The 56,921-nt window shown below is 44.7% G+C and carries 59 protein-coding genes and 2 pseudogenes (1 of these 61 running past the window's edge); 38 read left to right on the top strand and 23 right to left on the bottom strand.

All coding sequences use genetic code 11. The features are described 5' to 3' along the window. The 3 genes in view from metE to F4V45_RS09190 are tightly spaced (at most 31 nt apart) and all read left to right on the top strand, a layout consistent with a single transcriptional unit that may run on beyond the window. Window positions 1–363 carry the final stretch of a 5-methyltetrahydropteroyltriglutamate--homocysteine S-methyltransferase gene (gene metE / locus F4V45_RS09200; protein WP_150338018.1) on the top strand. 1,881 nt of this gene lie to the left of the window's left edge, so the window shows 363 of its 2,244 coding nt (coding positions 1,882–2,244); its start codon lies off the left edge, out of view; its stop codon occupies window positions 361–363. A gap of 16 nt (window positions 364–379) precedes the next feature. Then, a complete protein-coding gene (locus F4V45_RS09195) occupies window positions 380–1,333 on the top strand; it encodes a methylenetetrahydrofolate reductase (RefSeq protein WP_150338017.1) in 954 nt (317 codons plus the stop codon). A gap of 31 nt (window positions 1,334–1,364) precedes the next feature. Next, window positions 1,365–2,456 carry a glycosyltransferase family 9 protein gene (locus F4V45_RS09190; RefSeq protein ID WP_150338016.1) on the top strand — a complete coding sequence of 364 codons (1,092 nt, stop codon included), beginning with the start codon at window positions 1,365–1,367 and terminating at the stop codon, window positions 2,454–2,456. Between the two features lie 55 nt (window positions 2,457–2,511). Here the strand turns inward: F4V45_RS09190 and F4V45_RS09865 are convergent, their stop codons facing one another. After that, entirely contained in the window at window positions 2,512–2,961 is a 450-nt protein-coding gene (locus tag F4V45_RS09865) for a DUF268 domain-containing protein (RefSeq protein ID WP_246145321.1), read from the bottom strand. Continuing rightward, window positions 2,897–3,400: a hypothetical protein gene (locus F4V45_RS09860; RefSeq protein ID WP_246145320.1), complete on the bottom strand. Its 504-nt coding sequence runs from the start codon at window positions 3,398–3,400 to the stop codon at window positions 2,897–2,899. The genes F4V45_RS09865 and F4V45_RS09860 overlap by 65 nt, the downstream gene beginning before the upstream one ends. 108 nt (window positions 3,401–3,508) lie before the next feature. Between F4V45_RS09860 and aroQ the strand changes: the two genes are divergently transcribed. Together aroQ and F4V45_RS09175 are read left to right on the top strand one after the other, a co-directional pair. Then, a complete protein-coding gene (gene aroQ, locus F4V45_RS09180; protein ID WP_150338015.1) occupies window positions 3,509–3,994 on the top strand; it encodes a type II 3-dehydroquinate dehydratase in 486 nt (161 codons plus the stop codon). Further along, complete coding sequence (locus F4V45_RS09175; protein ID WP_150338014.1) at window positions 3,994–5,070, top strand: aminopeptidase P family protein; 1,077 nt, start codon at window positions 3,994–3,996, stop codon at window positions 5,068–5,070. The genes aroQ and F4V45_RS09175 overlap by 1 nt, the downstream gene beginning before the upstream one ends. A gap of 11 nt (window positions 5,071–5,081) precedes the next feature. Here the strand turns inward: F4V45_RS09175 and F4V45_RS09170 are convergent, their stop codons facing one another. The 3 genes from F4V45_RS09170 to hypA all read right to left on the bottom strand — a co-directional run bounded on the left by F4V45_RS09170 (window position 5,082) and on the right by hypA (window position 6,625). Then, window positions 5,082–5,453 carry a transcriptional regulator gene (locus F4V45_RS09170; RefSeq protein WP_150338013.1) on the bottom strand — a complete coding sequence of 124 codons (372 nt, stop codon included), beginning with the start codon at window positions 5,451–5,453 and terminating at the stop codon, window positions 5,082–5,084. Window positions 5,454–5,525: 72 nt separating this feature from the next. Next, complete coding sequence (gene mua, locus F4V45_RS09165; RefSeq protein ID WP_150338012.1) at window positions 5,526–6,248, bottom strand: nickel-binding protein Mua; 723 nt, start codon at window positions 6,246–6,248, stop codon at window positions 5,526–5,528. Window positions 6,249–6,274: 26 nt separating this feature from the next. Further along, window positions 6,275–6,625 (bottom strand): hydrogenase/urease nickel incorporation protein HypA, encoded by a 351-nt coding sequence (hypA, locus tag F4V45_RS09160; protein WP_150338011.1) that lies wholly within the window; start codon window positions 6,623–6,625, stop codon window positions 6,275–6,277. Between the two features lie 120 nt (window positions 6,626–6,745). Between hypA and ispG the strand changes: the two genes are divergently transcribed. From ispG to F4V45_RS09135, 5 genes are all read left to right on the top strand, one after another. Beyond that, window positions 6,746–7,849 carry a flavodoxin-dependent (E)-4-hydroxy-3-methylbut-2-enyl-diphosphate synthase gene (gene ispG / locus F4V45_RS09155; RefSeq protein WP_150338010.1) on the top strand — a complete coding sequence of 368 codons (1,104 nt, stop codon included), beginning with the start codon at window positions 6,746–6,748 and terminating at the stop codon, window positions 7,847–7,849. Window positions 7,850–8,017: 168 nt separating this feature from the next. Then, entirely contained in the window at window positions 8,018–9,034 is a 1,017-nt protein-coding gene (locus tag F4V45_RS09150; RefSeq protein ID WP_170235226.1) for a methionine ABC transporter ATP-binding protein, read from the top strand. A gap of 294 nt (window positions 9,035–9,328) precedes the next feature. Then, window positions 9,329–9,997 (top strand): methionine ABC transporter permease, encoded by a 669-nt coding sequence (locus F4V45_RS09145; RefSeq protein ID WP_150338029.1) that lies wholly within the window; start codon window positions 9,329–9,331, stop codon window positions 9,995–9,997. A 34-nt stretch (window positions 9,998–10,031) separates the two neighbouring features. Next, the gene (locus F4V45_RS09140; protein WP_150338009.1) at window positions 10,032–10,817 is read left to right on the top strand and encodes a MetQ/NlpA family ABC transporter substrate-binding protein; all 786 of its coding nucleotides are present in this window, start codon (window positions 10,032–10,034) and stop codon (window positions 10,815–10,817) included. A gap of 33 nt (window positions 10,818–10,850) precedes the next feature. Then, a complete protein-coding gene (locus tag F4V45_RS09135) occupies window positions 10,851–11,117 on the top strand; it encodes a hypothetical protein (RefSeq protein ID WP_150338008.1) in 267 nt (88 codons plus the stop codon). Between the two features lie 49 nt (window positions 11,118–11,166). Here the strand turns inward: F4V45_RS09135 and F4V45_RS10065 are convergent, their stop codons facing one another. The 4 genes and pseudogenes from F4V45_RS10065 to nadE form a co-directional block, all read right to left on the bottom strand. Continuing rightward, the gene (locus tag F4V45_RS10065; RefSeq protein WP_407925338.1) at window positions 11,167–11,607 is read right to left on the bottom strand and encodes a methyl-accepting chemotaxis protein; all 441 of its coding nucleotides are present in this window, start codon (window positions 11,605–11,607) and stop codon (window positions 11,167–11,169) included. A gap of 1,011 nt (window positions 11,608–12,618) precedes the next feature. Next, window positions 12,619–13,086: pseudogene (locus tag F4V45_RS10060) on the bottom strand (PDC sensor domain-containing protein); the annotation flags it as partial. A gap of 577 nt (window positions 13,087–13,663) precedes the next feature. Next, on the bottom strand, window positions 13,664–14,701 hold the full coding sequence (locus tag F4V45_RS09125; RefSeq protein ID WP_150338007.1) for a tetraacyldisaccharide 4'-kinase: 1,038 nt from the start codon (window positions 14,699–14,701) through the stop codon (window positions 13,664–13,666). After that, on the bottom strand, window positions 14,702–15,631 hold the full coding sequence (gene nadE / locus F4V45_RS09120) for an NAD(+) synthase (RefSeq protein ID WP_150338006.1): 930 nt from the start codon (window positions 15,629–15,631) through the stop codon (window positions 14,702–14,704). It abuts the gene before it with no gap. A 171-nt stretch (window positions 15,632–15,802) separates the two neighbouring features. On the opposite strand from nadE, the gene F4V45_RS09115 reads away from it, so the two are divergent. From F4V45_RS09115 to F4V45_RS09085, 7 genes are all read left to right on the top strand, one after another. Next, window positions 15,803–16,780: a phosphatidate cytidylyltransferase gene (locus F4V45_RS09115; RefSeq protein WP_150338005.1), complete on the top strand. Its 978-nt coding sequence runs from the start codon at window positions 15,803–15,805 to the stop codon at window positions 16,778–16,780. Next, window positions 16,777–17,883: a 1-deoxy-D-xylulose-5-phosphate reductoisomerase gene (gene dxr / locus F4V45_RS09110; protein ID WP_150338004.1), complete on the top strand. Its 1,107-nt coding sequence runs from the start codon at window positions 16,777–16,779 to the stop codon at window positions 17,881–17,883. The genes F4V45_RS09115 and dxr overlap by 4 nt, the downstream gene beginning before the upstream one ends. A gap of 190 nt (window positions 17,884–18,073) precedes the next feature. Then, complete coding sequence (locus F4V45_RS09105) at window positions 18,074–18,406, top strand: 4Fe-4S binding protein (protein ID WP_150338003.1); 333 nt, start codon at window positions 18,074–18,076, stop codon at window positions 18,404–18,406. Window positions 18,407–18,408: 2 nt separating this feature from the next. Continuing rightward, the gene (locus F4V45_RS09100; protein WP_150338002.1) at window positions 18,409–19,533 is read left to right on the top strand and encodes a 2-oxoglutarate synthase subunit alpha; all 1,125 of its coding nucleotides are present in this window, start codon (window positions 18,409–18,411) and stop codon (window positions 19,531–19,533) included. Window position 19,534: 1 nt separating this feature from the next. Further along, window positions 19,535–20,359 (top strand): 2-oxoglutarate ferredoxin oxidoreductase subunit beta, encoded by an 825-nt coding sequence (locus tag F4V45_RS09095; RefSeq protein ID WP_023930873.1) that lies wholly within the window; start codon window positions 19,535–19,537, stop codon window positions 20,357–20,359. Window position 20,360: 1 nt separating this feature from the next. Continuing rightward, entirely contained in the window at window positions 20,361–20,912 is a 552-nt protein-coding gene (locus F4V45_RS09090) for a 2-oxoglutarate:acceptor oxidoreductase subunit OorC (RefSeq protein ID WP_150338001.1), read from the top strand. A 5-nt stretch (window positions 20,913–20,917) separates the two neighbouring features. Then, complete coding sequence (locus F4V45_RS09085; RefSeq protein WP_150338000.1) at window positions 20,918–21,856, top strand: pseudouridine synthase family protein; 939 nt, start codon at window positions 20,918–20,920, stop codon at window positions 21,854–21,856. A 4-nt stretch (window positions 21,857–21,860) separates the two neighbouring features. On the opposite strand, the gene F4V45_RS09080 is transcribed toward F4V45_RS09085, so the two are convergent. From F4V45_RS09080 to F4V45_RS09060, 5 genes are all read right to left on the bottom strand, one after another. Then, window positions 21,861–22,412 carry a sulfatase-like hydrolase/transferase gene (locus F4V45_RS09080; protein WP_150337999.1) on the bottom strand — a complete coding sequence of 184 codons (552 nt, stop codon included), beginning with the start codon at window positions 22,410–22,412 and terminating at the stop codon, window positions 21,861–21,863. Then, entirely contained in the window at window positions 22,355–22,579 is a 225-nt protein-coding gene (locus F4V45_RS09075) for a hypothetical protein (protein WP_211362734.1), read from the bottom strand. The genes F4V45_RS09080 and F4V45_RS09075 overlap by 58 nt, the downstream gene beginning before the upstream one ends. Further along, on the bottom strand, window positions 22,536–23,423 hold the full coding sequence (locus F4V45_RS09070; RefSeq protein ID WP_150337997.1) for a sulfatase-like hydrolase/transferase: 888 nt from the start codon (window positions 23,421–23,423) through the stop codon (window positions 22,536–22,538). The genes F4V45_RS09075 and F4V45_RS09070 overlap by 44 nt, the downstream gene beginning before the upstream one ends. A gap of 196 nt (window positions 23,424–23,619) precedes the next feature. Beyond that, entirely contained in the window at window positions 23,620–24,762 is a 1,143-nt protein-coding gene (gene dnaJ / locus F4V45_RS09065) for a molecular chaperone DnaJ (RefSeq protein ID WP_150337996.1), read from the bottom strand. A gap of 12 nt (window positions 24,763–24,774) precedes the next feature. Next, entirely contained in the window at window positions 24,775–25,770 is a 996-nt protein-coding gene (locus tag F4V45_RS09060; protein ID WP_150337995.1) for a hypothetical protein, read from the bottom strand. 129 nt (window positions 25,771–25,899) lie between these two features. Here F4V45_RS09060 and F4V45_RS09055 point away from each other — a divergent pair, with 129 nt between their 5' ends. From F4V45_RS09055 to F4V45_RS09000, 12 genes are all read left to right on the top strand, one after another. After that, entirely contained in the window at window positions 25,900–26,874 is a 975-nt protein-coding gene (locus tag F4V45_RS09055; RefSeq protein WP_246145319.1) for a transaldolase, read from the top strand. A gap of 160 nt (window positions 26,875–27,034) precedes the next feature. After that, window positions 27,035–28,789, top strand: a complete 1,755-nt coding sequence (locus tag F4V45_RS09050) for a methyl-accepting chemotaxis protein (protein ID WP_150337993.1) — start codon at window positions 27,035–27,037, stop codon at window positions 28,787–28,789. A gap of 50 nt (window positions 28,790–28,839) precedes the next feature. Further along, window positions 28,840–29,055 carry a hypothetical protein gene (locus F4V45_RS09045; protein WP_150337992.1) on the top strand — a complete coding sequence of 72 codons (216 nt, stop codon included), beginning with the start codon at window positions 28,840–28,842 and terminating at the stop codon, window positions 29,053–29,055. Between the two features lie 165 nt (window positions 29,056–29,220). Next, window positions 29,221–30,528: a tRNA (uridine(54)-C5)-methyltransferase TrmA gene (locus tag F4V45_RS09040; RefSeq protein WP_150337991.1), complete on the top strand. Its 1,308-nt coding sequence runs from the start codon at window positions 29,221–29,223 to the stop codon at window positions 30,526–30,528. 51 nt (window positions 30,529–30,579) lie between these two features. Further along, window positions 30,580–31,791, top strand: a complete 1,212-nt coding sequence (locus tag F4V45_RS09035) for a phosphoglycerate kinase (RefSeq protein ID WP_150337990.1) — start codon at window positions 30,580–30,582, stop codon at window positions 31,789–31,791. 34 nt (window positions 31,792–31,825) lie between these two features. Further along, the gene (corA, locus tag F4V45_RS09030) at window positions 31,826–32,782 is read left to right on the top strand and encodes a magnesium/cobalt transporter CorA (RefSeq protein WP_150337989.1); all 957 of its coding nucleotides are present in this window, start codon (window positions 31,826–31,828) and stop codon (window positions 32,780–32,782) included. Beyond that, the gene (locus tag F4V45_RS09025) at window positions 32,779–33,498 is read left to right on the top strand and encodes a TerC family protein (protein ID WP_407925337.1); all 720 of its coding nucleotides are present in this window, start codon (window positions 32,779–32,781) and stop codon (window positions 33,496–33,498) included. The genes corA and F4V45_RS09025 overlap by 4 nt, the downstream gene beginning before the upstream one ends. A gap of 63 nt (window positions 33,499–33,561) precedes the next feature. Beyond that, complete coding sequence (locus F4V45_RS09020; protein ID WP_150337987.1) at window positions 33,562–34,104, top strand: DUF502 domain-containing protein; 543 nt, start codon at window positions 33,562–33,564, stop codon at window positions 34,102–34,104. 1 nt (window position 34,105) lies between these two features. Beyond that, window positions 34,106–35,017 carry a menaquinone biosynthesis prenyltransferase MqnP gene (gene mqnP / locus F4V45_RS09015; protein ID WP_150337986.1) on the top strand — a complete coding sequence of 304 codons (912 nt, stop codon included), beginning with the start codon at window positions 34,106–34,108 and terminating at the stop codon, window positions 35,015–35,017. After that, entirely contained in the window at window positions 35,014–35,628 is a 615-nt protein-coding gene (locus F4V45_RS09010; RefSeq protein WP_150337985.1) for a hypothetical protein, read from the top strand. The genes mqnP and F4V45_RS09010 overlap by 4 nt, the downstream gene beginning before the upstream one ends. Next, entirely contained in the window at window positions 35,618–36,133 is a 516-nt protein-coding gene (locus F4V45_RS09005) for a DUF6115 domain-containing protein (RefSeq protein ID WP_023930858.1), read from the top strand. Before F4V45_RS09010 ends, F4V45_RS09005 begins: the two co-directional genes overlap by 11 nt. 9 nt (window positions 36,134–36,142) lie before the next feature. Beyond that, complete coding sequence (locus F4V45_RS09000; protein WP_150337984.1) at window positions 36,143–36,874, top strand: arginyltransferase; 732 nt, start codon at window positions 36,143–36,145, stop codon at window positions 36,872–36,874. A gap of 81 nt (window positions 36,875–36,955) precedes the next feature. On the opposite strand, the gene F4V45_RS08995 is transcribed toward F4V45_RS09000, so the two are convergent. From F4V45_RS08995 to F4V45_RS08985, 3 genes are read right to left on the bottom strand one after another with little or no spacing between them, the layout of a single operon-like run. Continuing rightward, on the bottom strand, window positions 36,956–37,615 hold the full coding sequence (locus F4V45_RS08995) for a CheB methylesterase domain-containing protein (protein ID WP_150337983.1): 660 nt from the start codon (window positions 37,613–37,615) through the stop codon (window positions 36,956–36,958). A gap of 13 nt (window positions 37,616–37,628) precedes the next feature. Beyond that, window positions 37,629–38,468 carry a CheR family methyltransferase gene (locus tag F4V45_RS08990; RefSeq protein WP_246145318.1) on the bottom strand — a complete coding sequence of 280 codons (840 nt, stop codon included), beginning with the start codon at window positions 38,466–38,468 and terminating at the stop codon, window positions 37,629–37,631. A gap of 21 nt (window positions 38,469–38,489) precedes the next feature. Further along, entirely contained in the window at window positions 38,490–39,020 is a 531-nt protein-coding gene (locus F4V45_RS08985) for a phospholipase D-like domain-containing protein (protein ID WP_150337982.1), read from the bottom strand. A 65-nt stretch (window positions 39,021–39,085) separates the two neighbouring features. On the opposite strand from F4V45_RS08985, the gene F4V45_RS08980 reads away from it, so the two are divergent. The 5 genes and pseudogenes from F4V45_RS08980 to F4V45_RS08960 all read left to right on the top strand — a co-directional run bounded on the left by F4V45_RS08980 (window position 39,086) and on the right by F4V45_RS08960 (window position 45,607). Further along, on the top strand, window positions 39,086–41,638 hold the full coding sequence (locus tag F4V45_RS08980) for a coiled-coil domain-containing protein (RefSeq protein WP_150337981.1): 2,553 nt from the start codon (window positions 39,086–39,088) through the stop codon (window positions 41,636–41,638). Continuing rightward, window positions 41,635–42,285, top strand: coding sequence for a guanylate kinase (gene gmk, locus F4V45_RS08975; RefSeq protein ID WP_023930850.1), 651 nt, complete (start codon window positions 41,635–41,637; stop codon window positions 42,283–42,285). Before F4V45_RS08980 ends, gmk begins: the two co-directional genes overlap by 4 nt. A gap of 100 nt (window positions 42,286–42,385) precedes the next feature. Beyond that, window positions 42,386–42,538, top strand: a pseudogene (gene tatA, locus F4V45_RS10020) (twin-arginine translocase TatA/TatE family subunit); the annotation flags it as partial. 288 nt (window positions 42,539–42,826) lie between these two features. After that, the gene (gene argS, locus F4V45_RS08965) at window positions 42,827–44,443 is read left to right on the top strand and encodes an arginine--tRNA ligase (protein WP_150337979.1); all 1,617 of its coding nucleotides are present in this window, start codon (window positions 42,827–42,829) and stop codon (window positions 44,441–44,443) included. Between the two features lie 6 nt (window positions 44,444–44,449). Continuing rightward, window positions 44,450–45,607 carry a glycosyltransferase gene (locus F4V45_RS08960; protein WP_150337978.1) on the top strand — a complete coding sequence of 386 codons (1,158 nt, stop codon included), beginning with the start codon at window positions 44,450–44,452 and terminating at the stop codon, window positions 45,605–45,607. A gap of 62 nt (window positions 45,608–45,669) precedes the next feature. Here the strand turns inward: F4V45_RS08960 and purL are convergent, their stop codons facing one another. Further along, entirely contained in the window at window positions 45,670–48,216 is a 2,547-nt protein-coding gene (purL, locus tag F4V45_RS08955; RefSeq protein WP_210670591.1) for a phosphoribosylformylglycinamidine synthase subunit PurL, read from the bottom strand. A 167-nt stretch (window positions 48,217–48,383) separates the two neighbouring features. Between purL and ppsA the strand changes: the two genes are divergently transcribed. The 4 genes from ppsA to F4V45_RS08935 are packed head-to-tail and all read left to right on the top strand — an operon-like array spanning window position 48,384 to window position 52,508. Beyond that, window positions 48,384–50,807: a pyruvate, water dikinase gene (ppsA, locus tag F4V45_RS08950; protein ID WP_150337977.1), complete on the top strand. Its 2,424-nt coding sequence runs from the start codon at window positions 48,384–48,386 to the stop codon at window positions 50,805–50,807. A gap of 5 nt (window positions 50,808–50,812) precedes the next feature. Next, complete coding sequence (lpoB, locus tag F4V45_RS08945; protein ID WP_150337976.1) at window positions 50,813–51,421, top strand: penicillin-binding protein activator LpoB; 609 nt, start codon at window positions 50,813–50,815, stop codon at window positions 51,419–51,421. Window positions 51,422–51,454: 33 nt separating this feature from the next. After that, entirely contained in the window at window positions 51,455–51,721 is a 267-nt protein-coding gene (fliQ, locus tag F4V45_RS08940; protein WP_023930842.1) for a flagellar biosynthesis protein FliQ, read from the top strand. Between the two features lies 1 nt (window position 51,722). Further along, the gene (locus F4V45_RS08935) at window positions 51,723–52,508 is read left to right on the top strand and encodes a UDP-N-acetylmuramate dehydrogenase (protein ID WP_150337975.1); all 786 of its coding nucleotides are present in this window, start codon (window positions 51,723–51,725) and stop codon (window positions 52,506–52,508) included. 5 nt (window positions 52,509–52,513) lie between these two features. Here the strand turns inward: F4V45_RS08935 and F4V45_RS08930 are convergent, their stop codons facing one another. The 5 genes from F4V45_RS08930 to F4V45_RS08910 all read right to left on the bottom strand — a co-directional run. After that, window positions 52,514–53,713, bottom strand: coding sequence for a glycosyltransferase family 4 protein (locus tag F4V45_RS08930; protein WP_150337974.1), 1,200 nt, complete (start codon window positions 53,711–53,713; stop codon window positions 52,514–52,516). Further along, window positions 53,710–54,936: a glycosyltransferase family protein gene (locus tag F4V45_RS08925; RefSeq protein WP_246145317.1), complete on the bottom strand. Its 1,227-nt coding sequence runs from the start codon at window positions 54,934–54,936 to the stop codon at window positions 53,710–53,712. Before F4V45_RS08925 ends, F4V45_RS08930 begins: the two co-directional genes overlap by 4 nt. Beyond that, window positions 54,933–55,682: a class I SAM-dependent DNA methyltransferase gene (locus F4V45_RS08920; RefSeq protein ID WP_150337973.1), complete on the bottom strand. Its 750-nt coding sequence runs from the start codon at window positions 55,680–55,682 to the stop codon at window positions 54,933–54,935. Before F4V45_RS08920 ends, F4V45_RS08925 begins: the two co-directional genes overlap by 4 nt. Window positions 55,683–55,730: 48 nt before the next feature. Next, entirely contained in the window at window positions 55,731–56,576 is an 846-nt protein-coding gene (locus F4V45_RS09845) for a hypothetical protein (RefSeq protein WP_246145316.1), read from the bottom strand. 32 nt (window positions 56,577–56,608) lie between these two features. Further along, window positions 56,609–56,921, bottom strand: a 313-nt coding sequence (locus F4V45_RS08910; RefSeq protein WP_246145315.1) for a class I SAM-dependent methyltransferase, incomplete at its 5' end; no start/stop codon positions are given.

Below are 56,921 nucleotides of genomic sequence, written 5' to 3'. Positions count from 1 at the left end.
ACGCAAATCCACACGCATATGTGTTACAGCGAGTTTAATGACATTATTAGAACTATACAAGCCCTTGATGCTGATGTGATTAGCATTGAAACTGCGCGCAGTGGCAATAAGCTGCTTAAAGTCTTTAAAGAAGTGGGCTATAAGCACGAGATAGGTCCGGGGGTGTATGACATTCATAGCCCTAGAGTCCCAAGCGTGAGCGAGCTAGAAGCGCAAATCCGCGCACTGCTTGAAGTCCTGCCAAAAGAGCAGCTATGGATCAATCCAGATTGCGGACTAAAGACGCGCAAATGGGAAGAAGTCAAGCCTAGCTTAGAAAATCTTGTCAAAGCGACAAAAAATGTCCTAGGCTCACTGCAGTAATACACAAGGAGACCCAATGCTAGGGGCGCATTTAGATAGGAAGATCGATAGAGCATTTAGCAAGCTAGAGAGTGGCGAGAGCTTTCTAAGCTTTGAGCTTACACCACTAGTTGGCGTGCAAGCCTTAGCGCAAGAGTCTCTAAATGCGCTTAAGTCTTGCGCACTTTTTGATAGCTTTGTCTGCACAGATTCTCCACTAGCGCGCTTTAAGCCTTCATCTGTGCTAAGTAGCATTGCCCTACAAGAGTCCTTGCAAAAGCCCTGTATTTGCACAATTTCTATGAGAGATAGAAACTCTATCGCACTTTGTGGTGAGATCCTATCGGCAAATGCCTTTAACTTGCGCACATTTTTAAGCCTAACAGGCGACCCTATTAAGCTTGGCAATACAGAGGCTAAAGCTGTCTTTGAAGATAGCTCCACAAAGCTTAATGCCATTATCAATACTCTAAATGCGGGGCTGGATCTTACAGGCAGCGCGCTAAAATCCACGCCCAAGCGCATTTATAATTGCAATGTCATAAACTCCTATGCCATCAATCCAAAGACGATTGAAAGCAAAATGCTTAAAAAGATCAAAAGCGCGTTTATAGATTCTAGCTCTTGCTCTCTTAGCGCGCTATTTAGCCAGCCTGTCTATAGCCTAGAGTCTGCTCATATCCTCCTAGATAGCCTAGAATCTGCCAATCGCATATTGGGGACAAGGGTGTCGCTTGTGCTAGGGTTTTTCCCCGTTGTAAGCTATAAAAGCGTAGTATTTTTACGCGATAAATTACCCGGAGTTTTTATCCCAAATTCTTGGATCTTGCGCTTAGAAAAGGCACATAAAAGCCAGAATCCAAAGAGTGAAGAGAGAAAGGTAGGGCTAGAGCTATCTCGCGAGCTCTTTGAGTCTTTAGGCACAATCCACAATCAATTCCACTTTATGACAAATGGCAGCCTTGCCTTAGCACAAGATGTTTTACTATAATGCGCCGCAAACTCCACGATATAGGACATAAATGGCGCGTAACTCAAAGCAGCTTACCATTGGCGTAATCTTTATCCAAAATGCTTTGGGTGAGTGCGTTATAGGGCTTGAGAGTCTTTATGTGCTAAAGCATATTTACTCTTGCAAGCTTATTGTCTTTGCCCAGCCTACTTTGCAAAACCTCTTGCGCGAATGCGACTTTGTCGATGTGGTAGAGTCCTGCACAAAGCAGGCTATTGATGCGTATGCTTGCGATTATGCCCTGCTTACTAACTCTAAAACCGCGCATATCCGCTTCGCGCTCTCCACCAATGCCAAGCGCATAGTTTGTGCGACAAAATTTGCAAGCTTATTGTCGTGGCGGTGTAAAAGTGTGGCGATTTATATGTGGAAGAAGTATCGCAACTACGATGAGCGCGAGATCTTGCTTGCCTTTGTGCGCGCGATAAATCCAAAGCTCTATGATGAGAAATTCCCCTTGCTTGATCTCACGCAAAGCAAGCTTCCTTATGGCAAAAAGCACGCGCAAGTGGTGCAAGACCACCTTGCCAAAGAGTTTGCGCACAAAGGGCTAGAATCTAGCAAGCCTTGCTATCTTATAATGATAAACCCCTTCAACAATGCTTGCCCTTATTCACTAACCAAGCAGGGCTTCATCACGCTTATTGACAAAATCGCGCAAATCCCAGAGTGTATCCCGCTTGTAGTAACCTTTGAGAAAGTGCATAAAGACTTTATGCAAGAGCTAGAATCTAGCCTAGATTCTACACCTCCCCCCCCCCAACCGCAAAATACTCAAAGCAAGCTTATTGTCTTTTGTAATGATAATGATCTCTTGCAGCTTAGTGCGTGGATAGACCGCGCTAGCTGCGTGATAAGCCCTAGCACAGGCACACTGCACCTAGCGTGCAACCAACGAGTCCCCACAATCGCCCTCTACCCAGAGTATGACACACGCCGCTGGGCTACACACAATAAACGCTATGTTTTCTTGCATACGCCAAGAAGCAGCATTACCGCACAAGAAGAGCAAGAAGCGATTGCGCAGACAATTGCAATGCTACGCGCGATGATTAGCAGTGGCGAGCTAGAATCCTTGCAGCTAGAATCTAGCCAGCAGTAGCAGAATCTAAGCTTGCAAACGAGTCTCAAAGCAGGAGCTTAACGCTAGATCTAGCTCATTGCTTTTGGAACTCAAAGAGCCCGGTAGCACCCCAATTTTTCATATCCGGGATAGATTCTAGGGCAGCTTGATTGATATGCAGCTGCCCATCTCTATACTCCATACATAGCTTTGCATCAAGCCCGATAATATAGCTCATCTCTAGGATTTGGCAATGTTTTAGTGTGTCGATAATCGTCTGTGGGCGATAGACTCTGTGGGCATTGAAGCAGACTTTATCATACTGCCCAACAGGGACAGATATATACATTTTGCCACCGGGCTTTAGCACGCGCTCAAATGCTAGCAGGGCTTTCTCCCATCCCATAGGATCGATTGGATCACCATATCTCCCAAGTCCAAAATGCTCGATACTACAGAGTGCAGAGATAGATTCTAGGCTAGAATCTGCGATATTGTCTAAGTTTGTGGCATTGGCTTGCAGATATTGTAGCCCCCCCCCCATTGGCAGTTAGAAAGCTTGTGTTTAGGCAGGGTAGGGGGCGGATGTCGATTAGGGTTGTAGGCTGGTTAGCACCTAGGAGATGGGCGATAAAGCCCGCGACTGATGAGCCTACATCATAGTGGCGCGCAGGCTTTGTAGCTGCTACTTTACGCGCTCCCCAAATATCTTGGATAAAGTAGTCGCTATTAGATTCTACACCTGCGCCATTGGTGGCGTATTTGTCATCGCGGCAGATGTAGTCAAACTCTCTGCTAATGGCAAACCTCGTGTCGGTGTTTTGCGCGATGTAGCTTGCGCGGTCATCTTCTAGCTCGGCTTTGCTCATTCTTTTGAGCGTGAGAAATGCAAAGCCCTTGTGGAGAATCTTTGCCAGCGGGCTAGAATCTGGAGCTGGCAAGATGGATTTTAGAGTGGATTTTATGAGAGATTGTAGTCGCATTGGTGATCCTTTATAGTTGTGAAGTAGGGCGCGATTATAGCACAAGAAGGCATTGTCTAGTTTGCGTGTATCTGCTACAATGCCCGCTAAAATCCCAAAGGAGCAGTGATGAAAATTCTTGTCATACAAGGACCAAACCTAAACCTACTAGGGCACAGAGATCCTAGAATCTATGGACCCCTTACCTTAGATCAAATCCACGAAAATATGCGCACATTTGCCAAGCAAAGCAACATTTCTTTAGAGTTTTTCCAAAGTAATTTTGAAGGCGAGATGATCGACAAGCTGCAAGAGTGTGTCGGCGGAGAGTATGATGGCGTGCTAATCAACCCTGCCGCCTACTCACATACTTCTATCGCGCTGGCTGATACGATTATGGCGTGTGGTGTGCCTGTGGTTGAGGTGCATATTAGCAATATCTTTGCGCGTGAAGACTTCCGGCAAAAGAGCTATACTGGCGCAGTGTGTGCTGGGGTGATTACAGGCTTTGGCGCGTATGGCTACCACATCGGGCTTATCTCACTTATCCAAATCATTAGCGAAGTCCAAGCCTTTAAGGCGCAAAATCCCCAAGCAAATAGCGAAAATAAGTAATGGCTTCACACAAGCATTTTGTGCCTTTGGCTCGCCCGCAGGTATTTTTCACTACTGATGAGAGTGCGCAGTATTTTGAGTGTGGATATAGCTGTGATCACGCTATTTTGCTTGTGCTAGATTCTAGGAAGATCTTTTTCACAGACTCTCGCTACACCACTGAGGCTAAAGAGTATCTAGCAAGAGGCATTGAGCTAGTAGGGAGTGCCAATCTGCTAGAATCTATGATTGAGCTACTGCAAAAGGAGCGCGTGAAGTCTCTAGCCTTTGATCCCTTGCAAGTGTGTGTGCAGGAGTATCAAATGCTGCTTGCAAAGCTGCCAAAATGCACCCTAGAGCCACTGCCAAACTTCCACCAGCAGCTTAGGATTATTAAGAGCGATGAGCAAGTGGCACTCATTGCCAAATCCCAAGAGCTTAATAAAAAGGCATATAAACGCTTTGCCAAAATGATAGAAAAGACGATAGAAAGGCTTGATAATCCCACAGAGCTGTATCTCCACGCCCTAGCGCGCCAAGCTTTGGAGCAAGATGGCAGCTATACCCTAAGCTTTAATCCAATCCTTAGTATCAATGCTAATGCCGCCAAGCCCCACGCTCTGCCTTGTAAAGATCACTTGCGTGATGGAGATTTGCTGCTTTTTGATGCGGGGATTAAGTATAAACGCTACTGCTCGGATCGCACGCGCACAGCAGTTTTCTCACAAGGTAGAATCCACTTTGGAAAAAAGCAGAAATTTAGCGATAAAAAACTGCAAAAAATCTATGACACCGTGCGCAAAGCCCAAGAGAGTGCGATTGCAAGCTTGCGCACTGGAATGAGCGGTAAGCAAATTGACGCCCTAGCGCGAGAAGTGATTGATAAGGCTGGGTTTGGGGAGTATTTTTCCCATAGCACAGGGCACGGCATAGGGCTTGATATACACGAGCTGCCCAACATCTCTAAAAGAAGTGAGATGATCATTGAAGATGGTATGGTGTTTTCTATCGAGCCAGGCATTTACTTGCCCGGGCTTTATGGCGTTAGGATAGAAGATCTAGTGGTCGTGCGCAATGGACACGCAGAGATATTGTAATTAGATCTATGCTACAGGGCATTTTTAGCGCATAAAATTGGGGCAAGGTTTGTAATAATCTCTTGTAATAATTCCTTAGAATCTATATCAATAATCCACCATTCCTTTGCGCCCGGATAGGGCTTTCCTTTTTGACAATGTTCTAAAAGAGAATCTAAGAGTGCATATTGTTTTAAAAACACGCATTCATCGCAAAGTAAGAAAAGTGCTTTGGGCTTTTGCATAGATTTAGAATCTTGTATATACACGCAGTATTCCCCAAACATTTTTCTCGCACTAAAAGTATAAGATTCTATTTTGCCCTTAGAATCTTCACGCAACTCTGCTACGCACTCTTGCAGCCGTTCTAACACATAGTCTTTATACTCTTTTGAAGTCGCCATATTTTGCTCCCTGCTTTTGTTTAGATTCTGGCTAGTAAGTGCTTTTGTGCTTAGGCTCTACACTAGGCTTCTCTAGTTTTTGTGGCTTTTTGTTTTGTTGCGCTTGTGGTCTTGGAGCATTTTTTTGAAATCACTTAGATCTTCTTCTGTGGCGATAATTTCTTTGGGCTCTTTGGGGAGAGATTTTGTCTCTTGCTTTTTAGATTCTAGCGCGCCCATACCTTCTAGGGCTAAGTCAGCGTAGAAGTCGCGCAGCTCGATTTGTAGGCGTTTGTTTTCTAGCTCAAGCTCGGAGATATGGTTTCTTAAGGTGTGGTTTTCTTTAAACGCTACGCGATATTTTTTATACACATCTTCGCCAAAGAGCTTTTGTGCAGGCTTTGCCTTAGCTATGGAGCCATCTTTTAGGTAGATTTGCACGCTTTTTAGGCTACCGGGTAGAATCTGCTTGCGTGATTCTTGGAGATCGAGCTTGGCTTTTTTGGCTTGGGTTATGATTTTTTGCACGCTGATTTCATCGTGGAGCTTGGCTAGCTCTTCGCTGGCTTTGCGCTTTTTAGATTCTAGCTCTTTGATCTGCTCTTTTAGCGCGCCCTCTTGTGTGCGCAAGTCCTTTAGCGTGGCTTGCTGGGTGAGAATCTCATCTTTATAGCTTTGCAGTTCCTTTTGTAAGGCTTCTTGCTTGCTTTTAATAGCCCCAGCGACTTCCCAGCTCTCCTTGATTTGCTCTAAAGTCAGCTCATCAGCTCGCTTGACAAGGTCCTTTAACAAGTCTTTTGTGAATGGGCTATCCATAGATTCTCCTTGGCACTTGCTAGATTCTACTCGAGCATTTCTAGGCGCAGAAGCAGCATATCTCTGCCCTGTGTGATTTGCACGCTCTTGCTAGCGCATTTTGGGCAAGTGGCGTAGCTCTGCTCTTCTGGTGTGCTAGTAGTGCCACAGGAGCTACACGCAAGCATTATGGGCTGGATTTGTATCTCTAGGTGTGCGTGCTTTGCATATATGCTTTCTTCTTTAAATGTCTCAAACGCGCTTTGTAGCAATGCACTCTCTATGCCGCTATGCTCACCAATACCCACGACAACTCTCTCTATCTCTCTTGCGCTAGATTCTAGTGCGTAGTGATCGCATTGCTCTAGGAGAGCTGTTACGACAGAGTATTCGTGCATTTTGGAGTCTTTCTTCTTTGGTATTTGCGCGGATTTTAGCATATTTTGGTGTGTTTGTGGTTTTTAGCAAATGATGAAGTCTGCTATAATATACCAATTGCCACTTCTTAAGGATACTTTATGCTAGATTCATCTAATGCGGCTTCAAGCACACTCCCCCCGCGCTACAAAACAAAGCAGATTTTAGTAGGCAATGTCGCCATTGGCGGCGATGCGCCTATATCTGTGCAGAGTATGACATTTACCAAGACTAAAGACATACAAGCCACAAAAGAGCAGCTTGACAGGCTCGCTCTAGCTGGAGCGGACATCGTGCGTGTGGCAGTAAGCGATCTCAAAGACGCCCACGCGCTTAAAGACTTGCGCGCTATCTCCCCCCTCCCACTCGTAGCTGATATACACTTCCGCTATGAATACGCGCTTATCGCCGCAGAGTCGGTGGATTGTATCCGCATAAATCCGGGCAACATCGGCTCAAAAGAAAAGATCAAAGCCGTAGCAGAGGCGTGCAATGCGCGCAATCTCCCTATCCGCATAGGCGTTAATGGCGGTAGTTTGGAGAAGCAGTTTGATGAGAAGTATGGCGCGACCCCAAAGGGAATGGTAGAATCCGCTTTATACAATATCAAGCTTTTAGAGGATTTTGGCTTCACAAACCTCAAAGTCTCGCTCAAAGCCAGCGATGTGGAGCGCACAATGGCAGCATATAGAATGCTACGCCCACTTGTGGAATACCCCTTTCATCTAGGCGTTACAGAAGCAGGGACGATGTTTCACTCCACGATTAAGTCCTCTATGGCTCTTGGGGGGCTGCTTATGGAGGGCATTGGCGATACTATGCGCTGCTCAATCACCGGCGAGCTAGAGCAAGAAATCGCCCTTGCGCGCGCGATTTTGCGATATAGTGGGCGGCAGAAGCAGGGGATCACTATCATCTCTTGCCCTACTTGTGGGCGCATACAGGCGGATTTGGTAAGTATGGTCAAAGAAGTGGAGAAGCGACTAAGCCATATCACAACGCCGCTGCAAGTGAGCGTTATGGGCTGTGCGGTCAATGCGCTAGGAGAGGCAAAGCACGCAGATATTGCCATAGCCTTTGGGCATAAGTCTGGAATGATCATTAAAGAGGGTGAAGTCCTACGCAAGCTCCCAGAATCTAAGCTTTTAGAATCCTTTGTCGCAGAAGTGGAGCAAATGGCGCAAGAGCGCAGTGGCACGGAGTAAATAGAGTCTAAGAGCTAGAATCTACTTGGATAAAGTGCTCTGTGGCATACATTGCCTTTATGTAATTTATGCTAGAATCCTGCCCAATTTCTAGCATAACAATATTTATATTTAGGTAGATTCTAGTAGGGCTAGAATCTAGTTAGAGCTTTTAAGGACAATCCCACTATGCACGACACTACGCAGCCTGTGATAGAGCTTTGCAACATTACTAAAACTTATCCCAATGGATTCCAAGCCATTCGCCCGCTTTCTCTATCTGTCAATCGCGGGGATATTATGGGGATCATCGGCTACTCAGGTGCTGGGAAATCCACGCTTATCCGCCTAATCAACCGCCTAGAAGAGCCCACAAGTGGTGAAGTGCGCATCAATGGTGAGAATATTTTAGAGCTAGCGCAATCTACTTTGCAAAAGCGGCGGCAAAAAATTGGAATGATCTTCCAGTATTTTAATCTCCTTTCATCGCGCGATGTTTTTGGCAATGTAGCGTTTGCCCTTGAGATTGCAGGCTGGAAGAAAGAGCAGATAAAGACGCGCGTGTATGAGCTTTTATCCATTGTGGGCTTGCGTGATAAGGCGCATTTCTACCCTAGTCAGCTAAGTGGTGGGCAGAAGCAGAGAGTAGCCATAGCGCGCGCCCTTAGTAACCACCCAGATATTTTGCTCTGCGATGAAGCCACAAGTGCGCTTGATACCAAAAGCACAAAATCTATCCTAGAGCTACTAAAATCCATACAATCTAAACTTGGACTCACAATCGTGCTTATCACTCATCAAATCGAAGTCGTGCGCGAGATTTGCAACAGAATGTGCGTGATGAGCGGCGGGGAGATTGTGGAGAGAGGCAGTGTGGAGAAAATCTTTAGCGCACCAAAGCATATAATCACCAAAGAGCTTTTATCATATCTTCCAGCAGTAAGCGAGCAAGAAGTGCTAGCCCAGAGTAAAAACGCCTATAAGATCTCCTTTGTTGGCGAGCATATCAATGAGCCTTTAATGAGCAATGTGATTAAACGCTTTGGGGTGGATATCAATATTTTAGCCGGGAATATTGAGCCTCTTAGCACGATGAAAGTGGGGCATTTGTTTGTGGAGTTTGGCGAAGATGAGAGCAAAAACCAGCAAGCTATCGCCTATCTTAAAGACAAGCAGCTGCTTGTTGAGCGATTTGTGGGTGATTGATAGCTTTGGAGTTTAGGGGTAAGAATGAGTAGGGTGCAGACTTTTTTACTACGCTTTAGTGCGCTGCTTGCTTGCGCGTTATTGCTGCTGCTATGCATTGCGCCGTTTTTGCGCGATTGCGCGATGATGTGCGTGGAGATTGGGGAGTGGCTAGATTCTAGCCAAGTTGTTGATAAGTGCTGGGCAGCCCTAGAATCTAGTGCTAAGGTGTTTGATGAGCTGTGTAGGCAAGGCTTGCAGGCGGGCATTATGGCTGTATATGGGGCGGTGGCAGAGCTAGATTCTAGTGCAGCTATGGCTTTAAGCGATCGTATCGCTTACAATTATGACCAAATCTCGCAAGCTACCTATGACACGCTGTATATGGTCGCGCTATCTACGCTATTTGCTACAATTTTTGGGCTACCTCTTGGCATAGCACTCAGCGTTACAAGAAGCGGTAGAATCTGCTCGCATAAGACGATCAATGCGATACTAGGCTCTATTGTTAATGTTGTGCGCTCATTTCCCTTCATCATTCTTATCATCTTGCTTTTGCCACTCTCGCGCGCACTTGTAGGCACAAGCATTGGTGCGACTGCTGCGATAATCCCACTAAGTATCGCAGCGATTCCCTTTATCGCTAGGCTTTTTGAAGGTGCGTTTGAAGAAATTGATAAAGGCTTGATAGAAGCTACACTAAGTATGGGGGCTAGCAAAGCGCGTGTGATGAAAATGATGATAGCAGAAGCCAAGCCCGGACTTATCAATGCCATTACCATTACCATCATTGGGCTTATAGGGTATTCTGCTATGGGCGGTGCTGTGGGGGCTGGGGGGCTTGGTGATGTGGCGATACGACTTGGATTCCAAGCGTATGAGGAAGATATTTTGCTTGTTACCTCCATTGTGATTATTGTGCTTGTGCAGCTTGTGCAAAGTCTAGGCGATGCTTTGGTCGCAAAAGCAAGAAAAATGCGCTAGAATGCCTACTCAATCTTAACTTAAGGAGCTAGCGATGAAAATTGCTGTATCAAAGTTGTTGGTAGCTACGAGTGTTGCCTTGTCTCTTGTAGGTTTTGCGTATGCAGAGAAGCTGAAAGTCGGTGCGACTCCTGTGCCTCAAGCACAAATGCTGCGCTTTATTGCCCCTGACTTACAAAAAGCTGGAATCGAGCTTGAAGTCGTGGAATTTACCGATTATGTCCTGCCAAACATCGCACTTAATGAAAAAAGCATTGATGCTAACTTTATGCAGCATAAGCCATTTTTAGACAAGATTAGCGCGGATAGGAAGCTTGATTTAGTGAGTGTGGCGCAAATCCACATCGAGCCTATTGGTGGGTATTCTAAGCGCATAAAAGACATAAAAGATCTTAAAAATGGCGCGACTATCCTTATCCCAAATGACCCCACAAATGGCGGGCGCGCACTGATTTTACTACACAACAACGGGCTTATCAAGCTAAAAGATCCTAACAATCTAAGCGCGAAAGAAGCAGATATTATTGACAATCCCAAAAAGCTCAAAATCAAAGCACTTGAAGCAGCCTTGCTGCCAAAGACTTTGCAAGATGCGGATCTAGCGGTAATTAACGGAAACTATGCCCTACAAGCGAACCTTACAGCAAAGGACGCGCTGATTGTAGAAGACTCTCGCTCGCCTTATGCAAATATCATTGTCGTGCGCTCTGGCGATGAAAATAACAAGGCAATCTTAGAGCTAAAAAAGGCAATGCAAAGCAAAAAGATGAAAGACTTCATTGAGAAAACTTACAAGGGCGAGATTATCCCTGTATTTTAGCTAAGCCTTTTGCCCAGCCCTTAGGCTGGCTTTGTGGCTAAAGCAAACAAGCAATACACTTTAATTACCTATCAAGCCTACTCTCCCACAAGCACTGCTCATATCCTAGAATCTAACAAGCTAGATTCTAGCGTGAAAGCCCCTTTTGTCATTGCGAGACTTGCTTGGGCAAGGCGTGGCAATCTATACGAGAATCCACTTTTAGTTTTGGGGGCGTTGGCTTTTGCGCGCTTTTGGTGGATTCTACGGCAGTGCCTGCGGTTACATACGACCAAGTATGCGCCCTTGCCACTGCCTTGAAAGCCCCCAAAATCTGCGGAATGCCTACCCAAGACTGAATCGCTTGTGGTTAGATTTTTTTCTTGTTTGCATCATCTAGTATCGCCTTGGCAATCCCTGACACATCTTGTGAGATTTGTGAGCTAGCATTGGCGATAGAGACATTCTCTTGGGTTACAGACTCTAGGCTAGAGATGGCTTCGTTGATTTGTGTGATACCTGCGGTTTGCTCTTTGATAGATTCTGCCATATCGTTGATGGACTGCACTAGGAGGTTGGTGTTTGCCTCTATCTCGCCTAGTGATTTGCTGGTGCGTTCAGCCAATTTGCGCACTTCATCTGCTACGACTGCAAAGCCCCGTCCGTGCTCTCCAGCCCTAGCAGCTTCGATGGCGGCATTTAGGGCTAGGAGGTTTGTTTGATCTGCTATATCTCTAATGATACCAATGACATTTCTTATATCTTCTGTTTGCTGGATTACTTCATTGGTCCTGCCAGAGACATTTTGCATAGATGAAGTGATCTCTTCTACTGCGGTGGCAGTTTGCTCTAGGCTGCTAGCTTGGGAGTTAGAAGATTTAGTAAGTGCTGCTACGGCTTCTTCTAGCTTGTCGCTTTGAGAGTGGAGAGAATTGGCAAACTCTAGGGAAGTTTTAAGCATTTTTCTAATCTCTTCTCCTAGAGTGTTAGTAACTACTTCTACTCGCCCTTGTGCATTTGCTACTTCTGTGGTGAAGTCTAGGCGGGTGTAGGAGTCAAAGACGCGGTTAAGCTCGTTTAGATCTTTGCCTATGGCGGTGGCTAGAAGCTCTAAAAGGTCATTGACAGAGTCTTTGAGCGCGTTTAGCTGGGGGTTTGAGCCAGAGAGGGTGATTCTTTTTGTAGCTCTGCCTTGCTTGGTGTGGTTGATGACTGAGAGGGATTCGGCTACTAGCTCATCATCTTTTTTCAAGTGAGCGCGAGATTTATCGATGTTCTCGTTAATCATCTGCCCAATTTTGCCTAGCTCATCGTGGGCGCGGATTTTGATATGATGGACTTCATCGCTCTCGTGATTGACATATTTGAAAAATTGATCCAAGGTTTTTAGGATTATGGGCAGCCTTGATGAAAGCAGCCTACGCACGAGATAATACACAGTCGCCACTGCAAGGAGTAATATTACCACTGCCACCCCTGCGATAATCCACTCAAGCCTATATAAAGGAGCTAGCACCTCTGCCTTAGGCGCGGCGACAAATATTGAGTAGCTATTGCCATCGGCAGTGGAGAAAGACGACACACTCGCATAACTATCCACCCCATCTGTGGTTACATAATGCTCTATAACGGCGGTTTGAGCATTTGCTATTATTTGTGAAATTTCTACTACACTTGGATGCTTGTTGGCTTCAGTAAGCTTGTGGAGAGCGAGAGAAGTATTGCTATGCACAGCGACTGTGCCATCTTTTTGTATCAATGCTTTGGCTTCATTGTCCCAAGTTTTATCGCTGGGATTTAGCATAAATCTCTCTATATCAGCTAGATCAATCACAAAGCCAAATACCCCTACAAGTCGCTTATCGGCGTCAAAAATTGGAGCAGCGATGTTTAACGCAGTAAATTCTTTACCATCAAATTGCAGCTTTGTGGGTCGCCCAAAGGACACAGGATCGCCGTATTTGGCTGTTTTAAGGATTTTTTGCACCACAGGGAAATCAAGCACCGCATCAGTGGCTTGCACGACTTTGATTCCACCTGGATTATCAGTATCTGTATCTTGGAAAAGCATAACGACATTGCCCTTAGGCGTAGTGTAAGCTCTGTTTTTCGCGGCAAAATGGGGGGGGGCGTCTAAGAGATAGACAAAGCCATAGCGAGCAAATGCGCCGGCATCGAGAGAAGATTTCGTTGATGATTCAAAAACAGAAGCGGTCGTGGGATTTTGTAAAGAAGCTACACTGAGTAGATCGCTCAAAATTTTCGAGCTAGATTCTAGCACAGAAGACATCTCATCAAAGGAGCCACTGATATAAATCGCATACTTCTGCGAAGCATTTTTGACAATATCCTCGGCATTTTTTCGCATATTATCCCCGACAAAATCCCCGACAATAAGTGCCAATGCAACAATGCCTATAATGATGATATTAGACACAAACAAAATAAACTTCGTGCCGATATGCAAATTACGATAAAACGCAAACATAACACCACTCCTTAATACGTAAGATTAGCAGGCGATTATAACGCCCAGAGCTTTAAGTATCGGTTAATTTTGTAGAAATTTTACAAATCTTGGGGCGGGGGGGGTTAGCTGGCGCTGCGCCTAGAATCCACTTTTGTGTTTTTATTATGGATTGCCACGACTTCCTACGGAAGTCTCGCAATGACAGATAAAATGAGCTTTTTCACAAAGCCCATTTTATGCTCCACAACGGCTGTTTTACTTCAACACGATTCTAAGCATTGCGGTGGGGCTGTGGGTGTTTTTTACAAATTTTGGGTGGGAGTTACCTTAGCGGTAATGACCGCTCAAAATTTGTAAAATCAATCGCATTGCTCGCCCAAGACTGAATCGACCACTCCTAGAATCCGCGTTTATCAACATACTCCTGCAAGGCGCGTAAAACACTAGGGCGAATATGGAGAGTAAGCTCCATAATGCTTAATGTATCGGCAAAATCTTGGAGCTTGGTGGCGTCTTTTTGCGTAGTGAGCAGCGATGTGGGGGCGTAGGATTCTAGGATAGCGTGGATCTCTCTATGGCTAAAGTGATGATGATCGGGGAAAAATCTGCTTCCAATGATCCTGCACTTACCTACACTATGCGCGCTAGACTCTAGGCTAGAATCTAGGGCTAAATCTTGCGCACTGAAGTCTGCTAGGATAGGAGGGAGGAATGCTAGCAGGCGCGTGGGGTTGGCTATGGCACTTATGAGAAACATCTTGGGGCTTGGGTTTGTGAGCCGCACTTCTCTGGTGAAGTCGCTATTTTCTTGTGCGATTATGGCGTGCGGTGAGCTGGCTAGCGTGCGGTAGAGGGAGTAAGACTCGCGGTAAAGCCCGCTTGGGATAAAGCGCGGATAAAATGGCTCAAAGCTTGGGCGTAAAATGACATCAAACTTCTTAAAGCAAAAGCGCAGCCCATCATCAAGCAGCACAAGCTTCGCGCCTTGTGCTTTGGCTTCTTCTATGGCTTTGGCGCGGTTTTTACACACAAGCACGCTGACATTATGTCCTGCTAATGCGCTAGCGATGAGATAGGGCTCATCGCCGCTTGTGGCGACACTTGCAAGCACGACACCTTGCTTGCTTACCCACACAAGCCCCTTGCTCTGGCGTTTATAGCCCCTTGAAATTACAGCGATATGCCCATATTCAAGGGAGCTGAAATGCTTGCAAAGTGCTATGATAAAGGGCGTTTTCCCACTGCCCCCTGCGATTAAGTTGCCCACTGATATGATTGGCAGCCCAAAGTCCCTGCCCTGCTTACCATAGAGGATTCTAGGGGCAAGTCTTTTAAGCGTGGCAATCGCGCCATAGAGATAGCTTAGGGGCAGGAGCAAAAGGCTTAAGGCTTTATGCCCTAAATGTGGCGCGTAGTGGTAGCGGTGCAAATCCACTTATGTGTCCTTGTGCGTGGCTTTGTGGCTTGAAGTGTCTGTGCGAAGCTCGCGCAAGAGCTTAGGGCTAGGCAGAAAAATGGTGGGCATTTCACGCTTAAATTGATTGGCTTTTATGCGTGTAAGCACCATAGATACAAGCTTTTCATCAAAATTTTTATAATGCTTTTTATGCAGGGCTTTGGGGTGGATTGTGCTAGGGGTGGGCTGGTGCTTTGCCCCTTGGTATTTGGCAGATTTTTTCACTACGGCTATAAGCAGGCTATCAATGCTTGCATAGCTAAACCCTAGCTCGCTCTCATCGCTTTGATTGGGGTAGAGATCGGCACTTGGGGGCTTTGTGATGATGGATTCTGGGAGTTGCAGGATTCTAGCTAGGGAGAAAATCTGTGTTTTAAACAATGCGCCTATGGGATTGATCGCGCACGCTAGATCGCCAAAAATCGTGCCATAGCCTAGCAGTAGCTCGGATTGATTGCTTGTGCCTACGACAATGCCTTGATACATACTTGAGTAGTGATAGAGCAGAGCCATTCTCACCCTAGCGCAGAAATTCCCCGCTTCAAGCGCACTAGAATCTACAAACTGCGCACTAAATAAGCTATCGTATTTAGCTATGGGGTGCTGGATAAAGGGCAGAGAAAACTTCTCCACAAGGGCTTTCACATCAACAAATGAGCTTTTGTCTGTCTTGGAGCTTGGGAGAAAGACACAAAGCAGGCGATCTTTGGCATTATTGGTGCTTTTGAGATCTTTGGCAGAGCCTTGCAAAGCGATTTGGCAGAGTCTTGCCACCACAGCAGAATCTATCCCCCCACTAAGCCCGACAATGAGCCTTTGAGCTTGCTTCTCTTGCATTTGCCTAGCAATAAACTTTGTCGCGTGTTTTATGTATGTGCCATAGATAGGGTTAGTCGCGGACTTGGGCATAGGCTCTCCTAAAATAGATTCTAGCTAGGGTTTGTGTTTAGCTAGGTATCTTGCACTTAAAGGGGTCTTTGGTATAATACCTTTAACTCACTTAAATAACACTAGGTCTCAGCTGTATTTCGCTGTTTATTGGCGTTTATTTAGAATGTAAGCTATACACAAGGAGCTATTATGGAGCAGCAAGCCAACCAACCCCAGCCAGATAACATCTCTTCAAACGACACTGCTAGCACTAAGGAGTCAAGCACACTAGATTCTAGCGCAAAGCCCAGCCAAGCAGAATCTAGCCCAGAATCTAACAAGTCTAAGACATTTGACACAAGCTTTTTAGATTCTGCTAAAGATAAATTCGCAAACGAGAGCGCGCGCTATATCACTGCTGCACTCCTTATAGCTGGTATTGGGATTTTGCTTGTGTGGAACAATGCCATTGTGATTTGGGCAGTGCTTGGCGTGGCATTTATACTAGGCTTTAGAGAATCTCTCACCTTGTATAAAATCGACACAAATCTCTGGCTCTATGCTCTTGCTTTGGGGGTGTGGATTCTGGCATTTTTTAGCGCGCGCCCTGTGGAAGCCGCCTTTATAGCCTGTGTGATTCTAGCAAGCGTGGTAGCATATAAGCAAAATCTTAGTCCAAAATCTATCCTGCCATTTCTCTACCCAACCTTGCCATTTTTAGCATTGTATAGTGTCTATGTGGATTTTGGTGTGCTGCGCGTGGTGTGGCTGATTTTGATTGTGGCACTTTGTGATATGGGGGCGTATTTTGGAGGTAGAATCTTTGGAAAAACACCCTTTAGCCCAACAAGCCCTAAAAAAACACTAGAAGGCGTGATCATCGGGCTAGCAGTAGCTATTGTTGTAGGTAGTATTGCTGGAATCTTAATGCTTAATACCCACTTTTTGCTTGCGATTATTCTAAGCTTATTTGTCGCGGTGTGCGGGGTGTTTGGGGATTTATATGAGAGCTACCTTAAGCGCAGGGCAGAAGTGAAAGACTCTGGCTCTATCTTGCCCGGACACGGCGGGATTTTAGATCGGTTTGATGCAGTGCTTTTTGGAGCTGTGGGTATGCACTTTTTCTTAATGTTTTTTGATGAATTTGCCTGCACTAGGTGCTCGATTCTAGGTGCGAGCCTGCTGTGATTATCCTAGGTAGCACCGGCTCTATTGGCATAGCTGCGCTAGAGATCGCTAGCTTATTTTCCCACAAAATAGAAGCACTTGCTGCTGGGCGCAATATCGCTCTACTTAATCAGCAGATTCTAGCCCATCGCCCAAAGCTTGTCGCTATCGCTGATGAGCGTGATTTAAAGCAGCTAGAAGCGCGGGGAGCTAGGGTGTTTGTAGGGGAGAGTGGCATTTGTGAAATGCTAGAAGCGGCGCATTCTGCATTGGTAGTAAATGCCATTGTGGGCTTTGCTGGGCTTAAGCCATCGCTTCATACGCAATATTGCAAAAAGACTCTAGCTCTTGCTAATAAAGAGTCCCTTGTAGCAGGTGGCTGGCTCCTTGATACAAAGGCGATTGTGCCTATTGATAGCGAGCATTTTGGCTTATGGTATTTGCGCACAAATCGCGCGATCAAACGACTTGTCATCACAGCTAGTGGGGGGGCATTCCGCGATACTCCTATCCACACTATCAAAGATCAAACAAAGTCCGCCGCACTGCGCCACCCAAATTGGCAAATGGGGCAGAAAATCACCATAGATTCTGCAAGTATGATGAATAAGATTTTTGAGATTTTAGAGGCGTATTGGCTCTTTGGCTGCAGGGACATTGAGGCACTTATAGAGCGTAGCTCAAGCGTGCATGCGCTTATAGAGTTTATTGATGGGAGCACGACTGCGCACTTTGCTCTGCCAGATATGCGCTTGCCCATTGCTTATGCCATTGACCCCAAACAAGCTTCTACGACAAGCATTATCCCTTCTATGGATTTATCGCAGATTCTAGCCATTACATTTGATCCTATTGATACTAATCGCTATCCGCTCTATGAGCTTAAAGATGCGCTACTAGAGAATCCAAAGCTTGGCGTGATTGTCAATGCTAGCAATGAGCAGGCTATCTCACACTTCCTGCAAGATAAGATTACATTTGGAGCGATTTATGAGCTTGTCAAAAGTGCCCTTGAAGTCTTTGCACCAAAGCTCCCGGAGCTAGAATCCTACACTGCCATTGCAACTCTTGATAAAGAAGTGCGCCAATGGTGTGATGAAGCAGTGAAGCACCGCACATGCTAGGCTTGCAGCCCGCTCAACAACACCTGCGCCAAACCCCAAAAATCATAGAAGTAAAAATTTTCTTTACCAAACTAAAAAATAAAGGGAGATTTAAGTTGTTTTATATCAAACTTGCACGCATTGCAAGATTCTAGTAAGGCTTAAGCTAGATATTGCTGAAGTCCCTAATGCTTCCTTGAAAGGAGAGAATATGTCAAATATGGTCGCCCCTAGTCAAACTCCTGTTTGGGTCAATGAAACGCGCTGTAAGGCTTGCGATATTTGCGTATCGCTATGTCCAGCTGGCGTGCTTGGTATGCGTCTAGACCCGCACAAGGTGCTTGGCAAAGTGATTGAAGTGGCGCACCCTGAGAGCTGCATAGGCTGTCAAGAGTGTGAGCTGCACTGCCCGGATTTTGCGATCTATGTCGCAGATAGGAAAGAATTTAAGTTTGCTAAGATCACGCCTGAAGCGCAAGAGAGAGCGCAGCAGGTGCGTAGCAATAATTTTATGGCTTTACACAACAACACACAAAGGAAATAAATATGCGAGAGGTAATTTCTGGCGGTAACGAGCTTGTAGCAAAAGCAGCCATCGATGCAGGCTGTCGATTTTATGGTGGCTATCCTATCACGCCATCTTCGGATATTATGCACGAGATGAGCGTGCTTCTGCCAAAGCACGATGGGCATTTTATCCAAATGGAAGATGAAATTAGTGGGATTTGTGCGGCTCTTGGGGCGGCGATGAGTGGTGTAAAGGCTATGACAGGTAGTTCTGGTCCGGGTATTTCACTCAAAGTAGAGCAAATTGGGCTTGGTTTTATGGCAGAAGTTCCGCTTGTAATAGCTGATGTTATGCGATCTGGTCCTTCTACTGGTATGCCCACGCGTGTAGCACAGGGCGATGTAAGTTTCCTTAAGCACCCTACGCACGGGGATTTTAAAGCTGTGGCAATCGCACCGGGCAATCTTGAAGAATCCTACACAGAGACACTTCGCGCATTTAATCTCGCAGAAGAGCTAATGACTCCAGTGTTTTTGCTAATGGATGAAACAATTGGACATATGTATGGCAAGACTTATATCCCAGATATAGAAGAAGTGCAAAAGAGCGTTATCAATCGCCGCACTTTTACAGGCGACCCTAAAAGCTACCAGCCCTACGATGTTAAGCCAGATGAAGGCGCGATTTTAAATCCGTTTTTCCAAGGCTACCGCTACCATATCACAGGGCTTCATCACGGACCGCTTGGATTCCCCACAGAAGATGCGAAAATGGGGCAGGCGTTGATCGATCGCTTGTTTAATAAGATAGAATCTAAAGAGTCCTATATCTGCCAAAATGAAGAGCTTGATTTAGAAGGTGCGGAAATCGCCATCATCGCTTATGGCTCTACGGCACTATCTGTTAAAGAAGCGATGATTGAGCTAAAGAAAATGGGTAAAAAGGTGGGACTATTCCGCCCTATCACACTTTGGCCAAGTCCTAAAACAAGACTAAAACAACTTGGTGAAACCTACAAAAAGATTCTTGTCATCGAGCTCAATAAGGGGCAATATTTAGAAGAAATTGAGCGTGTGCTTGAGCGTAAAGTGGAGTTTATGGGGCAAGCAAATGGGCGTAGCATATCACCTACGCAAATTATAGATAGAATCAAGGAGATGTAAGATGGCTTTTAATTATGATGAATATTTGCGCGTAGATAAAATGCCTACACTTTGGTGCTGGGGCTGCGGCGATGGTGTGATCTTAAAATCAATTATCCGCACCATTGATGCGCTTGGCTGGAAAATGGATGATGTATGTTTGGTGAGCGGGATTGGGTGTAGTGGGCGTATGAGCTCGTATGTGAATTGCAACACTGTGCATACGACACACGGCAGGGCTCTTGCGTATGCCACAGGCATTAAGCTTGCTAATCCCAAAAAACATGTCATTGTTGTCAGTGGCGATGGCGATGCGCTAGCCATTGGTGGCAACCACACAATCCACGCCAGCAGGCGCAATATTGACCTAAACTATGTGCTTGTTAATAACTTCATCTACGGGCTTACAAACTCTCAAACTTCTCCTACAACCCCACAAGGTATGTGGACTGTAACAGCGCAGTTTGGCAATATTGAAAATAGCTTTGACCCTTGTAAGCTAGTCGATGCTGCTGGGGCGACATTTGTCGCTAGAGAATCCGTGCTTGATCCTAAAAAGATTGAGAAAGTGCTCTATGAAGGCTTCAAACACGAAGGATTTAGCTTCTTTGACATACATAGCAACTGCCACATCAATCTTGGGCGCAAGAACAAAATGGGCGAAGCAGTGCAAACGCTTAAATGGATAGAATCTCGCACAATTAGCAAGCGTAAATATGATGAGCTAAGCGAAGAAGAAAGAGTGGGCAAATTCCCAACGGGGATCTTAAAGCACGATACAAGTAAAATTGAATATTGTCGCGCGTATGATGGAGTGATTGAAAAAGCACAAAAAGGGGGACATTAATATGGAAGCTGAACTTCGATTTACAGGTGTGGGCGGGCAGGGTGTCTTGCTTGCGGGGGAGATTCTAGCAGAGTCTAGAATCCGCGCGGGTGGCTATGGTATCCAAGCCTCTACCTACACATCTCAGGTGCGCGGTGGTCCTACAAAGGTAGATATTTTGCTAGATTCTAAGGAGATTCTCTACCCATACGCTAATGAAGGACATATTGACTTTATGCTCTCTACCGCACAAGTGAGCTATGATCAGTTTAAAAATGGCGTGAAAGAAGGTGGGATTATTGTCGTTGAGCCAAATCTTGTAACACCAAGCGATGAGGATAGAAAACGCTTTAAAATCTATGAAATCCCCATTATTACCATCGCCAAAGAAGAAGTGGGCAATGTTGTTACCCAATCAGTCGTAGCACTTGGCGTAACAGTTGCTTTTACAAAATGTGTCGATAGAAATTTAGTCTATGAAACAATGATTTCAAAAGTGCCAGCAAAGGTTGTAGAGCTAAACAAAAAGGCATTTGAGCTAGGTGAAAAATACGCAAATAGTGCTATGGCATAGCCTATATGCCCTTTATCCGTGAAAAGCATTTTATACCCGCCCCTATAAAATCAGCGCAGTTTCTCATTAGAGTTTTGGGATTCTCCCCAAAACTTGCGCAAAAAACAATCGATAAAGCACGATTGCGTCTCCCCAACAACACTCCCATTCACAAGTCCCAGCTCATAAGCGGTGAAGTGTGGCTAACGCGCTTTGTGGATACATATTACCCATCTAGCGAGCTGCTTACTCCAATTTTTTCTACAAAAGATTTCGCTGTGTTTGATAAGCCAAGCAAGCTGCTCACCCACCCTAAAGGCACTTTTACACATAAAAGCCTAGTAGATTCTATCCGCTCGTGCTATGGGCAAGACGCCCAGCCCATTCATCGACTTGATTATGAGACAAGTGGGGCAATCCTTGTGGCTAAAACTAAGCAGAGTGAAAAAGCCCTAAAGCATCTTGTAGCCACCCACAAAGTGCAAAAGCTCTATCTAGCAAAAATTCAAGGCATATTGCACGATGAAATCCTAGTCAATGCCCCAATCCATACGCCACACAAGCACGCAAGGGGTCATCTCTCTATCCGCTCTTGCATTAGCGATTTAGGGAAAGATTCTAGCACGCTTCTTACACCAATACACATCGACCCCAAGCACAACTGCACCTATATCCACGCCAAGCCCCTTACAGGCAGGACACATCAAATCCGCTTGCATTGCGCCCATATAGGACACCCAATTTGTGGAGATATGCTCTATGGCGCAAGCGATGAAGTAGCCAATATGTATCTTTGTGCCTTAAAAGAGCAGTTTCTCCTAGAATCTGGCGCGCAAGCCAAAGGCTCTAGCGATTTGGCAGCGCAGACTTTGTGCTTACACGCCCTTAGTGTGCGCTTTAGCTTTCAGTCTATTTCCTATGCGCTCTCCACACCCACGCCGATATGGTGGCACAGCTGCCATTAGGGAGCTATTTGATAGGGCGTAAAGTTTTATCATAATCTTGCCCATTATAGATTCTAGGTCGCTTGGCATTATAGCTTGGGTGAAAAAGAGCGCGAGATTTGAGAGAATCTACACTGACAATGCCAAGTAAATCAAGCAAAGTGTGTATCAAATCATCTGTCATAAATGGCAAATGCCTTGCTTGCGTAATTTGCTCCGCAAGCTGTTTGTGCCTGCGCTTAAATGTATCACTCATATAAATCATAAAAGGTATTTCTACCATAAATCGCGAGCCAATAGATTCTGTATGCCCGACAAAATCCCTAAAATCAAACACTTCATCGCCGTGATCACTGAGATAAATCACCACAGAATCCGCCGCCGCAAACTTATCAATAATCTCGCTGACAATATGGTCATTATAGGCTATGGCATTAAGATAATGCGCTTTTATCTCTAGTGCAGCTTGGCTTAATGCTTGAGCTGGGTTGCTTGGATATGTGTGGAGATCATTTTGTATCAAAGAGTGCTTATTGAAATGAGCAAATGATGATGGGTAGCGATCTTTGTAGTTAATAGTGTCCCCATAAGGTGAATGATGTAGAAGTTTTTGCTACTAGGCTGCTTTCTTGCTTCATCAATAAGGCGCAGCAAGACAGAATCATAGAATCTCCCTGAAGCAAAGCTATCATTAAGCGTGCTAATCGCGTATGCTTCCACGCCTAGAGATGATCTCTGGTGCATTGCCATAGATAGAGATCGCCTCTTGATTACTTGGCCAATATGTCTCATAGCCCGCACTATTAAGAATATCAAGTAGATTTTGCTGCATATACCAAGGTGTGCTGGCGTTTTCATAATTGCTAAAAGTAAGCGCTTTTTGCAAGGATAAGTCCGTATGAGAGTGCGGCGATATGACATCATCAAATACAACCAAATTCCCGCGCTTAGCTAGAGCGCGTAGGGCTGGAGTGCTATCAATCTTATAGCCATAGAGCGACATATAATTACGCTGGGTGGATTCCCCTAAGATTAGCACGACATTGGGCAGTGTGGAGAAGTTTTCTATAATATTTGCTGAAGTGCCACTCTCTATAATGTGTGAAATATGCTTGTATTCATTGATGTAGGCATTATTTTGCGCGAGAGTTTGCGTAACTACATCTATATAGCGCACTAGCATATTTTTGTCTGCCATATAGCTAAGCGGGCTAGGGATTTGCATTAGCCTAAAGGCTAAAAGCGCACCACAAGCCACCATAACCACCAGCGAAACTACGCGACATAGCAGCAAGCTATATAGATTACAGCACCTACTATGCAAGCTGCTGTAAACAAACACGCCACTTAAGCCCACAAACATACCTAGAGCAGCCCACAAGCTAAGTCTAGTGCCATACACAGAGAGAAACTCTCGCGCTTCTAGGGGATTGGTGGAGAGAAAAATTGTGAAAAATGTATTATTTAGCCACGAGTGGAAGCTCCATAGCAAAAACACATCAACACACCCTCCAACAAAGCAGCAAAAAGCCAACATAGCTTCTATAAAACGCGCCACCCTTGCACCAGCAGCACAAAAGCACCCCAAACACTCTAGCCCATAAAAGCACACAAAAATAGCTGCAAAATTTATGGCAAAGGATTTAATAAGCCAAAGCCACAATAATTCCGCTAGGTTTTGCCCCCCGACTTTTACAAGTAAAAGAGCTGTTAAAAAGGTATTAACAAGCAAGCAATACCAAAACTATACATTAGCCACTTGTGTGAAAGTTGGCAGTGCTATGCTACCTTTTCTTTTTGTCGTGCTTTTTTTCATTAAACCAGCCCTTGATCTTTTCAAACGCTTCTTGGAATATGTTTTCATACGGCTTACTATGCACGCCAAAGCTATCATCTAGCCTTTGGATCAGCTCTTTTTGCTCGGCGTTAAGTGATTTTGGATAAGTGATAGAAACTTGCGCGATCAAGCGTCCTTTAGCCTTTGTATTGACATCAGCCACACCCTCTCCATTGAAGACAAAGTGCTCTTTATCTTTTGTATTTGGTGGGAGATTTAGCTCAATGGGCTCGCCACTGAGTGAGGGGATATTGATTTTAGCTCCTAGTAGAATCTGTGTGAAAAACACAGGCACTTCAATGTAAATATCATTACCATTGCGGATAAAGTGCGCATCATCTTGGACATACAGCACAAGATACAAATCCCCCCTAGCCCCACTTTTACCCTGATTTCCCTTGCCGCTTATGCGTAGGCGCATTTCATTATCCACGCCCGCTGGGACAGAGATTTCCACCTCTTCGCTTGCAGTGGTAAATCCCTCTCCTTTGCAGGCTTGACAAGGCTTAGTGATGATACTGCCAGATCCGTGGCAGCGCGGGCAAGTCTGCCCAAATGCCATAAACCCCTGCTGGATAAAGACTTGCCCCTTGCCGTGGCAATCCGGGCAGGTCGCCGAGCTTTTATCTGTACTGCCGCTACCATCGCACTCTTTACACGAAGTCTTATAGGTGATAGAAATGGACTTTTTACACCCAAATATCGCTTCCTTGAAGCTAAGGTCAAGCCGCATTAGAAAATCAAGGTCATATTTCTCCTGCGATCTAGCTCCCTTCCTACCGCCAAAGCCAAATGCCTGCCCAAACAAATCTTCAAAGATCGAGCCAAACCCAGAAAAATCTCCGCTAAAGCCTTTGCCTTGACGCTCTAGCCCATCTTTGCCATAGCGATCATAGATCTGGCGTTTTTCATCATCACTCAAAATCTCATACGCTTCATTGATTTGCTTAAATCTCTCTTCCGCACTTTTGTCATCTGGGTTTCTGTCTGGGTGGTATTTAAGCGCGAGCTTGCGATAAGCTTTTTTAATGATTTCTTTGTCGCTTGTGCGCTCTATCTCTAAAATCTCATAGTAGTCAAACTGCTCCATATACACTCCTAGCTAAAATAATACGCTTACACCTAGATTCCCGCTATACAAATAAGCGGTATTTGTATAAACTCCGTGTGCCCTAAGAGCTATCGTGCAAGAGTGTCCTGCTCGCCACTCCAGCCCCAAAGATAGCAAGCCATAGCTATGATACTTTCTATCAGGCAAGGCGATGATAAGCTCACCATTTGGATCAACCACCAAAGGGCGCGCGAAGCTATCGACTCCAATGACCCCCACATCTTGGCGGAAAGATGGCGAAGCTGAGATGATAAACCGCCTCCCTATAAACTGCTTAAATAGCACGCCTAGATCAATATTTGTCCGCAATACATAAGACGACATTGCTGCACCTTGGGCGTTGATAGGAAAAAGCGCGTGTAGGTTGTAGCGAGCATAAGGCTCTATAAAGCTCCCAGCACCATTTAGGGCAAACACATACCCATAAGACAATATAGCATTACTCGAGCTAGCAAATGCCCAATCACCCGTAGGCACGCGTAAATGCTCTGCGCTTAAAGTCTTTGAAGCTTGAAAGCTCTGCGCTATAAATGCCTGAATATGGTGCGCTTGCAGCAGCACATCGCTAAATACGCCCAAAGTTAGCATTTGCGTGCGAGCAGGACTTGAAGAAGGTGCTTGCTCATAAACATAGCCCATAAATGCTCCAACGGGATAGCGATCGACAATACCATCATACAAAATCGCTCCACCGACATAGCGCGAAAGATTTGCGCCCACTTTGCTCTCTCCATAGATCCCCATCGCTTTAATCTTATGCTGCTTGTCAAAGCGAGTAGTATAGCGATGGGTGAAAAATGAGTGCTGCTCCAAGTTAGATTCTAGCGACTCTGGTGCAAGCATAGGCAAAGTAGAATCCTGCTTGACAAATGCTGGATTCTGCGGATCGCTTGGGGTTAGCTCTTGCGTATAGGCTAGATTAGCGCATACGCACAACAGACAAATGCAAGCAAAAAATCTCAAACACGATCTATGGCAAAGCCGCATATATAATCCTTAAAAAGTATGGATCGAAGACCTAGATAAAACCAAATAAAAGCTGGGATTATAAAAAAAATGTGTTGTAAAAGGGCTTAATTTGCTAAAATTCCCAGCAAATAAGTTTCAAGGATTTATATGAAAAATAGCGTGAAAGACTTCAGTCTATGGTGTGATTTTATTGAGCGCGGATTCTTGCAGCACGACTTTGCCACACACTTGAAAGAAGCGCATTTTGTCGGTGCTACAAGCAATCCAAGCATTTTCGCCAATGCGATTTTACACTCTAGTGCTTATCAAGCCCAGCTAGAGCAGCTACGATCTGCACCCAAACTCTGCCCAAAAGACATTTATGAATCCCTAGCCATAGAAGACATAAAACTTGCTGCACAAGCACTTCTAGGGCTCTATGAAGCCGATAGAGATTATGGCTACATTAGCATTGAGATCGACCCCACTTTGAGCGATGATGCAAAAGCAAGCATAGAAGAGGGAAGGCGACTTTATGAGAGCATAGGGTATGAGAATGTAATGATCAAAGTCCCCGCTACAGAAGCGGGCTATGAAGTGATGGGCGCGCTTTTTAAAGATGGAATCAATGTAAATGCCACTTTGGTATTTTCAGAAAAGCAAGCTGCACAATGCGCAAGAATCCTTGATAAAAACTCCAAGACAAACGCCCGCGCTGTGATTAGTATTTTTGTCTCGCGCTTTGACTCCCCTATCCCGCCAGCAGAGCCGCTACAACCACGACTAGGCATATTAAATGCGATGGTATGCTATGGAGCGATAAACGAGCTTGGCAACTCAAGAATCCGCCCACTTTTTGCCTCAACAGGAGCTAAAATCCAAGGGCTAAACCCAGACTACTACATCACCAACCTTATCGCTCCACATAGTGTTAATACCGCTCCTTTAGCGACTATTGAAGCATTTTTGCAATCACCAAAAGAGCGCGTGATCCCTTGGCTTGAGAAAAAAGAAGCCTCGCGCGCCATTAGCGAGCTTGATTTAGGCAAGCACACACTAGAATCCCTGCAAAGCACGCTGCTAGCAGAAGGGCTAGAAGCATTCAAGCAGTCATTTAGCGCGATGCTTGCAAGCCTTGCGTAAGTGCTAAGCCGCCCGCATTTTCAATCAACCTTAAATAAATCTTACACAATCATTACATAGCTGCTAGATAATCTTTTTGCGCCGCCTTGATTTATCGTTTTTTTTTTTTTTTATATAATCGCCGACGCTAGAAAATTACTACAACTACAAAGGATAAGTGATGTTTAAATATCTTTCACTCAAATACAAAATTTTGCTTCTCATTTTTGGGTCATTTCTAAGCTTTGCCGTGCTTGTGGGGCTTGTTTTTATCGGTGAAGAGAAAATAGCAGAGCAGAGCGTTGAGCAATTACACGACCTTATACAAGATGAGGTTGAGCAAAAGCTTAAGCTATCCACAGATTCTGTGGCACAATCTTTGGGAGCTTTGATAAAGGGTGTTGATGAGAAGCAGCAAATTGCTATCATTGCTAAGGCTATTGAGGATTTTCGCTTTGAAGATGACAAGTCGGGCTATTATTTTGCCTATAAGGAATATGTGCCTGTGGCTCACCCCACGCGTAAGGATTTGCTTGGCAAGTCTCTAGCGGAAGCAAAAGATGTCAATGGCGTGTATTATGTGCGGGAGCTGTTTGATACTTCTAAACGACAGACAGACAAAGGACTTTTTGTGCATTATCTTTTTTCTAAACCCTTGCCCGATGGCACACTTGGCACTGCGCCTAAGATTGCTTATGCAGCTATGATTCCAAATACAGATAATATTTGGATTTCCACAGGTGTATATGCTGATACTTTTGATATTTACGCACAAAAGAGTTCAACATCTATCCTTGATATTATCCGCTCTATCTTGCGTAATGCCCTTATGATTGCTTCTATATGTTTTGTGCTTATTTTTGTGCCTTTGATGTTTATGTTTTATCGCTCGTTGCTAAAAAGTGTTGGTGTATTGCAGCATAATATGATGCTATTTTTTAAGTATCTTAATCGTGAAAGCAAAGAGATTAAGCTTACCCCACTTCATAATAAAGATGAATTTGGAGCAATGGCAAGGGGTATTGAGCAAAATATAGCCCATATTGCCAAAGGCTTAGAATCCGACCAAGCTCTTGTAGCACAATCTCTTCAAGTTATAGATAGAGCAAAGCAGGGTTATGCTGATAGCCTTATAGAATCTAAAGGCAATAATCCACAATTAAATGAATTAAGAGATTCTGTAAATCAATTGCTTCAACTCTTAATGACAGGAGTAGGCAAGAATCTAAATGAGCTTAATCGTGTATTTGAATCTTATGTTAGCTTAGACTTCACCACAGAAGTAGCAAATGCACAAGGACGAGTAGAAGTAGTTACTAACACCCTAGGAGAAGAGATAAGAAAAATGCTCAAAACTTCCCTAGAGTTTGCTAACTCCTTACACAATCAAAGCGACAAGCTAGAAGAAGCCGTAGCCGCCCTTACGAAATCTTCTAACTCACAAGCTAGCAGCCTAGAGCAGACCGCCACTGCCGTAGAAGAGATCACTTCATCTATGCAAAATGTCTCTGGCAGGACCAATGAAGTAATCCAGCAAACAGAAGATATAAGAAATGTCATCGGCATTATCCGCGACATAGCCGATCAAACAAACCTCCTAGCCCTAAATGCTGCCATAGAAGCTGCTAGAGCTGGGGAGCACGGCAGAGGCTTTGCAGTCGTAGCTGATGAAGTGAGAAAGCTAGCAGAGCGCACCAGTAAATCTCTAGGTGAGATAGAAGCCAACACAAACCTACTTGTGCAATCAATCAATGATATGGCAGAATCTATCAAAGAGCAAACCGCAGGTATCACACAAATCAATGAAGCCATCTCTAGCCTAGAGTCTGTAACCCAAGAGAATGTAAGCATCGCTAATGCTAGCTCACAAATCTCACAAGATGTATCAGGGATTGCCAAGGCGATATTAGATGATGCAAACAAGAAAAAAATCTAACCACAAGCGATTCAGTCTTGGGTAGGCAATGCGACAGTGTTGCAAAAATTGTGAAAGGCACGACCGCTAAGGTCGCTAACCTTCCCCAATTTTTGCAAAGCTCCCACAGCCCCACCGCAATGCTTAGAATCGTTAGAAAAAATGCCCAAATCCTAGAATCCTTTAGAATAAAACAGGCGCAATGCTTAGAATCCTTTAGCTACAAAACGAGCTTTTATCCTAGAATCCACTTTTTCACACAACTCCGTCATTGCGAGCCGCATTAGCGGCGCGGCAATCTATTTGGTTATTTAGATTTTAGGCTTTTATCGCTAGAATCTAGGTTTGCAATCACACAAGCGTGGCTTTTTGGCAGAGAGATACTCTTTTGACACAAGCAAAAGACAGGTGTCTTAATAAAGCTGAATTGCCGCGATTGAAGGGTAGGTGCGATGGTTTGCTCTGTTGTAGATATATGTGGAGGGTGTGAGAGAAGCAATACACTAGAATCAAAAGTGCGCGAGCTTTATGAGTGTTTTAATATAGGTGCTTTAGGCTCTAGATTCTACCTCTATGCTTCGCCAGATTCTGGGTATCGTGCGCGTGGGGAGTTTCGTATATATAGAGAGTCTAGCGGCGTGGATTCTACCAATGCTTTGCCAAGTCTCTATCTCTCTATGAGTGCAAAGGGCAAAAATTCGCGCATAAAAATCCAAAACTGCCCCATACTTTTACCTGCTTTACAAAGCGTTTTGCAAGCGTTGCTGCCGCTTCTTCAGCACTCAAATATCTTAAGTCAAAAGCTCTATGCCATTGAAGTGTTAGGCTCACGCTTTAGCACACAAGAGCATTTGCCCCAAAGTCTCCCCAAACCCACCGCAATGACTTGGCTAGATTCTAGCTTGCAGGGCTTGTGCTATGTGATTGAGCCTGATGAGTGGCAGTGTAGTGATGTTGCCATAACGCTTATCTATCATAAAAGGCTAGATTCTACCTATGAGCAAGCAGCTAGAGAGCTACCTTGCGCGCTTAAGGCTCTATGCGAGCAAGCAGTGCCAAAAATGGTGCGCGAGATCACTATCGTAGCGCGTAGTAAAAATCAAAAACTTTGCTTTAGAGATAGCATTATAGATTCTAGCGTGCAAGATTGCATTACTGATGTGGTGCAAGTGTGCGGGAAGCCCTATGTCTATCTGCGTAAAGAAGGACAGTTTTGCCAGCCAAATGCCTATATGAATGCCTGTATGCTCTCTTTTGCTAAATCAATGATACAAGCACATAAGCGCGTAGATTTGCTAGAAATGTATGGGGGTGATGGGAATTTCTCCATAGCTTTGGCAGAGTGCTTTAATAAAGTGCTAGTAACAGAGGTGGTCAAAACTGCTAGCGCGCATATTTCGCGCAATGCACTGCTAAATAACATCACAAATATCACAAGCGTGCGCCTAAGTGGAGCGGAGACGATGAGTGCGCTTAGTGGGGAGAGGGAGTTCTACCGCTTAAAAGGGGTAGATATATCAAGCTTTAACTTCTCGCATATTCTTATAGATCCGCCAAGAAGTGGGATCGGCGATGGGGCAATGCTGGCGTTTATCGCGGGCTTTTCCTATATCATTTATATCTCGTGCAATCCTGCTAGCTTACTGAAAGATTTGCAAGTGCTTTTGCAAACACATAGCATAGAAAATTTCGCGCTTTTTGATCAGTTTCCGCACACGCACCATAAAGAATGCGCGCTTATATTGCGCAAGCAAGCTTAAGGCTTTTTGTGGTATTATGCAGCCTTAATTGATAAGATTTAAGGAGTAGATATGAAGCAGGTTGCTGGTATTACTTTTATGCAGCAGGTAAAGACCATACGAGATATAGATTTAAGTGATAAGTATATCTTAATCCGCGTGGATTTCAATGTCCCTATGGACGAGGATTGTGATATTAGCGATGATACGAGGATCCGCGAAGCTCTACCTACGATCAACTACTGCATTGATAATGAGCCAAAATCCATCGTGCTTGTAAGCCATTTGGGTCGCCCTAAGGGTGTGCAGCCAGAGTTTTCTCTCAAGCATATCATTAAACGCTTAGAGAGACTGCTGGAGACAAGTGTGCTCTTTGCAGATTCTATTGAAGCGGTCAAAGATCTGCAAGAGAGCGCGCCTAAAGGAAGCATTATCCTCCTAGAAAATATACGATTCTATAAAGAAGAAGAAAAAAACGCCCCAGAGCTTAGCAAAAAGCTTGCTTCTTTGTGTGATGTCTTTGTCAATGACGCCTTTGGCACAAGCCACCGCGCGCACGCTAGCACCTATGGAGTCGCCTCTTTTGTGCAGCACAAAGTCGCAGGACTCCTGCTAAAAAAGGAGATTGACTCCTTTGCCAAAGCTTTGGCGAATCCACTCAAGCCCGTGCTGCTTATCGTGGGTGGGAGTAAGGTTAGCTCCAAGCTTGAGCTGCTCTCAAATATCCTTGATGTGGTTGATAAAATCATTATCGGTGGGGCGATGAGTAATACATTCCTAGCATCTCTAGGATTTGATATGGCAAAGTCGCTTGTAGAAGTTGAGCTTATTGATGAAGCGCGCAATATTTTGCAAAAAGCCGCGCAAAAGGGCGTGAAAATCTATCTGCCTGTTGATGTCGTCAGCACCGATGACATCGCCACCCACGCCAATATCAAAATCACCCCAGCCCAAGATGTCCCAAGCGGCTATATGGCAGTAGATATGGGACCTGCTACGACTAAGCTCTTTAGCGAGGTGATCCAAAGCTCACAGACAATTATTTGGAACGGACCGCTAGGGATCTATGAGATCTCGCAATTTTCAAGGGGGACATTTAATCTAGCCCACGCTATTGCAGATACCTATGCTTTTAGCCTAATTGGTGGAGGAGATACGGCTGATGCGATTGAGCGCGCTGGGGAGAGAGATAATATGAGCTTTATTTCAACAGGTGGTGGAGCTAGCCTAGAGCTTTTAGAGGGCAAGATCCTCCCAGCATTTGAGGTGCTTGATAAGAAGTAGCAATAGATTCTAGTAGATGGTTTAGGAGTGCGTGATGATGAATGTGTTTTTCAAAAAGGATGGTAGTGTTTGTAGGAAAGACATTAGCAGCACGGAGAATCTACAACTCCCAGAAGATGTGCTATGGATAGACTTGCTCCACCCAACGACTGCAGAAGTATCTCATATCGCTCAAACTTACGCACTTGATATACCCACAAAAGAAGAGCGCGAAGAGATCGAGCAGTCAGCCAGATATTTTGAAGACACACAAAGTATCACAATTAACACCTACTTTCTTATGCGTAGTGCGAGTATGGATCTGCAGAATGAGACGGTTACTTTTATTCTTTTTCAAGGCATACTTTTTACGATTCGCTATGCGGATTTTAAGGTGTTTGGCGAGATTCAGCAAAGTGTGCTACTAAGTCCTAGGAGCTTTGAAGATGGCTATGATATTTTAAGCAAAATCTTTGAAGTGCGCGTGGAGCAAGATGCTGATATGCTAGAAGGTGCAGCGCAGCTTACAAAGCTACTGCGCAAGGCTGTCTTTGATGAAGAAGCGAGCGACCATACAGCCCAGCTTGCTAAGCTGTCTGGCTTGCAAGAATTCAATCTTAGCGTGCGTGATTCGCTCTTTGACAAAAGGCGCGCCATTACGGCACTGCTTAAAAGCTACAAAGTCGATCCTGAGATCAAAAAGGATCTAAGTATTGTGCTAAAAGATCTAAACTCACTTGTAGAATTTACCACAGTCAATCTCAATATGCTTGATAATACGCAAAGCCTCTTTGCAAGTCGTGTCAATATTGAGCAAAACAAGATTATCAAGCTCTTCACAGTGGCAACTATGGCGATGATGCCTCCCACACTTGTTGGCACGATTTATGGAATGAACTTCAAGTATATGCCCGAGCTTGAGTGGGAGTTTGGCTACCCTATGGTGATTGTTGTGATGATTGTCTCCACCGTGATCCCTATTTGGTATTTTAAGAAAAAGGGCTGGCTATAATGGCACTGCTCGCTGACCCGCAAGTATGGGCTTCCCTGCTCACACTAGTGCTGCTAGAAATCGTGCTAGGGGTGGATAATCTCATCTTCCTAGCTATTTTAGTCGCAAGGCTGCCCAAACACCAGCAGCGCAAAGCACGGATTCTAGGGCTAGGATTCGCGCTTATCACGCGCATTGCCCTGCTTGGCGCGCTTTTTTGGATCACCAAGCTTACGACACCACTTTTTAGCCTATTTGGGCTTGCTATCTCTGGGCGCGATATTGTGCTTATCGCCGGGGGGCTTTTTCTTATGTATAAAAGCGTGCAAGAAATCCACAACCACATCACCCACTCGCCAGAATCCCACACCATAAAGAGCAAGCATGCCGGGCTTTTTAGCACGATTGTGCAAATAGGGATCATCGATATTGTGTTCTCGCTAGATTCTGTTATCACAGCAGTTGGTATGGCAGAGCACCTTGAAGTGATGATAATCGCCATCATCATCGCCGTGCTTATGATGATGTTTGCTGCTGAAGTTATTTCAAAGTTCATCGACACCTACCCCACGCTAAAGATTCTAGCCCTAGCGTTTTTACTCATCGTAGGCATTGTGCTGCTTGCAGATGGGCTTCACTTTGAAATCCCGCGTGGGTATGTGTATTTTGCGATGTTTTTCGCACTTGGTGTAGAAGTGCTAAATATCCTTGCCCAGCGCAGCAAGCTAAAGCACTAAATGGGGTTTGCAAAGCTGTGGATAAAATGTTAAACTTGCAAGCTACACACAAGGAGAGTGGTTATGCCTACGCTTTTTAGACTCATTGGCAAGGGGCTTTTGGCATTAGCTCCTGTTATTATTCTGCTATGGATTCTTACTTTTGCTTATGGGATTTTGGCGCGCATTATTGGGGTGATTTTCAATACAACTGCAAATAACTCTTTAGCGACTCTTGCGATTGTGTTAATGCTGCTTTTGATTCTAGCGTATGCTGGGCATTTGCTTGAGAAAAATAAGGACTTTATCCTGCTAAAGCTCTCAGAGTTTGTGATCGATAGAATCCCCGGAGTCACATCTGTTTATCATATCATCAAAGATGTAGTAAAGATGTTTTCTGGCTCTGGCGGGGCGGAGTATTTGGGAGTGGGCTATCTGCGCTTAGGAGAGCATAAAGTAGTGGGCTTTATTACAAAAGAAGAAGATGAGCATTTGTGGGTGTTTGTGCCTACGACTCCTAATCCCACTTCAGGCTTTTTGTTCCGCGTGGAAAAGGACAAGGTAGAGCGCACAGATATTAGCGTGGCAGATGGGCTGAAAAAAGTCGTATCGCTAGGGATTAAGTAGTATGCAATCTGCTATAAAAATTTGGAATCGCACAAAAATATCGCTAAAGAATTTTAGCGAGCTAGTAGCCTTTGAGCATACGATTTTTAGTGCGTCTTTTATTTTAATGGCTATGTGTGTGGCAAGCGTAGAGACAAATATGAGCCTTTGGGTGGGGTGGGAGACATTTGTCTTGTGCATTGTCGCGCTTATTAGTGCTAGGAATTTTGCTATGGGGTTTAATCGCTTTTGCGATAGGGATATTGATGCGCGTAATGAGCGCACAAAAAGTCGCCCAAGTGTCGATGGCAGGCTCTCTGCGCGCAAGATTTTGGTATTTTGCATTGTCAATGCTCTAGTCTTTGTGCTCTCAAGTGCGCTGATCAATAGCCTTGCGCTCGCTCTTAGTGTGCCGTTTTTGGCTGTTTTGGGTGGGTATAGCCTTATGAAGCGTTTTAGTTCCCTAGCGCATTTGGTGCTTGGTATCTCACTAGGGCTTGCGCCTATAGCCGGGGCTATTGCTGTGCAAGGCTCTGTGCCTATGTGGAGTGTGCTGCTAGCTTTTGGTGTGGTGTTTTGGGTGGCTGGCTTTGATGTGCTGTATTCCTTGCAGGATATACAGGTAGATAGACAAGAAGGGTTGTTTTCGATTCCTTCACGCTTTGGTATTAGGCACTCTTTGCTTATTTCTCGGAGCTTTCATATTTGTGCAGTAGTGTTGTGGTGCGGCTTTGTGTATGTGGCTGGGCTTGGTGCTGTGGCGTGGCTTGGCGTGGGGCTAAGTATGGGTATGCTTATCTATGAGCAATATCTTGTGCATAAAAACTTCGCCAATATTCCTAAAGCATTTTTTGTAACAAATGGCTACTTGGGCTTTGTGTTTTTAGCCTGCATTGTGTGTGATGGAGCTGTGCGCTTGGGTGGGGGACTATGAACTGCGATCTCTTGCAGGATTTTATTAAAACCACGCAAGAGTGTGGCATACAAACGCGCATTGTAGAGTGCCATATCCCCATAGATTTTACGATGATCCACTCGCAGACAAATGCTCTAGAATCTAGCGATGATATAGAACTCCTACAAGAATACGAAACGCTTAGTGCGATGGGTAACGACCTTATCGCACAAGCTATGCATTTTGCCTCTAAAGAGAAAAGCACTTCAATGATCCTTGTGCTAGAGCTGCTTATCGACTTGCAGCAACGACTTAGTAAGATTGAAAGCCATATCCTGCAGGAGAAGCAAATTCTGCTGCCACTTGAAGCGCAAGGGGTCTTATATGGGCTAGGGCACGGAGTGCTTTGCGTGAAAGAAAAAGCTTTTATCAAAGGTAGATTCTACTATGCGCGCTTTTGCTTGCCTAATCTTTCCCAGCGTATGATAGGGGTGTTTGCTTGTGCTATTGCAGAAGATGTCTTGCAAATTGTGCGCATACATTCACATAACACCCAAGCGATCGATAGCTTTATTGTATCTATGGAGATGGAGCAGCTACGACAGCGGCAGGTGGCGCAATTTCAGCAAAGGATAAGAAATGATGATTGATCAAGATCTTTTTTTAGTATGTATTGGGGGGGTTGGATTTGTGCTGGTATGTGTGCTTGCCTATATGATCATCAAAGATAAGGACACTTCCAAGCGCATTTCACGCCTTGAAAATGCCATAGAAACAATTGTCAAAGAGATGTATAAGGTGCAAAAATCCCAGCAAAAGCTCGAAGCAAGTCTTGCAAGCCAAGAGTTTTTATCCACAGAAAATGGAGAGTCCAAATTCAACGCTACCAATGACAAGCTCATCGCGCTTAACAAAAAGCTCATCGAGCTAGATAAAGACATTGATTTGTTGCGCAATCATTATGATGAGAAAATTATGAGCCTTGAAAATCGTGTGCGTGAGTATGGGAGCTTTAGCTCAAGTGGTGGGGACATTGATGAGAAAAAGATTATTGATATGTTTCAAAATGGCTTTAGTGTGGATTCTATCGCTAAGGAGCTACGCATAGGGCGCGGTGAAGTGGAATTTACCCTAAAGCTTGCTAATATCAAATAGGCTTTATCGTTGCTTCAGCTTATAGAGTTTTACTCCAAGCCTTGCAATCCTTGTGGCTACTATGATGATAGGTATTCTTACTTTCGCTACTTTTTTATCCAAAATTGCTCAAAATCTCTCTGTCAGGCATTGATTGAGCGTGGATTTCGGCGGTTTGGGGAGTATTTTTTCACCCCGATGTGTGCTGGGTGTAGCGAGTGCATATCAATCCGCCAAAGGGTAGGGGACTTTGTCCTTAGCAAATCTCATCGCCGTGTAATTGCCAAAAATGCGCAAACTTCTATCACCATAGCACGCCCTAGCATAAGCGATGAAAAGCTATGGCTCTATAATAAATATCATCAAGTTATGGAGAGCAAAAAGGGCTGGAGCTACCAAGAAATGAGCGCGGATAGCTATTGTGAAAGCTTTGTTGATGGCTTTTGCGACTTTGGCTATGAAATTAGCTACAAAATCGCTGGCAAGCTTGTGGGGGTGGGGTATTTTGACCTACTAGATAATGCGATTTCTGCGACATATTTTTTCTATGATCATAAGTTTTCTGCACTTAGCCTAGGGACATTTAATATCCTAACCCAACTTCTCATCGCTAAAAGCAAGAATCTCTCTTACTTTTATCCGGGATATTGGATTAAGGATCATCATAGTATGGGGTATAAAGAGCGCTTCACTCCTTTTGAAGTGCTAGTAAATACGCCAGAGATTTTTGAGCTACCTATTTGGGAGCATTATGCTAAATGAGTCATAAAGAATAGCAGGGCAAGATAACAAAGCTAGATTCTAGTAGAATCTAAAACTACAAGATTTAAGAGAAGAAGCAGGCTAGCTTGGAGAGCCATCATTCTTGCTAGCAAATTTCACAATTCTATCTGCGATTTTATTGAGCGGTAAAATCTCATCGACTGCGCCTACTTCTATCGCGCGCTTTGGCATACCAAATACCACGCAGCTTTGCTCATCTTGTGCGATTGTTTTAGCACCATTATCGTGCAGCTCTTTAATGCCTATGCAGCCATCATCACCCATACCGGTAAGAATGATAGCTAGTGCATTGCGCCCAGCGATATTGTTTGCTGAGCGAAAGAGAATATCCACGCTTGGGCGATGTCTTGAGATCCTAGGGGCATCTAGGATAGGGCGCGCAGAGTATTTGCCATTTTCATAGCCTAGCATAATTTGTGTCCCACCCTTTGCGAGATAAATGCTGTCATTTTTTAAGACAAGTCGCTGATTGACTTCAAACACACTAAGCTTAGATTTTGTATCAAGCCGCTTGGCTAGCGTTTGGCTAAAATGCTCTGGTATATGCTGCACCACCACAATGGGCGGGAGATTGCACGCTGGCAGGGCGACAAAGATTTCTTCTAGGGCTATGGGACCGCCTGTCGAAGAGCCTATAACGATGAGCTTCTCGCGATTAATCAAGCAAGGATTGCTCTTTAGTAGCACATCTGGATGCCGCTTCTCTTCAACCGCTCTCATATATTATCCTTAGTTAGTCCCGGATTTTGACATAGGTTTTGTTGCCTAGTCTCTCCACTTTATCTTTGAGCCCTAAAATATCGTCCGCGTGCCCTATGTAGAGTGTGCCATTGACTTTTAAAAATCGCAAAAGCTTCCCTAAAATTGCTTCTTGCTCTTGGGGCTGGAAGTAGATGAGCACATTGCGGCAGAAGATGATGTCAAACTCATCTTGGCGAAATGGATAAGTGGAGTCGTGCAGATTAAGCTGGAAAAATTTCACCATTTTTCTTAGAGCTGTTTTAGCGCGGATAGTTTTTGTGCCATTTGCCGAGATTTGCAGCGTGTCAAAATACCTATCCATATTGACCCAATTAGGCAGATTAAGCGTGGGGCTTAGGGTAAAAACCCCGTCTTTAGCTTCTTGCAAGACTTTTGTATCAATATCGCTTGCATAGATCTCCACACTGCAAGAAGAGTTATATACCTCACAGGCATATAGCACTGTGGCTGCTATGGAGTAGGGCTCTTCACCCGTTGATGAAGCAGCGCAGTAGATTTTGATATTGAATTGGTTTTGAAAAAGTGCTGGCAAAACGCGATCAAGCATATCTTGGAAATGCACTTTCTCACGGAAAAAGTCTGTTTGATTAGTGGTAAAAGCATTGATGAAAAGCTGTTTTGCTTGGGGGTTTTTATTTGCAAGGGCGATTAGCTCGGCTGCCGTGGTGATACCATCAAAGACGGGAAATTGCTTGAGAGAATCTAAGCGGTTTTTCATCATTGTTTGCTTAGATGTATCTAGGTAGATTCCTGTGATTGTGTGGAGATAGGCTTGAATCTCCTTAAATCCCCTGCTGGTGTCTATATTCAAGATTATCCTTTGACTACTGGGCTAAAATGGTCGGCAGAGCTTAAACATCTCCGCATAGTAGCGCGAAGCTTTGGCGACAAGGTAGGAGTCATCATCGTAAAATAGCGTTTCATAGCTGTTTTCAAATGCATTTTTACTCCAATTTGCTGAGCCGATGTAAAGTAGGCGTTTGTCAATGATTGCAAGCTTTTGGTGCATTATACCATAGTAGTTGCCATTTGGGGATTTCTCTCCTTTGAGTAAGCAGGTGGTGATGTTGTTATACTTCTCCAAGTAACCAATCATTGAGCGTGCATCGTTTTTGCTGCTTTCATCAAAGATAATGTGAATTTTAACGCCCCTTTTAGCACTATCGCGCAGGGCTTTGGCAAGCTCTCTGTTGGTGAAGCTATAAATGGCTATATCAATGCTTTTTTGCGCGTGTTTTAATGAGTCGCGCAGACTTTTAAAGGCTTTATCTTGCTCATAAGGTAGCATAAACAGCTCGCTTTTTGCTTGGCAGAGTGTCGCCACGATCCACGAGCCCATTAGCAATGCTAGGATTTTTCTCATCACAAGCCCTTTGGGTAAAAAATATGCTATAATCCGCGCTATTCTACTCCAAATTAGGTAACTTTATGAAAATCATTTTGATCAATACAGATCCAATGGTGGCGAAGCTCATTGAAGCCACAGCCAAAAAAACAGGGATTGTGCTTACAAGCTATGCAAGCACAGATGATCTTGATGTAAGCACATTGACAAAAGATCATTTTGTATTCGTTGATGAAGGTGCGCTGGGCACAGATAAGGACCGCATAAAATCCATCGCGCAAGATTATCTAAGCTGCTTGCTTTATGCTAAGACAAAGGCACTTAAAGAGTTTTCCCATATTGTGAAAAAGCCATTTTTACCCACGGAGATTTTGGATATTTTGCAAGCAGAGTTGCTAAAAGTGGGGCAGGATTTGCACAATGCTTCTGAAGTTACGCAAGAAGAGATCGCCCAAGTCGATGATGGTCCAAAAATGCCAGACATTGATATGAGCGCGCTTGATAAGCTCGGGGATTTTGATATTACACAGGAGTTTGACGCAGAGTCGCCGATCCCACCGCTAGCAGATAGCGTATCGACTGACATTGCAGACACGCCAAGTGCTGAGAGTGAGCCAGAACAAGTGCCGCAAGAGAGTGTTGATGAAAGCCTTGATCAAAGCCTTGGAGATGTAGATTCTAGCGCGCTAGAGCAAGGTGGCTTAGAAGAGCTTGATAGTGCTATAAATTTCCTAGAAGAAAGCGATATGGAAGATTTAGAAGCTATCGGTGCAGGGGAGCTGCCAGCGCAAGAAGATGAGGCAGGAGATAGCGTAGAATCTACCGAAATTACCGACTCTTTGGCAGCTGCAGATAGTAGCCTAGATGAGCTTGGGGAGCAGGAGCTTGATAGCTCTAGCGAGCCAGCAGGAGAACCCCAGACAGAAGAATTGCTAGAATCTAGCGACACTGACATAGCCCTTGATACTTCTTTAGAGCCAAGCGCGCAAGAGCTAGCAGGAGATGTTGTGGGAGATGTGGCAGAGAGTGCGCAGGATTTGGAAGAGGATCTAGCGCAAGATGAGCTGCTTGAGACTATCCAAGAAGAGATAGATTCTAGCGATCCACAAGCTCAAGCAGATAATCAAGCGGGCGATATTGCGGAGCTAGAGGCGGTAGAAGAAGTGCCAAGTGTAATGGAACTTGATGAGCTAGAATCCAGCGCGCAAGATGAAGTATCTGGGGTAGAGCTCGGGGAAGCGGATTTAGGGGAGTCTGGTGCTGCCTTGGAGCAGGTGGAAGATCAAGCCAGCGATGTGGAGCCGGAGCTTGATAGTAGCGAGCCAAGTGCGCTAGATGAGAGTGTGCAAGGTGGAGAAAGTGCCACTGCAGAGTCGCTTGAAGAGCAAGCTGAGTGCGAAGTGCTTCCGCAAGATGAGCTCACACTTGTCAAAAATCTGCTTGAAGAAACTGCGCCAGCTGCTGACACCGCAGAGTCGCTAGAATCTACACAAGAGCCAGAGGCGGAGATAGATCTCGCCCAAGAGCTAGAGTCTAGCACACAGGAGTTTGCTGATATTGAGCTTGATGATTTGGCGCAGGTGGAGCCAGAATCTAGCGCGCAGGAAGCCACAGAATCCGCTGGCGAAGACTACTTGCAGCTTAGCGAGAGTGAGATCTGCCAAGCACTAGGCGAAGATCTCCCAGATGTAGAATCTAGCACAAGCACAGAGACAGCAGATATAGAGATAGAAGCAGGAGATGTAGAATCTAGTGCAGAGCCTAGCGAGCTAGAGACCCCAGAAGAGCCAGCTAGTGAGCAGCTAGAATCTACACAAGAGCAAGAAGCCGTGGAAGAGCTTGAAGAGATAGCAGAAGTAGCAGAAGATGAAGCTATGGAGATGAAAGAGAGCGGGGGAGATCTCCAAGAAGCCAAAGAAGAAGCCGCAGATCCTACTCAAAGCACACAAGAGCAAGAGATAGAATCTATGCAAGAATCCAGCCAAGACTCTAGTGATGAAGAGCTAGAATCTAAGGAGAGTGCTCAAGCAGAAGTTGCGCTTGAAGAAGACTTAGGAGATGGCTTAGAGGAGAATTTGGCGCAAGATTTGGCAGGAGATTTGGGAGATTTGGAAGAGAGTGCCACCACAGATGAAGACTTAGCAGAAGAGCCAGAATCTAGCGCGCTAGAGCAAGAGTGCCAAGCACCAGAAGAGCTAGAAGTCTCAAGCGAGCTAGAATCTATACAAGAAGCAGAAGAGCAAGAAGCAGATGGGCAAGATCTCGCCCAAGAGCCAGAATCTAAAGAAGCTTTAGATTCTATGGTGGCGCACGATTTGCAAGAGCTTGAAGCTGAGCCTATGTCTGATCAAGGCGCGCTGCAGGATTTGGGTGAGTTTGGCACGGGCTTGCAGGCTATCAATGCCTTGCGTGATGAAATGCAAGCACTTGGCGATTTAGATCCATTTGCAAGCGATGGCGGAGATACTCCAAGCAGCCAAGCTCAGGCAGATGATCGCCCCAGCACCACACAGGCCAACCAAACTCAAGCCCAGCTATTTAGCGAGCTTCTAGCCAACAAATCTGCCCAAGAGATCCGCTCCTTACTCAATGGCGCGCAGATTTCAATCAACATTAGCTTCTCGGATAAGATATGATGAGTGCGCCGCAAGCTGCCCAAGGGGCTTTGTTTGGGCGGATATTGATCCTATCTGGTCCCTCAGGCTCAGGTAAATCGACTTTGTGTAAGATTTTGCAAGAGCATTTTAGTGATATTTACTTCTCTATCTCTACAACCACGCGCGCTCCGCGAGAGGGCGAGTGTGATGGGGTGGATTATCACTTTGTAAGTCAAGAGCAGTTTATCGCAGACATTAAGCAAGGAGCGTTTTTGGAGTGGGCGCAGGTGCATAATAACTACTATGGCACGGCGTTGTCGCCTATCACGCAAGCATTAGAGCAGGGCAAGCTTGTGATATTTGATGTCGATGTGCAAGGCCACCAGAGCATTAAAGAGCATTATGGAAATTTGGCGCGCTCAGTTTTTATCACAACACGAAGCAAGGAAGTCTTGCGCAAAAGACTAGAGAGCAGGCAGACAGACTCTGCGCAAAACATCGAGCTGCGCCTACTACACGCCTATAATGAAATGCAGCAGCTCTCGCACTTTGATTATCTTATCGTCAATGATGATATACAAAGTGCCAAGCGCGCGATTATTGGCATTGCTACTTCGCTAGAGTTTATCCCGCAGCCTAGTATTTACCAATCGCTATGGCAAGATGTCGGCGAAGATGTGAAGTAGTGGCGCGTAGGCAGTGCTGCAATAGTGTTGTAAGGTAGAATCTAATTTACAATTAAATAAAAACACTTTAGAATACCGCCATTTTATGTAAGGAGCAAGTATGGGAAGTTTTAGTTGGTGGCATTGGCTGATTGTTTTACTCGTGGTGTTGCTACTATTTGGCGGGGGGAAAAAGATCCCTGAGCTTTTGAAAGGGCTTGGCACAGGGATTAAGGGCTTTAAAAAGGCAGTGCGCGATGATGAAGAAGAAAGCCTAGACTCTAGTAGTAGTCCTGCTACCCCCCTAGCCAGCCCAGCACCAAAGCAAGCGAGCCTAGAGCAAGCCCAGCAGCCACAAGTGGTGCGTGTTGAAGTAAGCACCACCCCTAAAAAGCGCGGACGCCCCAAGGGCTCGGCAAACAAGACAGAATCTAGCAAAAGCACAGATTCTAAAAAGTCTGCTCAATCAAAGGCTAAGAAGTCTAGCACGAAAGATTCTAAGGCTACCAAAGCCACCAAATCTTCAAAATCCGCCAAATAACCGCTCTTGTAAGGTAGTGCAATGTATGAGCATATCAAGTCCATTATCTCCCAAGTCGCTTGCTGTGATGCTGTGCTAGAGCGACCAAAGAATAGAGAATTTGGGCATTTTGCCACGCCGGTGGCATTTACGCTAGCTAAAGCCAAAAAGCTTCCCCCAGAGACAATCGCTAGCGATTTATGTAAGCAGCTAGAAAAACATAGTGCCTTTGCCAAAGTCGCTCAAGTCAAGGGCTATATCAATCTCTCGTTGGCAGACTCTTTGCTAGAGCAGTTTGCTAGCTCTGCCTTAACCAAAAAGCATATAGAATCTAGCGCACCTTTAGGCATAAGCGAGACAATCTTGCTTGAGTATGTTAGTGCAAACCCCACAGGTCCCCTGCATATAGGGCACGCGCGCGGGGCGGTGCTGGGCGATAGCTTGCAGAGGATTGGGAGCTATCTTGGGCATAGCATTAGCAGTGAATACTATGTCAATGACGCAGGGGCGCAGATTGGCAAGCTAGGGCGATCGATCTACCTAGCAGGCAGGGAGATCCTAGGCGATAGTGTGGAGTATGATGATGAGTGCTACAAGGGTGAATATGTCATCGATATTGCTAAGTCTGCGATCGCGCGCTTTGGACAAGAGATAATGACAAAAGAGCAAATCCCCACCTTAAGCGATTTTGGTAAAGAGCTTATGCTAAAAGAGATTAAAGACAATCTCGCAGCCTGTGGAATCCACTTTGATAACTATGTGAGCGAGAAATCGCTGTTTTCACGCTGGGATAGCACGCTAGATAAGCTTAAAGCTCATCAAGGCGTGTATGAGAGCGAGGGCAAGCTCTGGCTTGCTTCAAGCGCAAAGGGCGATGAGAAGGACCGCGTGATCGTGCGTGAAGATGGCGAGCCGACATATTTGGCTGGGGATATAATCTATCATAGTGATAAGTTTGCGCGGAATTTTGCCCGCTATATCAATATCTGGGGGGCTGACCACCACGGCTATATCGCTAGAGTAAAGGCGAGTATCGAGTATTTGGGCTATGATTCTTCTAGGCTACAAGTGCTTCTAGCGCAAATGGTAAGCTTGCTAAAAGATGGCAAGCCTTACAAAATGAGCAAACGCGCGGGGAACTTTATCCTTATGCGCGATGTTGTAGCGGATATTGGAGCTGATGCGCTGCGCTTTGTCTTTCTCTCTAAAAAGCCTGATACGCATTTGGAGTTTGATGTAGCGACACTAAGCAAGCAGGACTCCAGCAACCCTGTCTTTTATATCAACTATGCTAATGCTAGAATTCACACTTTGCTTAAAAAAAGCACTTTAGATTCTAGCGCGATATTACAGGCAGATTTTGCAAGCCAAGATTTTAGCAAGCTGGATTCTAGTGCGGCTCTAGTGGCGGCTAGGGGGCTGGTGTTTGAGGCTCTGCTGCTGCCAAGAGTGGCGCAAATGGCGTGGGAGGAGAAAAGCTTGCAGAAAGTCTGCGAATATGCCAAATCCCTTGCCGGGGATTTCCACGCATTCTACAACGCGCACAAAATCCTAGAATCCACTTTGCAAGCTCCCTTGCTCAAAGCTTCTATGCTGGTAAGTCTAGCCTTAACTCAAGCCCTAGATCTGCTTGGCATAGAGGCAAAGACACAAATGTAGCCATCAATGAACGCACTAGAATCCACCCTACAAAGCTCCAAGCAAAGCCTCGAACAAAGACCCAAAGCTGCGCGCAAGATCCTGCTTGTCATAGGGGATATTACGCGCAAAGGCGGCATAGAGCGCGTAGTAGTAAATCTAGCCAATGCCTTTGTGCAGATTCTGGGCTATGAAGTTGGGGTTTGTAGCTGCTTTAAGCGGTATGATAGGCTACCTTATGAGCTAGATTCTAGGGTTAGGCTGCATTATATCTACGACTTTAGCGGCGCGCCAATGCACAAAAAAGCGCAAGCAAGTAAGCTCTACAAACTCTACTACCGCAGTGTTTTTGAGCGAGTTTTAAGCTATAAAATCTGCAAGCTTGCTAGAGACTTTGACTTCCTTATCGATAATGACCATATCTATCTGCCCCCCCCCCTATTAAGATTTAGTCGTTTCCCAAAGAGTATCAAAGTCTTTCATCTGCCATTTTCTCGCCCAAGAGCGCGCGCAAGACGATTTGATAGCATTGTCGTGCTATCAAGTAAGCAGCATAGTCTTTGGAGTAGGCATTATAGGCGTGTGGAAGTGATCCCAAATTTCATCACAGAGTTTGCTGGCAAAAAGGAGTGCGATAGCTCTGCGCAGGTAGTGCTAAGTGTGGGGCGTATGGAAGAGGGCGATCAAAAGGGCTTTTTACGCCTTGTTGATATTTGGGAGATTGTGCAGCGTGGTGGGGAGTTTGCTAGCTGGAAGCTCTGTATCGTAGGCGATGGCGAGCTTAAGAGCGAGCTAGAATCCAAAATCGCGCAAAAGGGCTTAGGATCTAGTATCACGCTAAAGCCCTTTACTACAAAAATCTATGAAGAATACGCTAAAGCTAGCATATATGCGATGAGTAGCTACTATGAAGCTCTGCCTATGGTGCTACTAGAAGCTGGCTCTATGGGGCTAGCCCTCATCGCCTTTGATGTAAATACCGGACCTAGCGATGTGATAGAGCCTATCAAAAACTTGATAGAAGACAATGATGTGCAAGCTTATGCCATGCGATTGCAGGAGCTTATGCACTCAAGTAGCTTGCGCCAAGAGTGTGGGGCTAGAGTGCAGCAATGCGTGGAAGAGAAGTTTTCTAAAAGCGCGGTGTTGCAGCAGTGGGAAGAGCTTTTTGACTCATTGCAATAGTCTTGCCTTAATTTTAGCCACTAAAAGCTTGCGCACTAGATTCTAGCTAGGCTAGCTAGAATCTAGGCATTTATGCCTAAGTGTTTTGTAAAGCTTTGGAAAAATATCTCGCCTGCTTCTTGGATAGATAGGTAGATTGCTTGGGGATTGCTTGCTTGTTGATTTGAGCTAGCGGTGCTAGAATCTAGTTTTTGCGTTTGGGCGGATTTTTTACACTCGGCTTGATTGTCTTTCTCAAGGATTCTAGGAGTTCTAAAGAAACCTGCTTCGGCTTCGCCTTGCACCGCTGTCGCTGGTTTTGCGGTGGGGCTGTGGTTGCTTTGCGGATTTTGGGGAAGGTTAGCGAACTTGGCGTTCGTGCCTTTCACAAAATCCGCAACACTGCCGCATTGCTCACCCAAAGCCGAATCTATTTTCACTTGTATGCTAATGCTATTCCCTCCTACTTCCCCCAATAGCGCGCAAGGAAAGCTATGTAGCTTTGCTAGCTCTTGCAGCTGCGCAAAATCGCTTGTTTCCACCACTACACAGCTTTGCGTTTGGCTAAAGAGCATTTCGCGCTTTGGCAGAGCGATTTGCACTGCGCAGCCTAGCCTGCTAAGGATAGACATTTTTGCCAAAGCTATGCCCAATCCCCCTTCGCCCACTTCTTTGGCACTAAGGATAAGCCCTTTTGTAATCCCACTTAGCAAAAGATCCCACAATCGCTTCTCACGCGCTAGATCGATTTGGGGCGAGTCGCCACTTGGGACAATCTCGCCCCCCAAATGCGCCCCAAATGCGCCCATTTGTGCAAGCTTCTCTAGCACACTCCCCCCAAAGTCCTCGCCTATTTCTCCTAGCAGGGCGATTTTGCTCCCTTCTTTTGTGAAAGCAGAGTCGATGACCCATTGCGGATCGCTCGCTAGCCCTACGCTTACAATCGTTGGGGTGGGGTAGATGTCAGTAGAATCTGTTTGATTGTAGAGCGAGACATTGCCACTTACCACAGGCGTTTGCAGGATTTCACACGCCTCTTTAATGCCCTCGCAGCTCTCTTTAAACTGCCACATCACTTCTGGGTTGTTTGGATTGCCAAAGTTTAGGCAGTCGCTTATCGCTAGCGGCTTTATGCCCCTTGTGGCGCATTTTCTCCCTGCGCGCGCTACGGCAATCTTGCTGCCTTCTCTTGGGTTTAGATAGCAGTAGCGCACAGGCGCGTGGATAGCCGCTCCAAGAGCTGCGCCATTTTCTTTTATGCGCACCACGCTGCCCTCTCCTTGCCCAGAGGCGATGAGCGTGTTTGTCTGCACGCTGCTGTCATATTGACTATAAATCCACTCTTTATCGCAAATATCAATACTCCCTAGCAGCACTCGCGCTATATCTGTAAGGCTATGTTGCGCTGTGTGGTGCTGTATGGATTCTAGTGGGTTTAGCTTGCGGAGCGTGTGTATATAGCTTGGCTCTTTGGTGGGGAGATGAAGAATGGGGGCATTTTCTGTGATGGGGGCAATGGGGATATGCGCTACCTTTTGCTCCTCCCAAAATAGCTCCATATCGCCACTTTGCGTAACTTCCCCAATCACTTCGCAGTCAAGCTCCCATTTCGCAAAAATCGCTTTGATTTGCTCCTCTGCTCCCTTTTTGGCACAAATTAGCATCCTCTCTTGAGACTCACTTAGCATAAGCTCATAAGCGTTCATACCCCTTTCACGCATAGGGACTCTATCTAGGTAGAGTCGCATTCCGCTCCCACTGCGCCCAGCCATCTCAAAGCTAGAGCTAGTAAGCCCAGCTGCGCCCATATCTTGGATACCGATGATTAAATCTTGTGTAAAAAGCTCTAAGCAGGCTTCAAGCAAAAGCTTTTCTGTAAATGGGTCGCCTACTTGCACCGTTGGGCGCAGGCTTTTAGAATCTTGGCTAAAAGAATCGCTACTCATCACCGCCCCGCCCAAGCCATCGCGTCCTGTTTTACTCCCTACATATAAGACCGGGTTGCCATTGCCTTGCGCTTTGGCGTAGAAAATCTCTTGCGCTTTGGCAATCCCTAGGCAAAAGGCATTGACCAAAATATTGCCATTGTAGCAGGGCTCAAAGTTTGTTTCCCCGCCAATAGTTGGCACGCCCATACAATTCCCATAGCCACCAATCCCAGCTACCACGCCTTTGAGCAAGGATTTATGCTTTCTGCCCACTTCATCATCTCGCCAAATCTCACCAAAGCGGATAGAATCCAAGCTTGCCACTGGACGCGCGCCCATTGTGAAAATATCGCGCATAATCCCGCCCACACCCGTTGCCGCCCCAGCATAAGGCTCAATGAAGCTAGGGTGGTTGTGGGACTCGACTTTAAACACTGCTGCATAGCCTCCGCCTATGTCGATTACGCCGGCATTTTCGCCCGGACCTTGAATGACCCAAGGCGCGCTTGTGGGGAAGCCCTTTAGGTAGATTTTGCTGGACTTGTAGCTGCAATGCTCACTCCACATCGCCGAGAAAATCCCTAGCTCTACAAGATTTGGCTCTCGCCCTAAAATCGCTAGAATCTGCTTGTAGTCATCATTGGAGAGTTTGTGTGCTTGCAACGCGCTTGGCATATCTTGTATTACAAATGTCTTGCTCATAAGATGTCCTTGAAGTGCTGTAATTTAGGTGTTGCTTGGTATTGTAGCAATTGATTCTTTGCATTTGTATTAAGCTTATCTGTTAAGGTTTATTAAAGGTTTATCAATTACAATATACTTTTTTGAGTCGCAAGAGCCCACATTACCCAAATACCCTAGGAGAGAGAATGAAGTATATCAAGTTTTTCAAAGAGCTCAATAATAAAGATGTCCCGCTTGTTGGTGGTAAAAATGCTAGCATTGGCGAGATGTTCCAAGAGCTTGTCCCTGTTGGGATTAAGGTGCCAAATGGCTTTGCTATCACAAGTGATGCGTATTGGTATCTTTTGGATTCTGGTGGGATTCGGCAAAAGATAGTCGATCTGCTCGCAGGTGTTGATGTAACAGAAATTGATGTGCTTAAGACTAGATCCAAGCAGATCCGTGAGCTGATCTTTGGCACACCGCTGCCCCCTGACTTGCGCGATGAGATTTTTGAAGCATATAGGATTTTGAGTGAAGAGTATGGTATGACTTATGCTGATGTGGCTGTGCGCAGCTCTGCTACTGCGGAAGACTTGCCTGATGCGAGCTTTGCAGGGCAGCAAGATACTTATCTAAGCGTAAAGGGGCAGACAGATTTGGTGCATTATATTAAATCCTGCTTTGCCTCGCTTTTTACCGATAGGGCGGTGAGCTACCGAGCTTCTAGGGGGTTTGATCACTTTAAGGTAGCGTTATCTGTGGGTGTGCAGAAAATGGTGCGCGCGGATAAGGGCAGTGCTGGGGTGATGTTTTCTATCGATACAGAAACAGGCTTTAAAGATGCGGTGTTTATCACTTCTAGCTGGGGGCTAGGCGAAAATGTCGTAGGGGGGACGGTGAATCCTGATGAATTCTATGTTTTTAAGCCTACACTCAAAGAGGGCAAACGCCCCATTATCAAGCGGCAGCTAGGACATAAACATCAAAAAATGGTCTATGCTACGCCCGGTGATCCACACCCCACCAAAAATATCCAAACCACTCAAGAAGAAATGCGCACTTTCTCTATCACTGATGCAGATATTTTGACACTAGCGCGCTATGCGATAAAGATTGAGGAGCATTACACAAAAGAAGCAGGCGAGTATCGCCCTATGGATATGGAGTGGTCTAAAGATGGCGAGAGTGGAGAGATATTTATCGTGCAAGCTCGCCCAGAAACCGTGCAGAGTCAAAAGAGCAAAAATGGCTGTGCGCAAAAATTAGAGAAATTCCGCTTCAAAGACAGGAGTGTCGAGCGAGAGGTAATACTGACAGGGCGTGCAATTGGCGGAAAGATCGGGCACGGGAAAGTGCGCATCATCAATGATTTAGAGCATATGAATACCTTTAAAGAAGGCGAGATTCTTGTAACAGACAATACCGACCCAGACTGGGAGCCAGCGATGAAAAAGGCAGCTGCTGTTATCACTAATCGTGGTGGGCGCACCTGCCACGCAGCAATCGTGGCGCGAGAAATTGGCGTGCCTGCTATTGTTGGAGCAGTGGGCGCGACTGATAGACTCTATACGGGAATGGAAATTACCGCATCTTGTGCCGAGGGGGAAGAGGGCTATATCTATGCTGGAATCCACCCCTTTGAGATTGAAACTATCGAGCTTAGCAATCTTGGGCAGACAAAGACGAAAATCTATATGAATATTGGCAACCCAGAGAAAGCATTTGGATTTTCACAACTGCCAAATGATGGGGTGGGGCTTGCGCGTATGGAGCATATTATCCTAAATCAAATCAAAGCTCACCCGCTTGCTCTGCTTGATTTGCAAAATGGCAAAAAAGACATAAAGGATAGGGAAGAGATAGAGAAGCTTGTCTCTGGCTATGAGAGCCCTAAGGACTTTTTCATCAAAAAGATCGCAGAGGGAATGGGTATGATCTCTGCGGCGTTTTATCCTAAGCCTGTGATTGTGCGTGTGAGTGATTTTAAATCTAATGAATACCGCGGTATGATTGGCGGGCTAGCTTATGAGCCTTTGGAAGAAAATCCAATGCTCGGCTATCGTGGGGCTAGCCGCTACTACTCTGATCTCTATCGCACGGCGTTTGAGTGGGAGTGTGAGGCACTTAGTATAGTGCGCGAAGAGATGGGGCTTACCAATATGAAGGTTATGGTGCCGTTTCTCCGCACGCCAGAAGAGGGGAAAAAGGTGCTTGAGATTATGCGCCGCAATGGGCTAGAATCTGGCAAGAATGGCTTAGAAATTTATGTGATGTGTGAGCTACCTGTGAATGTGATTTTGGCAGATGATTTTCTAAGTATGTTTGATGGCTTCTCCATTGGCTCAAATGATCTTACTCAACTCACACTTGGAGTAGATAGAGATGGTCAGCTTGTAAGCCACATCTTTGATGAGCGCAATCCCGCTATGCTAGAGATGTTTAAGCGTGCTATTGCTGCGTGTAAAAAGCATAATAAATACTGCGGGATCTGTGGGCAAGCTCCTAGCGACTATCCAGAGATAGCGGAATTTTTGGTAAAAGAGGGCATTAGCTCTATTTCTTTAAATCCAGATTCTGTGGTGGCTACTTGGAAGCGCATAGCAGATCTTGAAGCGACACTAAAATAGGTGTGATGATGAAGTGGGCGGCTTGCTGGGCTTTGGTGGCTGGGTTTATACTATGTGGTTGCGGTGGTGTGCAGTATGTGGATAATGCAGAATCTAAAGAGTATTCTTCTTTAGGGATTGATTATCACGATTTAGAGAAAGCAGCGAGTGATAATACTAAGTCGCTTTTAGAGAGTGGCTATGTGCGCTCTCTGGCTGGGCTCTCAAAGCCTAAAGTGCTTGCGATTTCTGATGTGATTAACGACACTATGCAACATTTTTCTACTCAAGAGCTTACGCGTAAAATTACGCGCGATATGCGCAATAGTGGGAAATTTATCCTAACAATGGCATTTGCAGGGAGCGGTGGCAGTAAGGATAAAATGCTAGAATCTGTGCGAGGTGCGCGCGGAGATGATGAAGTCAATCAATATGGGGTCCCGGAAAAAGGCAATATCATAGCTCCTGAGCTGTCGCTATCTGGGAAGATTATCCAGCGTAATACAAAGGTAAAATCTAAGCAAAGAGTGGATTACTTTTTTTTACTCACTCTTACTGATCTAAAGAGCGGGCTTGTGGTGTGGGATAATGAGATTAATATTATCAAGGTGGGGAAAAATACTTCAGCGTGGTAAAAGTGGATTCTAGTATAGGCAGTAAGGATTGATATGGAAGGACAGCTGATGGCATTAGCCATTGAGACTTATAAGATTACATTGCTTATTTCTCTGCCTATTCTAGCTACAGGGCTTGTGATAGGGCTTTTGATTAGCATTTTTCAAGCGACAACACAGATCAATGAAATGACGCTGTCGTTTGTGCCTAAGATTTTGGGCGTTATCGCGGTGATTATTTTCACAATGCCTTGGATGCTTACAATGCTTACAGATTATACAAAAAATATCATTGAGCTAATTCCAAGATTCATTAGCTAGTATGCGCGAATACAATATAGATTTTGCCAAATATAGTAGTCTAAAAATCGGTGGAGTAACGCCTGTTGTGGTGCTGGAAAAGAGCGATGAAGAGCACTTTAGCACAATGCAGGAATATCGCTATATAGGGCACGCATATAATTTGCTGGTCTCGCCAAATGCACCAAATCTCGCAATGCTGAGTAAAGAGTTTGATTATATTTTGGAGAGTGAAGAGTGGGTAGAAGTGGGGGCAATGACGCCAAGCGGGAAAATATTTGCATTTTTCCGCAAGCATAATTTGTGCGGGTTAGAGTTTTTGCAGGCGTTACCGGGGAGTGCTGGGGGACTTTTGATGATGAATGCTGGTATGAAGCAGTATGAGATGAAAGATGTTGTGCTAAGCGCCTGTGTCAATGGTGTTTGGAGGCAGGATTTGGGGCTTGCATACAGGCGCAGCGCGATTTGCGGGCTTATTAGTGCTGTGCGTTTTAGGAAGAAGCTGGGGTTTAGGGAAGAGGTGCTGCAAGCTTGCAAGATGATGAGAAAAACTCACCCTAAGCTTCCTAGCTGTGGCAGCTGCTTTAAAAATCCTAGCGGAGATTATGCGGGCAGATTGCTGGAGCTAGCCGGGCTAAAGGGCTTTATGAAAAATGGCGTAGGCTTTAGCGAGCAGCACGCGAATTTTTTAGCGCATAAAGGTGGAGCGAGCTTCGAAGATGCACTCTGGGTAATAGAATACGCGCAAAAAAAAGTGCAAGATCGCTTTGGGATCTATCTAGAGCCAGAAGTGCGGATTTTAGATTAGTTTATTTATCTCCAGCATTTGCGTTTTATGTGAAAATCTTCAAGGATTGCGGAGAGAATGTCCATTATGCTTGTGGCATTGAGCTTGGCTAGTTGTTCTACTCCTTTTTGAGCAAGCTCTTCTCTTAGGTTTGTATTGTGAAGAAGAAGTTTGATTTGCTGTGCCAGGCTTGCAGGATCGCGCAAATCGCATAGCAGAGCCGCATCGCCTACTTGCTCTTTTAAATCAGGTAGGTTGGAGTAGATTGCTGGCACCCCTAGGCTAAAGGCTTCAAGTGGGGGGATATTGGTTGGTCCAAAATAAGTTGGCATAACTAATGCTAGAGATTGTGTATAGAGAGATTTAATTTCATTATTTGGTGCAAAGCCAATATAATGGACAAGGTCTTCAAGCCCCATTGCTTTAGCCATTTCAAGGATATATTCAAGGTTACCCCTATTAGATCCACTAAAAATAGCGTTGATACAAATTCCTTCATTTTTAAGAATCTGCAAGGCTTCTAATATATAGATATGATTTTTATGCGACCAAAATTGTGCAGGATAGTAGATGTAGTCACCGGATATATTGTATTTTTCTTTGATATTTATATTAGAGGGGATATTTTCATCTGTTGTATTGATAGACGGAGCAAAGTGGCAGGCATAGATTCTATGTGGCGAAGCATTATAGTATGTTATGGCATTGTGACGCCCATATTCAGAATCAGTGATAACAGCTACAGCTTTGTGGATAGCATTGCGATAGAGAAATTCTCTGTTGTTAAACTCATTATTGTGATAAACTTCTGGAAATTCTACAAAATCTCTATGCGATAGATCCCAGATTGTAAAAATAAAATGGTGTTGAGACAGGCTAAGGCACTGACTTGATGGAGTAAGAAAGTAGCAAATATCTATATTTTGTGCAAAAAGCACTTTTTCTAATGCGCTTAGTATTCTTATGCGATGTAGAAAATATTTAATTATCGAATGCTTAATAAAAAACTCTTTTATCCTAGATAATAACCCCCTATGACAAAGGATAGATTCTATATTAAGAGTATGGAGTATTTGTTGATTTTGTTTGGAAAATACAATCGGGATGCAATCAAAATTACAATTATGATAAATCTCTTTTAGCACACTCAAAGGCTGTTGGAATCCACCACCCACAGTCAGTTCCCCCTCAAATACACAGGCAACACGCAGCTTTTTGCCAATCATGCTGCACTTCCCAAGTGATCATAGGAGAAGCTGCAACGATAGCTCTCGCTTACAAAAGATAGGACATCGGCGATTATTGGTTTATATTGCGCCCCCCCCCCTAGAGCATTTTCTATACGCCTTACAAGTTCATCTTTACAAGTTTCAAATGATAAAAATTTGTCAAAAAAATCGAGGCAATTTTGTCCATACTCTTCTTTTTTGAAGTTTGTTAGGTTAATCGCTCGCAGATCAGTCGTCCCAATACCAAGCTTATATTGCTTTGTGAGCTTGGCAAGATATGATGGGTGGATAGCTAAAATGGGTAAGCCGTGCTGTAAATAAGTATTGAATTTGCCAGATGATAAGCCAATATAGCCAATGTTTTTACCGCGATATACATCCATAAAATCTGGATAGTAGCATACTAGTCCCAAATCAGCACTATATAAAAGCTTAGAAAAGTCGTGATAAGTAGGAAGATAGGTTTCAGAGTAATACACTTTCTTTAACTCAAAATTAGGCTTACTTTTAGCTATGCCCGGGTGTTTAAAATGTATAACAAATACCCAATCATCTGGAAGCATAGATTCTAGGATATAAAACAATGCCGGGAATCCACTCCAGCCATCAATCCCTCCAGCATAAAGTAAAATCTTCTTATCTCTAGAAATATGCAAATGGTCGTGTAAAAAGTATGTATTTGGGTGGGACTTTGCTACTCCAGCAGCCACAGGCATAAGCATAACTTTCTCTTTAGGAATATGGTTTTGCTCACACAAATGCACTCTGCGTAGCTCATCTTGCACTATAGCAAACGATATATTTTGACACGCTTTTCGCTCTTTTTGCTTAAACTTAGCACTTGTCTCATCTTCAAAAAATATCTCATACGAAAGCAACGCATAAGGTGTTTTGGTCATTTTAGAGAGAATGGAGGCTTGAATAATGGATTCTCTATCCACACCTATGATAAGGTCATACTTTCTCCTACCAAAAAGGTAAATATTAAGAAAAATATAACGCAGTGTATTGGAGTCAAAGTATTTAAATAGCCTTCTCCAGCCACGAAAATAGTAAATGATATAGCGACCAAACTCATCATTATGCTTGTTTTTTCCACCTTTGTGGGCTATTGTGAGAATGGTTACCTTATAAGATTTTCTTAAAAACTCAACCATTTCATAGAAATTATGGTTGTCATAAATATTGCCATCTGGGTGGATAATGAGTAGGGATTTCATTTGGGCTTTCTGAGACAATACGCCCCCCCCCAACAGCTAAAATCAAGCTTTTTCCCGCTAAGAAACTCTTCGCTAGATTCTAGTTTAAAGCCACTTTGTTTTGCCAAAAGATCTATTTCTGGAGTGAAAAAATAGCGCATTTTATGGGTCTCCTTGAAAGTTTGTGTAGGTTGATTGGGTGTATTGACAATGATTTCATAATTAACATCAACGATATTTTCATCAGGATGCAAAACAGGCTCTGCTAAACGCGTGATAGAAACTTGTCCATCACTCACTCGCTTAATCCTAATGCTTGGCTTTTCGTGTAAGACCGCAGGACCATACCAGCAGTCAAATAAAAAAACTCCATTAGGCTTAAGGTGTTTGAAAACATTGGCAAATGAAGCACACAAGGATTCATTACTACATTGATAGCTCATAACATGGAAAAATGAGATGATGACATCAAATTTTTCATCTAGGGCGAAGTCTTTGATATTTGCCACCTTGAAAGGAATACGCGGATACTTTTGCTGTGCTATATCAATCATTGATGCAGATAAATCCAAGCCGCACATATCGTAGCCATACTTTGCAAGGATAGAAGTATATTTTCCGCTACCACACCCAAGCTCTAGAATCCTTTGAGCCTTTGGGGCAAATCGCTGGATCAAATCGTGGATATAGGCAGCTTCTTTTTCGTAATCTTTATCACCATAAAGCAAATCATAATATCTTGCATAATCTTGATCAAATGAAGCCATAGTATCTCACCAAATTTTTGGGAAATACTAGCGTAAAATACCGATAAATTAGCTTATTTCGACAAATTCCATATCTTGTATAAGCTTGAAACGCTCGTGATTTGGCATTTTAAACTTTCTAAGCTCATAGAAGTTTTCTTGATACTCCAATCCTTTAATATTGTCTAGGAATGATTGCTCAAATCTATCCATCTTGACAAAAAACGCATTAACCCCACGACTATCGCAAGTGATGAATTTATATCCATATTTGCTTAAAAATCTTTTCCACGCCTCTACTGATACACCATAGTAAAGCATTGTTGGATGGGCGAGAGAGTAAGAGAAGTCATCACGATATTGGATTGTTATGGATTTGTCTGGACCATAGGTTGAGTTGTATTCTGCAACAATAATAGAAGGACTGAAACCAGAATCTAAAAATAGCTTCATCATATAATAGTCATTCCCATCAATATCAATGCAAAATACATCCATATCCCTATAAAGACACATTTCAAGGAGTTCGTGGATATTATGCTTATCAATAAATTTCTCTACAACCTCTACGCCTAAGCTAAAGAGACTTGAGAGATGGATTCCCCCCCCCCCCGTATTTGCATCAACCATAATCCCACTAAAAAGTCGAGAATAAGCCAAAAATGCAGTATTGTTTTCTAGCCCATTTGATGAACCAATTTCTAAGAAATAACGATTTGGGCGAGTGATTTTGCTACATAGATAGTCGATAATTCCATCTTCGCCATTTTGTGAAAATGCCTGAAACTCCCAGCTGATAGGATTAGTTGGCTCTATATTGCGTAAGGTGGCATTGAGTGCCCCACGAGAAAAGGCAATGTCTGCTCTTTGTAAAAGAGAGCGGGTTTTAACAAAATTTTTGATCCGTGAAAGCATTAAGGTCTCCTTGCAAGTAGAAATGCTTGGGATTATATCAAGTTTGATTTAAATTTGTTTTGCAAATAAAATCCTTGATAATTGTTGGCTGAAATATCTCTATGAAAAGGAATTATCGCACTATCGACATAGTCGTTCCACTCATCAATAAGCACAAAGCCTAGATCTTTAAAAAAATCTAAAAAATCTTTTTTGTTAAATATAACTTGTGGGTGGTAGAAAGAGCCGCTATTTTGAAGCGTTACAAAAGCTTTGCTGTTGTTTTGCACAGGAACTCTTTCTAGAAGTATGTGGGTTATTCCGGGCCCACTCGCCACGGGGTTTGTCGTCCTGCAGTCCAAGCCG

The organism is Helicobacter canis (assembly GCF_008693005.1).
Classification (GTDB): domain Bacteria; phylum Campylobacterota; class Campylobacteria; order Campylobacterales; family Helicobacteraceae; genus Helicobacter_B; species Helicobacter_B canis.
This window is presented reverse-complemented; position numbering and strand designations above follow the sequence as displayed.

Coding starts and splice junctions, on each gene's coding strand:
- F4V45_RS09195 (WP_150338017.1), top strand. CDS start 380: ATGCTAGGGGCGCATTTAGATAGGAAGATCGATAGAGCATTTAGCAAG.
- F4V45_RS09190 (WP_150338016.1), top strand. CDS start 1,365: ATGGCGCGTAACTCAAAGCAGCTTACCATTGGCGTAATCTTTATCCAA.
- F4V45_RS09865 (WP_246145321.1), bottom strand. CDS start 2,961: ATGGGGGGGGGGCTACAATATCTGCAAGCCAATGCCACAAACTTAGAC.
- F4V45_RS09860 (WP_246145320.1), bottom strand. CDS start 3,400: ATGCGACTACAATCTCTCATAAAATCCACTCTAAAATCCATCTTGCCA.
- aroQ (WP_150338015.1), top strand. CDS start 3,509: ATGAAAATTCTTGTCATACAAGGACCAAACCTAAACCTACTAGGGCAC.
- F4V45_RS09175 (WP_150338014.1), top strand. CDS start 3,994: ATGGCTTCACACAAGCATTTTGTGCCTTTGGCTCGCCCGCAGGTATTT.
- F4V45_RS09170 (WP_150338013.1), bottom strand. CDS start 5,453: ATGGCGACTTCAAAAGAGTATAAAGACTATGTGTTAGAACGGCTGCAA.
- mua (WP_150338012.1), bottom strand. CDS start 6,248: ATGGATAGCCCATTCACAAAAGACTTGTTAAAGGACCTTGTCAAGCGA.
- hypA (WP_150338011.1), bottom strand. CDS start 6,625: ATGCACGAATACTCTGTCGTAACAGCTCTCCTAGAGCAATGCGATCAC.
- ispG (WP_150338010.1), top strand. CDS start 6,746: ATGCTAGATTCATCTAATGCGGCTTCAAGCACACTCCCCCCGCGCTAC.
- F4V45_RS09150 (WP_170235226.1), top strand. CDS start 8,018: ATGCACGACACTACGCAGCCTGTGATAGAGCTTTGCAACATTACTAAA.
- F4V45_RS09145 (WP_150338029.1), top strand. CDS start 9,329: ATGGCTTTAAGCGATCGTATCGCTTACAATTATGACCAAATCTCGCAA.
- F4V45_RS09140 (WP_150338009.1), top strand. CDS start 10,032: ATGAAAATTGCTGTATCAAAGTTGTTGGTAGCTACGAGTGTTGCCTTG.
- F4V45_RS10065 (WP_407925338.1), bottom strand. CDS start 11,607: ATGCAAAATGTCTCTGGCAGGACCAATGAAGTAATCCAGCAAACAGAA.
- nadE (WP_150338006.1), bottom strand. CDS start 15,631: ATGCCCAAGTCCGCGACTAACCCTATCTATGGCACATACATAAAACAC.
- F4V45_RS09115 (WP_150338005.1), top strand. CDS start 15,803: ATGGAGCAGCAAGCCAACCAACCCCAGCCAGATAACATCTCTTCAAAC.
- F4V45_RS09105 (WP_150338003.1), top strand. CDS start 18,074: ATGTCAAATATGGTCGCCCCTAGTCAAACTCCTGTTTGGGTCAATGAA.
- F4V45_RS09100 (WP_150338002.1), top strand. CDS start 18,409: ATGCGAGAGGTAATTTCTGGCGGTAACGAGCTTGTAGCAAAAGCAGCC.
- F4V45_RS09095 (WP_023930873.1), top strand. CDS start 19,535: ATGGCTTTTAATTATGATGAATATTTGCGCGTAGATAAAATGCCTACA.
- F4V45_RS09090 (WP_150338001.1), top strand. CDS start 20,361: ATGGAAGCTGAACTTCGATTTACAGGTGTGGGCGGGCAGGGTGTCTTG.
- F4V45_RS09085 (WP_150338000.1), top strand. CDS start 20,918: ATGCCCTTTATCCGTGAAAAGCATTTTATACCCGCCCCTATAAAATCA.
- F4V45_RS09075 (WP_211362734.1), bottom strand. CDS start 22,579: ATGCACCAGAGATCATCTCTAGGCGTGGAAGCATACGCGATTAGCACG.
- dnaJ (WP_150337996.1), bottom strand. CDS start 24,762: ATGGAGCAGTTTGACTACTATGAGATTTTAGAGATAGAGCGCACAAGC.
- F4V45_RS09060 (WP_150337995.1), bottom strand. CDS start 25,770: ATGCGGCTTTGCCATAGATCGTGTTTGAGATTTTTTGCTTGCATTTGT.
- F4V45_RS09055 (WP_246145319.1), top strand. CDS start 25,900: ATGAAAAATAGCGTGAAAGACTTCAGTCTATGGTGTGATTTTATTGAG.
- F4V45_RS09050 (WP_150337993.1), top strand. CDS start 27,035: ATGTTTAAATATCTTTCACTCAAATACAAAATTTTGCTTCTCATTTTT.
- F4V45_RS09040 (WP_150337991.1), top strand. CDS start 29,221: ATGGTTTGCTCTGTTGTAGATATATGTGGAGGGTGTGAGAGAAGCAAT.
- F4V45_RS09035 (WP_150337990.1), top strand. CDS start 30,580: ATGAAGCAGGTTGCTGGTATTACTTTTATGCAGCAGGTAAAGACCATA.
- corA (WP_150337989.1), top strand. CDS start 31,826: ATGATGAATGTGTTTTTCAAAAAGGATGGTAGTGTTTGTAGGAAAGAC.
- F4V45_RS09020 (WP_150337987.1), top strand. CDS start 33,562: ATGCCTACGCTTTTTAGACTCATTGGCAAGGGGCTTTTGGCATTAGCT.
- mqnP (WP_150337986.1), top strand. CDS start 34,106: ATGCAATCTGCTATAAAAATTTGGAATCGCACAAAAATATCGCTAAAG.
- F4V45_RS09010 (WP_150337985.1), top strand. CDS start 35,014: ATGAACTGCGATCTCTTGCAGGATTTTATTAAAACCACGCAAGAGTGT.
- F4V45_RS09005 (WP_023930858.1), top strand. CDS start 35,618: ATGATGATTGATCAAGATCTTTTTTTAGTATGTATTGGGGGGGTTGGA.
- F4V45_RS08995 (WP_150337983.1), bottom strand. CDS start 37,615: ATGAGAGCGGTTGAAGAGAAGCGGCATCCAGATGTGCTACTAAAGAGC.
- F4V45_RS08985 (WP_150337982.1), bottom strand. CDS start 39,020: ATGAGAAAAATCCTAGCATTGCTAATGGGCTCGTGGATCGTGGCGACA.
- F4V45_RS08980 (WP_150337981.1), top strand. CDS start 39,086: ATGAAAATCATTTTGATCAATACAGATCCAATGGTGGCGAAGCTCATT.
- gmk (WP_023930850.1), top strand. CDS start 41,635: ATGATGAGTGCGCCGCAAGCTGCCCAAGGGGCTTTGTTTGGGCGGATA.
- argS (WP_150337979.1), top strand. CDS start 42,827: ATGTATGAGCATATCAAGTCCATTATCTCCCAAGTCGCTTGCTGTGAT.
- F4V45_RS08960 (WP_150337978.1), top strand. CDS start 44,450: ATGAACGCACTAGAATCCACCCTACAAAGCTCCAAGCAAAGCCTCGAA.
- purL (WP_210670591.1), bottom strand. CDS start 48,216: ATGAGCAAGACATTTGTAATACAAGATATGCCAAGCGCGTTGCAAGCA.
- ppsA (WP_150337977.1), top strand. CDS start 48,384: ATGAAGTATATCAAGTTTTTCAAAGAGCTCAATAATAAAGATGTCCCG.
- lpoB (WP_150337976.1), top strand. CDS start 50,813: ATGATGAAGTGGGCGGCTTGCTGGGCTTTGGTGGCTGGGTTTATACTA.
- fliQ (WP_023930842.1), top strand. CDS start 51,455: ATGGAAGGACAGCTGATGGCATTAGCCATTGAGACTTATAAGATTACA.
- F4V45_RS08935 (WP_150337975.1), top strand. CDS start 51,723: ATGCGCGAATACAATATAGATTTTGCCAAATATAGTAGTCTAAAAATC.
- F4V45_RS08930 (WP_150337974.1), bottom strand. CDS start 53,713: ATGATTGGCAAAAAGCTGCGTGTTGCCTGTGTATTTGAGGGGGAACTG.
- F4V45_RS08925 (WP_246145317.1), bottom strand. CDS start 54,936: ATGAAATCCCTACTCATTATCCACCCAGATGGCAATATTTATGACAAC.
- F4V45_RS08920 (WP_150337973.1), bottom strand. CDS start 55,682: ATGGCTTCATTTGATCAAGATTATGCAAGATATTATGATTTGCTTTAT.
- F4V45_RS09845 (WP_246145316.1), bottom strand. CDS start 56,576: ATGCTTTCACGGATCAAAAATTTTGTTAAAACCCGCTCTCTTTTACAA.